Source organism: Candidimonas nitroreducens, from assembly GCF_002209565.1.
Taxonomy (GTDB): domain Bacteria; phylum Pseudomonadota; class Gammaproteobacteria; order Burkholderiales; family Burkholderiaceae_B; genus Candidimonas; species Candidimonas nitroreducens.
On sequence record NZ_NJIH01000008.1, the window covers coordinates 112,110 to 168,491 of the forward strand.

Sequence of the window (56,382 nt, forward strand, 5' to 3'; positions counted from 1 at the left end):
GTAGCGGCAGTCCAGTTCCAGCGCCAGCTCGTCGCAGCCCATGATTTCCAGGGTGACGATCTGGCCGCGCTCCAGTTCCGGCAGGCCGGCCACGCGCGTGACGAAGGGCGCGCAGGCCAGCCGCACCAGATCGTCGCGCAGCACCGCGGCCTGCACCCGGCGCAGGCCCTGCTGCTGCAGCCAGCGCAGGCACCAGTAGCGCTCCATGGCATTCTGGAATTCGTTCCAGGTCGCGTATTGCGAGTCGAAGGCGCCGATGATGGCCAGCAGGTCGGCGTCGCGCGGCTTGAACGGCGCCACCAGGCGCGCCGACACGCCGTGTTCGGCGGCGGCCAGGATCTGCCATTGGTTGACCAGGTCGACGTAGCGGCGCAGCGGCGAGGTGGACCAGGCATACTGCGGCACCCCTATGGCCTCATGCGGCAGCGCCTGGGTCGACATGCGCACGCGCCCGGCCTGCTGCGAACGGTAGATGCCGGGCACGCCATGTTGCGCCAGCAGTCCGCCCCACAGATTGTTGGCCAGTATCATGTACTCGGCCACCAGCCTGTCCAGCGGCGCGTTGCGCCGGCGCGGCACGAGCTGCACCGGCGTGTCGGGGTCGGTGGGCGGCCCGTCCAGGCGGAAGCTGTACTCGACGCGGTTGTTGTTCTCGGGCTTGCCGCGCACTGCGTCGCGGCGCGCCGACAGCGCCAGGGCCAGGCGCCACAAGGGGCGCAGCCATTGCGCATGCGGCAGCGCGGCGTCGGGGTCGTCCAGGGCCGCTTCGGTAATGGCACCGTCCAGTTCGTCGTGGCGCAGGTTCTGCGCCACCTGGATGCGCTCGATGCGGGTTTCGTGCTGCAGCACTTCGCCGTCGGACAGCCGCGCGGTAACGTACAGCGACAGGGCCGGCCGCGGGCTGCCGGCGTCCAGCGAATAGCGGGCGATCAGCGCGTCGGGCAGCATGGTGATTTTTTCACCGGGAAAATACACCGTGGACATGCGTTCGCGCGCAATATTGTCCAGCTCGCCGCCGCGCAGGATCGCCAGGCCGGGCGCGGCTATGTGTATGCCCACCTGCACCGTGTCGGCGTCGATCTGGCGCACCGACAGCGCGTCGTCGATTTCGCTGGTGCTGGAATCGTCGACGGAATAGGCCTCGACCTCGGCCAGGGGCAGTTCGTCGCCCGCCGCTGGAATTTCCACAGCGGGAAAGCCCGTGCCCTTGGGAAAGTTGCTGGCCAGGAAGCGCTGGCGGTGCAGCGCGAGCGCATGCGGCCACGCGCCCAGGCGCAGCAGCAGGCGTTCGGGCGTGCTGTGAGTCTGCTCGACGGCGGCGTCGAACGCCTTCCATTGCATGCTGTTCTTGTCGGGCCGCACCAGCAGCGACTGCGCCACCTCGGCGATCGCTTCGGGCAGCTTGCCTTGCACCATCTGCTGCGTCCATTCCTGCTGCTGTTCGGCCTGCTTGCGCTTTTTCTCGATGGCGGCCAGCGCCGCGGCCAGGATGTCCGGGGGCGCCGGCCGGTAGCGGCCCTTGCCGCGGCGATGGAAATAGGCCGGGGCGTCGTTCAGGGCGAAGATCACGGCGGCCTTCTCGACCGCATCGGGTGGCCTGCCATAGTAGTCTTGCGCAAATGTGGCGGCCTCGAATTCTTCCTGGGGCGCGCATTCCCACAAGAAGTCGACTTCCATCTTCGCCGCCTGTTCGCGCGCCTGCGCCAGCAGTTGCGCGGGCGCCGGCTGTTCGAACTGGAACAGCACCGTCGCCGCCTTGATCTTGCTGCGCTTGCCGGATTCGGATTCGACCTGCAGGCTGGACTCGCCCTGCGAGAAGATCTTCTCGGCCTTGAAATTTCCGCTTTCTTCGTAGAGTACGTACATAGTGTCTTGTGCAAGGCATGCCGCCAGGCATGCCGGGGTGTGTCGAGGGGGCTTAGGGCCTGTTCACACTAAAAGGAGCCCCCTTAGTGTGAACAGACCCTAGCGGCCCGGCGCGGGCCTATCCAGCGCAAAGTCCAGCACTTCGGGCAGCCATTGCCCGAAATCGGACAGGCCGTGGTCGCTGCCCTGTATCACGCGGCCCTTGCAGCCCGCATACCAGTCCGTCATTTCATGCCAGTCCAGCACTTCGTCGCCGGTGGCGGCCAGCAGAAAATAGCGCTGCGGCTGGGCCGGCCGGCCCACCGCCATGTCGGCCAGCTCGTCCACGTATTCGGGCAGGAAAGTGAACGGCTCGTCGGAGTGATACAGCGTGTGCGTGCCCACCTGGGTGGCCAGGTCGCGGGCAGCATACACCACCGGGTTGAGCAGCGCCGCGCGGCAACCCCATTGCTCGGCCAGGCAGCCGGCATAATAGCCGCCCAGCGAAGAGCCGATCAGCGTCAGGCCGGTGGCCGTATCCAGGCCGCGCTCGGCCTGCGCCCGGGCGACGATATGGCGCGCCAGGTCGAGCGCATGGCGGGGGCTGGGCGGCAGTTGCGGGCAGACCCATTGCTGCGCCAGGCCGCGCGCCTGCATGGCCTGCGCGAGCAGTTGCGCCTTGGCCGACGCGGGAGAAGATCTGAAGCCGTGCAGATAAAGAATCATGGGGCGCCTCGTGCCAGTATTCGTACGGATTTGTTATCGAAAAGAGAACAAGGCGCGAAGCCGGAGAGCAATACAAGCAGTACGGCAAGGCGAGGCAAGGCCATTATCTTTTCGATGGCGAATCCGTATCAGAGCCGATCCAGCAGCTTTTGGTGTATGCCGCCGAAGCCGCCGTTGCTCATGACCAGCACCGAGTCGCCGGGCCGGGCGGCGGCGCCGATCGCTGCGATCATTGTATCCAGATCGTCATAAGAAGAGGCGCGCGCGCCCAGGGGCGCCAGCACCTGGGCCGGATCCCAGCCCAGCGCATGCTTGCCCTGTTTCGCCCCGAAGCAGAACACCAGGTCGGCCTCGCGCAGCGCCTCGGGCAGGCGGGCGGCCATGGTGCCCAGCTTCATGGTGTTCGAGCGCGGCTCCAGCACCGCCAGGATGCGGGCGTCGCCGACCTTGCGGCGCAGCCCCGCCAGGGTGGTGGCGATGGCGGTGGGGTGGTGGGCGAAGTCGTCGAACACGGCGATGCCGCGCACCGTGCCGCGCAACTCCATACGGCGCTTCACCCCGCCGAAGCGCGACAGCGCCTGCAGCCCCTGTTGCGCGGACACGCCGGCGCATTCGGCGGCCGCCAGCGCGGCCAGCGCGTTCATGCGGTTGTGTTCCCCGGTCAGGCTCCATTGCACGCTGCCCACGGGTGCGCCGTCGCGCAGCACCTCGAAGTGTTCTTCGCGGCGCTGCGGCGCGGGCAGCTCGCGCGCCTGCCAGCGCCCCTGGCCGCCGAAACGCACCACCGGCGTCCAGCAGCCGCGCGCCAGTACCCTATCCAGCGCGGCCGAGTCGTCGGGGCGGATGATGCAGCCGCCGGCGGGCACGGTGCGCACCAGGTGGTGGAACTGGGTCTCGATGGACTGCAGGTCGGGAAAGATGTCGGCGTGGTCGTATTCCAGGTTGTTCAGCACCACGGTGCGGGCGCGGTAGTGGATGAATTTGGAGCGCTTGTCGAAGAAGGCGGTATCGTATTCGTCGGCTTCGATCACGAACAGCGGCTGTTGCGGCTGGTAGCGCGCCGAGACGCCCAGGTCGGCGGCGATGCCGCCGATCAGGAAGCCCGGGTTCAGGCCCGCGTACTCCAGTATCCAGGCCAGCATGGAGCTGGTGGTGGTCTTGCCGTGCGTGCCGGCCACCGCCAGCACATGGCGGCCTTGCAGCACGTGCTCGCCCAGCCATTGCGGGCCCGAGGTATAGGGCAGCCCCTGCTCCAGAATGGCTTCCATCAGCGGGTTGCCGCGCGTGACGACGTTGCCGACCACGAACAGGTCGGGTTTCAGGCCGATCTGTTCTGCGCCGAAGCCTTCGATGAGCTGTATGTCCTGTTCCTGCAACTGGGTGCTCATGGGGGGATAGACGCCGGCGTCGCAGCCGGTGACGGTATGGCCCGCGGCGCGCGCCACCAGCGCCAGCCCGCCCATGAACGTGCCGCAGATCCCCAGAATGTGTAGGTGCATGAATGTCCTCCAGGCGCGTATTGTAAGTGGGTAAACATATGGGGATGCGGGCGGCGCCGGAATCTCCGCCGGGAAAGCTGCGGCGGCACTCCGGCCGCGCCGCGCCGGTGTATGATGAAAAAATCATGAAATCCGTCTTCCAACCGAACTCCGGGCCCGGCGCCTCGCGGCGCGGCTTCCTGGGCCGTGGCGCCGCCCTGGCGCTGGCCGCGGCTCTGGCGCCGGTCGTGGCCCGTGCCGACGACTTCGGCCCGGCGCCGCTGTTGTCACAGAGCTTTCCCGATCCGCAAGGCGCGCAGGTGCCCCTGTCGCGCTGGGCCGGCCGGCCCGTGGTGGCCAACTTCTGGGCCACCTGGTGCCCGCCCTGCGTCAAAGAAATGCCTGAACTCGACGCCTTGCACAAGAAGTATCCCGCGGTGCAGTTCCTGGGGCTGGGCGTGGATACTGCGGCCAATATCCGCGCTTTTACGCATAAGGTGCACGTTTCTTACCCCTTGCTGGTTGCCGGGCACGACGGTATACAATTGATGCGCGACTTGGGCAACCAGGCGGGCGGCCTGCCATTTACCGTGGTGTTCGATGCCAAAGGGCGCCAGATCGACCGCGTGCTCGGGCAGATCAAGCCCGCGCAGCTGGAACGGGTCATACGGGGCCTGGCCGCGTAATAGCCGGCTGCCGCTCGCGGCAAGCGTTCAGGGTGAAGCGGCCCGGCTCGGCAGGCACCAAGACGGCCGTCTCGTAGATGCGTAGCGGCCGCGTGGCCGGATCCCACACCTCTCAATATCAATAGCGACTGCCCGCACCGATTGTGAATTATCTATATTTAATAGACAAATGGCGCTTTTTAGCGTAAAAAGCGAACTTTCGGACACGGATACATATTATGGCGCAGCATATCCTGGTTCTGCACGGACCGAACCTGAACCTGCTCGGCACGCGCGAGCCTCAGGTTTACGGCCGGCAGAGCCTCGATGACATCAATGCCGGCCTGCTGCGCGTGGCCGAACAGGCGCAGGCGCGCTGCAGCGTGTTCCAAAGCAACCACGAGGGCGCGTTGGTCGATCGTATCCAGACAGCCGCCGGCGAGGGCGTCGATTTCATCGTCATCAACGCGGCGGCCTATACGCATACCAGCGTGGCCTTGCGCGACGCCCTGGCGGCGGTGGCCATACCGTTCGTGGAGGTGCATCTTTCCAATGTGCACAGGCGTGAATCTTTTCGTCACCATTCTTATTTATCCGATACCGCGCAAGGGGTGATTGCGGGGCTCGGGCCATACGGGTACGAGGCGGCCTTGCGCTATGCCTTGGCTCATTAGGGCCTGTTTACACTAAAAGAACAGGCTCCTAGGCGGCGGTTTTTCATCAACATCATCAGTCCAGTGCCGCGGGCGCCGGACATCGTCACGGGACGTATTTATGGACCTCAGAAAACTGAAAACCCTGATCGACCTGGTCGCCGAATCGGGTATTGCCGAGCTCGAGATCACCGAGGGCGAAGGCAAGGTAAGAATCGTCAAATTCTCGCAGACGACCGCCCCTGTGCCGCTGCAGGCCGCTGCCGCCGCCGCGCCCGCGACGGCGCCCGAGGCTGCGGCGGCCCCCGCTGCGGTGGCGCCGCCCGCCGCGCCCGAGGGCCACGTGGTCAAATCGCCCATGGTGGGTACTTTCTATCGCTCGCCCAATCCGGGCTCTTCGGCCTTCGTCGAACTCGGCCAGGCCGTCAAAGAAGGCGAGCCGCTGTGCATCATCGAGGCCATGAAGCTGCTCAACGAGATCGAAGCCGACAAGTCCGGCGTCATCAAAGAGATCCTGGTCGAGAACGGCGAGCCCGTCGAATACGGCCAACCCCTGTTTGTCATCGGCTGAGTCCACCAATGTTTGGAAAAATCCTTATTGCCAATCGCGGCGAAATCGCCTTGCGCATACAGCGGGCCTGCCGCGAGATGGGCATCAAGACGGTGGTCGTGTATTCCGAGGTCGACCGCGAAGCCAAGTACGTGCGCCTGGCCGACGAATCGGTGTGCATCGGCCCCGCCGCGGCGCGCGACAGCTACCTGAACATGCCGCGCCTGATCTCGGCGGCCGAAGTCACCGACGCCGAGGCCATCCACCCCGGCTACGGCTTCCTGTCCGAGAATGCCGATTTTGCTGAGCGCGTCGAGAAAAGCGGCTTCGTCTTCATTGGCCCGACGCCGGCCTCGATCCGCGTCATGGGCGACAAGGTCAGCGCCAAGCAGGCCATGATCGAAGCGGGGGTGCCAGTGGTGCCCGGCTCGTCCGGCGCGCTGCCCGACGACCCTGAAGAAATCCTGCGCACCGGCCGCGAAGTCGGCTATCCGGTCATCATCAAGGCGGCCGGCGGCGGCGGCGGGCGCGGCATGCGGGTGGTCTACACCGAGGCGGCCCTGCTCAACGCGGTGACGCTGACGCGCTCCGAGGCGGGAGCGGCCTTCAACAACCCCGAAGTCTATATGGAGAAGTTCCTCGAGAACCCGCGCCATATAGAAATACAGGTGCTGGCCGATGGCGGGCGCAACGCGGTGTGGCTGGGCGAGCGCGACTGCTCGATGCAGCGGCGCCACCAGAAGGTCATCGAAGAAGCTCCGGCGCCCGGCATTGCGCGTCGCCTGATCGAACGCATCGGCGAACGCTGCACCGAGGCGTGCCGCAAGATCGGCTACCGCGGCGCCGGCACCTTCGAGTTCCTGTTTGAGGACGGCGAGTTCTATTTCATCGAGATGAACACCCGCATACAAGTGGAGCACACGGTCACCGAGATGATCACCGGCGTCGACCTGGTGCGCCAGCAGATACTGATCGCGGCCGGCGAAAAGTTCACCCTGCGCCAGCGCGACGTCCAGATACGCGGCCATGCGATCGAATGCCGCATCAATGCCGAAGACCCGTTCAAGTTCACGCCCAGCCCCGGGCGCATCACCAATTGGCATACGCCGGGCGGCCCAGGCGTGCGCATGGATTCCCACGTGTTCAGCGGCTATGTGGTGCCGCCCAATTACGATTCCATGATCGCCAAGCTGGTCACGCATGGCGATACGCGCGAGCAAGCGCTGGCGCGCATGGACATCGCGCTGTCGGAAATGGCGGTCGAGGGCATCCAGACCAACATCCCGCTGCACCGGGAACTGATGCAGGACGCGCGCTTCAGGGAAGGCGGCACCAGCATCCATTATCTCGAGCACAAACTGGCGCAGCGCCCCTGAGCGCGGCGCCCGGCCTGGGCGTGCCGCCAGGCAATCGATAGCGGCGCAGTGTTTCGGCGCCTGATTGCATATCGGCATGCACCCTGGCCACTGTTTTTCCGACGGAACTTTTATGCGTGAACTCGTCCTGAATTGTCTGCAGTCCGAGGCCGAGGCGCTGTCGGACGCCTTGCTGGAAGCGGGCGTGCTCTCGGTTTGCGTCGAGGACGCCGATACCGACACCGAGGCCGAACGCCCGCTGTTCGGCGAGCCCGGGCTGGAGCCCGAGGTGCAGGCCTGGCAGCGCAATCGCATCGTGGCGCTCTTGCCCGACGGCGCCGACCCCGCGCAGATCATGGCCCAGGCCGCCGCCGACTGCGGTGCGCGCATCGATGCGGCCTGGACGCTGCGCGAAGTGCCCGACGCCGACTGGGTACGCCTGACTCAATCGCAGTTCGGGCCCATACAGGTGGGCCAGCGTATCTGGATCGTACCCAGCTGGCACCGCGACGATCCGCGGATCCCCGCGCAAGCCCGACGCCCGGCCGAGAGCGGCGACAGCGGGGCGGTGCGCCTCGAACTCGACCCCGGGCTGGCATTCGGCACCGGCAGCCATCCCACCACGCACTTGTGCCTGGAATGGCTGGCCGAGCATGTGGCCGGCGGCGAGTCGCTGCTGGATTATGGCTGCGGCTCGGGCATTCTGGCGATAGCCGCGCGCATGCTCGGCACGGGCCGCACATGGGCAGTCGACATCGACGAACAGGCGGTGCAGGCGACCCGCGACAACGCGCGCAGCAACGGCGTCGAGCTGCAGGCCATGCTGCCTGATGAGCTGCCCGCCGGACAGTCGCGGCTGGTGGTCGCCAATATATTGTCCAGTCCGCTCAAGCTGCTGGCGCCCATGCTCGCCGGCCGCGTCGAGCCCGGCGGCGATCTGGTGCTTTCCGGGGTTCTGGAGCGCCAGGCCGAGGAAGTGGCGCAGGCTTACGCGCCGTGGCTTCGCATGACGGTCTGGCGCGCGCGCGACGGCTGGGTATGCCTGCACGGGCAGCGGCCCCGACTCTAGACGATAATTGTGCCCATGGAACTGAGTACGCAATGTCCCCGCTGCGGAACGGTGTTCCCGGCCACCCTCGAGCAGCTGCAGCTGCGCAAGGGCTATATCCGCTGCATTAACTGCGCCCATATCTTCGACGGCTACGAGTCCGTGGTGTCGGGTGATCCGGCTGCGGGTGCTGCGGCGCCCGCGCCCGCTTCGACAGTGGCCAGGCCGGCCGCGCCGCCGCGCGCGGAGCCGCCCGAACCCGCGACAGAGCCGGTACATTCATGGACGACCATGCGGCCCGCGGTACCGGCACCGGCACAGGCACCGTCCCCGACGCCGACAGCTCCGGCAGCCGCCGCAACTGCGTCCGCCGCTGCGCCGCAGCCCGGGCAGCCTATTCCCAGCGTGTTGCGCCAGCGCACGGGCTCGCGCGGCGATGGCGCTGCGTGGCGCAAGCCCGAGTCCGCTCCAGACCAGAGCTTCAGCCTGCATATTCCCGACGAAGACGATTTCGCCGAGGGCCCGCGCTTCACGCTGTCGTCGGCGCGCCTGCCGGCGCGCCAGCGCTCTGAACCCTCGTTGGACGGCGGCCCGGACGCAGGCGCCGCGGACACGGATGCCGGGCAACAGGACGGCGGCGCGCTGGACGGGCCCGCCGCCGCGCGCGCCGCGGTGTATGCCGAGCCCGGCCGCGCGCAGGAATCCCGTTCCACCATTTACGTGGAGCCGCGCCGCGGCGACGCGGACGAGCCGCTGCCCGAGTTCCTTGAAACCCGTGGCCGGCGCTGGCGCAGCGCGCTGCGGATGTTCTGGGGCGTGTTGACGCTGCTCGCGCTGGTCGTGCTGCTGGCCCAGTTCGTGTACGTTTATCGCGGCCAGATTGCCGACCATTCCCCCGAACTGCGGCCCATGCTGCAGCGGGCCTGCGTCGCCCTCAAGTGCGAAGTGCCGTATGCACGCCGCATTCTGCTTATTTCCATTACCAACTCGTCGCTGCGTTCCGTGCCCGCCGGCGGGACGTCTGCCGGCGGTAAAAGCGCGGCCGGCAACAACGACAGCAGCCGCATGCTGCTGCAGCTGACCTTGCGCAACGACGACGAGCGGGCGCAGGAATGGCCCACCTTGACCCTGGATCTGGTCGATTTTTCCGGGTCGGTGGTGTCCAAGAAGAACCTGGCTCCCGAAAATTATCTGCCTGCCGAGCTGCGCGGCGCGCCTTTCGCCCCGCACAGCGAAGTGGCGCTGGCCGTGCCCCTGACCGTCACGGGCTACCACGTCAACGGCTATCAGCTCGGCAAGTTCTTCCCCTGAGCTTTTTCCACCGATTTTCCCGAACTTCCAAAGGATGAGGATGTCTGAACAGGTACTGGTTTGCGGTTCGATCGCCTTCGACACTATTGCGGTGTTCGAGGGGCATTTCAAAGATCATATCTTGCCCGACAACATACAGTCTCTGAGCGTGTCTTTCCTGGTGCCTGCCATGCGCAAGGAGTATGGCGGCTGCGCCGGCAACATCGCCTACAACCTGAGCCTGCTGGGCGGCCATCCGGTGCCGGTCGGCAGCGTCGGCGCCGATGCCGCCGACTACCTGGCGCACATGCGTGAACTGGGCATAGACACCCGGCTGGTACGCGTCGTTCCCGATATGTACACGCCGCAGTGCTTCATCACCACCGACCTGGACAACAACCAGATCACCGCCTTTCACCCCGGCGCCATGGCGCGTTCGGCCGACAATGACCTGGGGCAGGCCGAGGCGGCCTGGGCCATCGTCGCGCCCGACGCCAAAGAGGGCATGTTCGCCCATGCACGCCGGCTCAAGGGCCGCGGCATTCCCTTCATCTTCGATCTGGGTCAGGCCATGCCGCTGTTTACCGGCGCGGACATCGAAGAGATGCTGGGCTTGGCCGATATTCTCGCCGTCAACGATTACGAGGCGAGTGTGGTCGAGCAGCGTACCGGCCGCGGCATGCGGGACATCGCGAGCGGCCTGCGCGCCGCAGTGGTGACGCGCGGGGCCGAAGGCGCCACTCTGTATGCGGACGGCGAGCAAGTGGATATCGCGCCGGTGCGGGCCGAGCGGGTGGTGGATCCCACCGGTTGCGGCGATGCCCACCGCGCCGGCCTGCTGTATGGCCTGACGCAGCAGTGGCAGCTGGCCGATGCCTGCCGCTTGGCGAACGTCATGGGGGCTTTTAAAATTGCCTCACAGGGGCCGCAGAACCATCGACCCAGCCGCGAAGAAATCGGCGCCGTACTGCGGCGCCACTATGGCCTGGATCTGTAAACACGGGTTTCGACATCTTGCCTTGTATGTCTTTGCCGCCCTCGCCCGCGATTCTGTATTGCGGCCGAACCGCCGCGTCACGCGGGCGGCTTGTCAGGAGTTTTCCATGAATCCGCTACATTCTTCGCGCAAGATGCGCACCCCCCGGCTGCTGGTACTGGGCGCGACGCTGGCCGCGGCCTCGCTGCTGGCCGGCTGCGCCAACGACTCGGCCTCCGGTTCCGTATACACCTACGACCAAGCACAGCGCGAACAGGTCGTACGCACCGGCACGGTGCAGTCCGTGCGGCAGGTGGTCATCGAACAGCGCGGCACTTCGGGCGTCGGCGCGGTTGCCGGCGGCGTGCTCGGCGGCGCGGTGGGCAGCACCATAGGGCGCGGCGGCGGCAATTTGCTGGCGACGGTGGGTGGCGCCATCGCCGGCGGCTTGCTCGGCAATGCCGTCGAGAATCAGGCCGGCCGCACTCCGGGGCTGGAGATCACGGTGCGCCTGGACAATGGCGAAACGCGCGTCATTGCGCAGGCGGCCGACACGCCTATCGCGGTGGGGCAGCGCGTGCGCCTGATCAGCGGCGGCGGCCCGACGCGCGTCGTGCCCATGTAATTTGCGGCGGCCGGGCGTCTGCCCGGCCGTTGCGACTTTGCCGTGCCTGTTTCCTTATGCGAGTTTGCGATTACAAAGAGAACAAGGCGCGAAGCCGCGAGCAGTACAAGTAGTACGGCAAGGCGAAGCAACGCTGTTATCTCGACGCGGTTGCCGCTTTGATCGCGAATTCGTGTTATTCCATTGCTAAATCGATCGTGAACGCGAAAGCGAAGCGCAGACAGTACACCTGGTACGGCCAGCGAAGCTGACAAAGTGCACGGTTGATTTAGAAATGGAATCAGACGCCGAATACGCTGAAGCTTAAATGCTGCAGCAGCATCATGCCCAGCTGTGCCAGCACCAGCAGCACCAGCGGCGAGAAATCCAGGCCGCCGGTATTGGGCAGGGCCCTGCGGATCGGATCCAGCAGCGGCGCGGTCAGCGTATGCAGCACCGGCATGACGGGCGCCAGCGGATTCACCCAGGAAAGAATCGCCTGTATCAGTGTCAGCCACAGCACCAGGTTCAAGGCCCATTTCAGCACGGTGAAGACGCTTGCCAGCAGCGCCGGCACGAGCGAGGCCGGAGGCGGCAGCGCGCCGGTCAGCAGCAGCCAGCTCAGCAGTAGAAACACAAGCGCCGTCAGCCAACTGGCCAGCAGGCTGGGCCAGTCTATGCGGCCGCTGGGCCGCACAACTTTGCGCAAGGGCTGCACCAGCCAGTCGGTGATGCGCAGCACAGCCTGCGAGTATGGGTTGAAGGGATGCAAGCGGATCGCGTACATCCAGGCGCGGACGATCAGCGCGATCCCGAACAGGGTGCACGCGATGTTGAGGATGAAATGTAGAGCGTCGCCGAACATAATGGGCTGGTCAGGGATATAGCGGTTGCCCATTGTCGCATGAAAAAACTGCCCGGCATGGCGGGCAGTTCAGTTGGCTGCGAGGCCTGCGCCCTTGCTGCTGGCACGGGCCTCGGAAGCTTCAGGCCGCGCAGCCGATACGTGCGCGGCGCGGCCTAGAGGCGGTCGATCAAGGACGACTGCCGGTGGGGAAGGGCCAAGCGGCAACCGGGTTGACGACCTTCTTGACGGCCGGCGCGGCGGTGGTCGCTTTAGTGGCCTTGGCGGCAGCCTTTACGCTGGGCTTTTTGGCTGCGGCTTTCTTGGCGGGAGCCTTCTTGGCCGCGGCTTTTTTAGCCGGCGCTTTTTTTGCGGGAGCCTTTTTGGCTGCGGCCTTCTTGGCCGGCGCCTTCTTCGCCGCTACTTTTTTTACGGCTTTCTTGGCTGCGGCTTTTTTTGCCGGGGCCTTTTTGGCTGCGGCTTTCTTGGCCGGCGCTTTCTTCGCTGCAACCTTCTTTACGGCTTTCTTGGCTGCGGCTTTTTTAGCGGGTGCCGCCTTCTTGGCCGCTACTTTCTTCACGGCTTTCTTGGCTGCGACCTTCTTGACTGCGACTTTCTTCACTGCCGCCTTCTTTGCTGCTACTTTCTTGACGGCTTTCTTTGCGGGTGCGGCTTTCTTTACAGCTTTCTTGGCTGCCGCTTTCTTGGCGGCCTTTTTGGCAGTTGCCATAGTGAAGCTCCTTGGGATCGAGTGATTTGGCACATTCACCCATTTGATATGGCCCCCACGAAAAGGGTGCGACCCATCTCAAATGGCGCAAGCGTACAAAGCACCCTGTGCTTCGTACGCCTAAAGTCTAACGTATGCGTCACTCAATACCAAGCTTTATTGACAAGAACGGAAAGAAGTGATTCCGAATCCGCGGCGTTTTCAGCGGCCTGAAAAATCATCGCGGCAATCACCACTTCATTCGGCAGCTTGCGAAATCGCTGCATCCCGCGCTTTTGCTTCTTCTTTGAACGATGCCGAGAATGACTGCGCGCGCGCGTCTCTATGCGCGTCGCCTGTTGTTTTTATCACACCATCAAAGACAGCGGATGACGGTTCGTCGTGTCGTTGCGCGGCGCGTCGTTGATGTTCATGTTCGTCCATGTCATGCCCCGCTGCATGCAAGGTGCGCCGCTTGCGCCGTTCGCGCGCTGGCGCCGGCAGTACAATCGAACGCTGCTTATTTCTACACAGCGCTGCGCGCGGCACGATGGATCACTCACACAAGCCAGTCAAACAGCTCCGCGTCTTCACTGTCATCGCCATGGCACTGCTGATGATGGCGATCGATTCGACCATCGTGGCCACGGCGCTGAGAGCCATCCAGCATGGGCTGCAAGCGTCCGTCAATCTGGCGGGCTGGACTATCACCGCTTATTCATTCGGCTTCGTGCTGATGCTGCCCATCAGCGGCAAACTGAGCGAGCGTTTCGGGCGCCGGCGGGTCTTCATCGGTTCGACCGTGGCCTTTACCATGGCCTCGCTGGGCTGCGGGCTGGCCGACAACATCTACCTGCTGATTGTCCTGAGGGTGCTGCAGGCTGCGGGCGGCGCGGGCTTCACGCCATCGGCAACCGGCATCATCGTCGATCATTTCGGCAGTTCGAGAGACCGCTACGTCAGCCTGTTCGGCAGCATCTTCCCGGTGGGTGCCATGATCGGCCCGATCTTCGGCGGCTTCTTCGTCACCTGGCTGTCCTGGCGCGACGTGTTCTACGTCAATGTGCCCATAGGCCTGCTGATCTTGTTTTTGGCGTGGCGCTACCTGCCGCATGACCGCCCGCGCGGCAACAAGCGGCGGCGGAAAATGGATCTGCCGGGCATCGTGCTGCTGGGCGGCGGCCTGCTCGCCGGCATGCTGTCGATCAGCGCTCTGGGCGAATTGCGATCCGGCGCCGGTTGGGCCTGGTCGATGGCGTTGTTGCTGCTGGCGTGTCTGGCTTTCCTGACGTTCTTTCGGCACATCCAGCGGGCACAGGCGCCGTTCATTGTTCCCCGCCTGATATATGGAGAAGGCTTCGGTGCCGTCAATCTCGTCAACATGATTTTTACCGGCTCGATCGTAGGCGCCATGGCCCTGGTGCCGCTGTACGCGGTCAATCGCTACGGCATCAGCGCGGTCGGTTCGGGGTCGCTGCTGACCGCCCAGGGTGCGGCCGCCATGATTTGCTCGCTGCTCGCGGTGATGCTGCTGCGTCGCAGCGGCTATCGCCTGCCGCTGTATGTAGGCAGCGTGCTGTCGGTGGCGGGCCTGTTGCTGCTCGCGCTGCCGCCGCAGTGGGGCATTTCGCCTTATGCGTGGCTGGCCTTCGCCGCCTTCCTGGTGGGGGCGGGCAACGGCAGCATCAACCCGGCCACGCGCAACGCCGGCCTGCAGCTCGCGCCCGAGTCGTCTGCCATGCTGGCCGCCTTGCGCACCCTGTCGCTGCAAATCGGCTCGATCGTCACGGTGTCGATCGTCACCGCGATTCTGGTCGGCAACGAGCACCAGGGCCTGGTTCAGGCCTGGGTCTATGCTTTCCTGGCGCTGCTGCGGATTGTGGCGCTGCCATTGATCCGCTCGGTGCCCGAGCAACGGGGCGCATGGTAGTGGCGGGGCCGGCGCGCCCCGGTGCCCGGCGGTTCGGGCGCCTGTACGTATCAAGAATTTTCCACTCTCGCAATACACATTTCACGGTGTACGGTTCCGACTCATGATCATCGACAGCGCTGGCCGTGCCGGCTTTCACCACGGCTTGCGGCAACCCGATCAGGTATTGACGATACGCTTGGGCTACTGCCCCGCCGCTGTCGATTGGGCGGCGTTCGACGCCTGGCTGTCCGAGAAGCTGGCCATGCCCGTGCAGGCCCACGCCGCGGGCACAGTCTTCGAGCACGAAGCGGCTCGGGTAATGTGGCGCATATTGCAGATTGCGGCGGGCTTGCAGCGCGCCGCACGCATTCCCGTGTTCGAACCGGGCCGGATCCTGTCCTGCCGCGCCGACGAGCGCGAGGCGGGGGTGTGGCTGTGCACGGTTGCGGTGCCGCGCATAGATTTTCTGGCGGCGCAGTCCACGCGCCTGGCCTACGACTGGGCCACTTCGCTGGTGCTCGAGCTGGCCATGGCCGCCGATCGGCCCGACCGGCCGGAAGGGCTGTACCGCCAGTTGGAAGAGCAGGTATTGCAGCCATTGCGGGCCAGCCTGCCGGCGGGAAAGTCCATCATTCATATGCTAGGCACCGCCCAGGAATGCGGCGTTCCCTGGCGCTATCTGGGCGACTGCGTTTTCCAGCTGGGCTGGGGCCGGCGCGCCTTGCGCATACGCAACAGCAAGGTGGAAACGGATTCCTTGCTGGGCGCCGAAGCCGCGCAGCACAAGTTCGTTGCCGCGCAATGGATGCGCCAGGCCGGGCTGCCGGTGCCCGACCACTATCTGGTCGTGGACGAGAACGGCGCGCTGCAGGCGGCGCAGAACCTGGGCGGGCTGATGGTAGTAAAGCCCGTCGACCGCGACCGGGGCGAGGGCGTGACGGTCGACGTCGATTCTCCCGAGGCGGCGCGCGAGGCCTTTCGCCTGGCGGCGGGGTTTTCCAAGCAAGTACTGGTCGAACGCGCCGTGGCCGGCGTTTGCCATCGCCTGCTGGTGGTGCGCGGACGGGTGCTGTACACCGTGAAGCGTATGCCTATTGCCGTCCAGGGCGACGGCCGCATGACCGTGGCCGAGTGCGTACAGGCCGCCAACGACAGGCAGAAAGCCATGCCGGTCTGGAACCGGCCTCCCGCCTACCCGCTGGACGATCCGGCCAGGGTCGCGCTGAGCCGTGCCGGCCTGACGCCGGACAGCGTGTTGGGCGCCGGCCTGTGGGCTCCGCTGCGGCGTATTGAATCGACCCAATGGGGCGGGCTCGACGTGGATTATTCAAAGACCTTGCACGCCGACAACGTGGCCATAGCGGTCAGGGCCGCGGCACTTTTCGGGCTGGGCATCGCCGGCGTCGATATTATTTCCACCGACATCACGCGTCCCTGGCACGAGAACGGCGCCGCCATCAACGAAGTCAACCTGGCGCCTCTGCTCGGCGCCAGTCAGAGTTCGCTGGGCACCCTGCACGAGCTGATGCAGCGCTTGATGGACGGCGACGGCCGCATCCCCGTCGGCGTGGTGGTGGGGGCGCAGGGCGCGGCGATCCGGGCGCGCGCCTTGCAGCGGCAGTGGGCGGCCCAGGGTCATGCCTGCTACGTTACCAGCCACGCGGAAACGCTGGGGCCCGGCGGCGTCCCGATGCCGCTGGCCATACAGGGCTTGTACGCGCGCTGCATTGCGCTGCTGGCCGACAAGGCGGTCGGCGCACTGATTCTGGTGGCGCAGACCGATGAGCTGCTTGGCACCGGTTTGCCCGTAGACCGGTTCAACCTGGCCGAACGGGTCGTGGGCGAGCTCGTGGCCACGAGCCATGGCGGCGCAACGCCTCGTGACAGCACCGACAGGCTGGCCGGTTTGCTGGGCTGCACGGCCTGAGCAGCCGGCGCGGCACCGTCTTCAGGCGCGGGCCTTGGCTGCGCGTGTCCTCGGCCACGCCGCGGCGCGCATCCCTGCCGCGCAGATCCGGCTAGACCTCTTGCGCACAAGAAGCTGCAGAGGCGGCATGAATACGCCTTCGGCATGAAAAAAAGATTACCCCAATAAATGTAAACGTTGTCCGGCTTGCCGGCGGCTCTTTATAAACCGGGGTTCCGACGGCGCCAAGGCACGGTATGCTTTGTAGGTCAATAAATGATGCTCCGTGCAAAACAGGAGATTCATTGGGGACGTTTTATGGATCATCCAGACCCCCTTGATATTGCAAAAGCCCAGCCTGAAACGCGCGACGCTTCGGCGTGGCGAAGCCGCCCTACGGCCAGCGCGAGCAGCCCTCGGGCCGAACGTCTGATTCATGCACTGCGGACGCCGGCATGCTGTTTCGGCCCGGACGGCGAGGTCGGCAGTATCAACGACGCGTGGCTGGCTTACGCGGGTGTTTCCATAGAAAGCCAGGGCCCGCTGCAATGGATAGAGCTGATCCACGCCGAGCACCGCTACGACGCGCTGTCCCGACTGCGGGCCGCCGGCGCCGATTCGGATCACGAAGTATTGGAGTGCCGGCTGGCGGATCATCGCGGCAATGGGCGATGGTTCCGCGTCGATCTGCATAGAGCCGGCGAGGGCTGGCTTTGCACATGCGCGGATATCCACGAGCTCAAGTCCCGAGAGCGTGAGCTGAAGAGCAGGGCATCGATGCAGGCCGACATGCTCAATGTCAGCCTCGACTGCATCAAATTGATTGCCCCGAACGGCAACCTGCTGCACATGAATCGCGCCGGCTGCCGTGCGCTGAGGGTCGATGAAAACTCGGAATTCGGCATGCCCTGGCTGCTGTTGCTGCCCGAAGATGTGCGGCGCGACGGAAGCGTGGCGCTCGAGTCGGCCAGAAAGGGCGTTTTCAGCCGGTTTTCGGGGCACAGCGTAATCCCCGGGCATGAGCCGCAGTATTGGGACAATATGCTGACCCCCATACTTGATGCGGAAGGGAAAGCTACGGCCATTCTGTGTGTTTCAAGAGAGGTCACGCGCGAGCGCATGGCTCTCGAAGCGCTGCGCCTGAATGAAGAGCGTCTGGCGATCGCGGCCCGGGTCGGCGGCCTGGGCGTGTGGGACTACGACATAGTCCACGACGCGCTGCAGTGCGACGAGAACTGGTATCGGATCATGGGGCGCGATCCGGGCGAGCCCATAGTCTCCATCGAACAGTATCGGCCGTTGATACACCCCGAGGATGTCGACAGGGCGACCGAGGTCGTGAAGACCGTGGAAGAGCTGATGTCTACGGGCCTGGATTATGGGATCGAATATCGTATCTTGCGGCCTGACGGTGAGATCCGCTGGATCCGGTCGGTGGCGTATCTGCAGCATGAAGACGGAGCCGCCAAGCGTGCTATCGGCTTTGTGCTCGACATTACGGATGCGCGGCGCAATGAAGCCAGCCTGCGGGACGAGAAGCGGCTGCTGGAAGACGAGCGGGCCTCGTTCCGGCGCCAGAGCCTGGAAGATGCGCTTACGGGCATACCCAACCGGAGATACCTGAATGAAGAGCTGGAGCGGATCTGCGGCGGCAGCGGGCGGGGCGCGATGAGGGTCTGCATAGTCTTGGTCGACGTCGACCACTTCAAGCTCTACAACGATATGTACGGGCATCACGAGGGCGACAGGGCGCTGCGCCTCGTCGCGTCCGCGCTGAAGAATTCCTGCCGCAGGTCGGACGTGGTCGCACGCTATGGCGGCGAAGAATTCATGATCATCGGCCGCCATATCACGAACCCGGTTCCGCTGCTGGACAGCATGGCATCCGCGGTTCGCCGACTCAAAATTCCCCACAACGGCTCGCCGGCGAAGCAGCTTTCGATAAGCTGCGGCTGCGTGGTGTTCGACGCCGAACAGAGCGGGCTGTCCGTTGCTGCGCTGATCGAGCAAAGCGATGGCGCGCTGTACGAGGCAAAGTCGCAAGGAAGGAATCGCTACATCATTCGCAAGCTCGGCGCTTGAGCCCGTGGGGCGGGGCGGCCCCGGAAGCTTGCCTGGCCCCGGCCGGTATCGCTGGCCGGCACGAGACTCGTCGGGCAACGCGGCGCCACGGTGCTTCGGATCGCAAGCACGCTTCTGTCACGAAATCGGTCAAAATAATAATATCCGTATGGTTTCGGCCGGACGATGCAATGCATGACCGGGCGCGTGCCTGCTGCGGGCATGGGGCGGCGGCAGCCGCGTCGCCTGCGGCCTTCGTGCCCGGGCTATGCCCCTGTCCCGATTCGTCTCGAGGCGGGGGATACGCCTTGCGCGGAACTTGCTTGAAACTTATTTCCCTGGGAGGGCAGAATCAGTGGCATTTATAGCAAATGCGGAAAGCATCGCACGCGAGGCGATGCGTCAGGTCAACCCGGCTCTGGCCGACAAATACGCCTTGCTTGTCAAGTTTCTTGCGGATCACCCAGATGCCGCGTCCGCCACGCGAAGCGCATCGGCGCCGCTGGGCACGGCGGAATATGTGCGCAGGCGGGCTGCGGCATTTGCGCAGTCCCGGGCTCCCAAGCCTCCCAAGCCGCCAAAGACTGTGCCGGACGAAATGGTGTCCGTGATACTCGTCGCCTCTTTCGGCATTGCGCAAGGCGATGTCGAGCGCGTCAAGCGTGAGCACCTGCTCTCGATGGGGGCGGAGAATCTGGTCGGAGAACTTCTGGAACGCTACCTCGCTTCGGTGATGGAACCGAGGGGGTGGGTCTGGTGCTCCGGCGCGATGGTGAAGGCCGTCGACTTCATCAAGGCCCCCGGCGCTCCCGGGGCCGACTGGCAGCTACTTCAAGTGAAGAACCGGGACAACTCGGAGAACTCGTCCTCGAGCGCGATCCGAATCGGCACGAGCATCAAGAAGTGGCACAGGACGTTCTCGAAGAAGCCTGGATCGAATTGGGCCGGGTTCCCCGACGCCGCGCTTCGTCGGGATCTGTCCGAAGACGGGTTCAAAGAGTTCGTGCGCGGCTATCTCGAAGATCTGCGCTAGTCGCGGCGGGTCGCCGCCCTCAAGCCGCCTCCATGTCTGCGGCGAACCCCAAAGATATCTGCCGCGTCTTCGCCTTGGCTGTTGCGGCCTGCCGCGCCTTCCTTTTCGATTTTCGTTTGCTCGTGCCCGGATCCGGGTCGAGCCCCATGACGGCCCTCGTTCTGGCCTCCCAGGAAATTTCGTCCGTTCCCTTGTAGCGGCTGAACGGGTATTCCGCCGGAGGCCTCTTGCCCTTGCCCGCGATGTGCGCGAGGATGGCTCTACCAACAGCCTCGCCGAGACCGACAGGCACGGCATTGCCGATCTGCTTGTATCTGTCGGCGATGGAGCCGCAGAAAACCCAATCGTCGGGAAATTGCTGGATGCGCGCGTATTCCTGAACCGACAGAGGCCGGTTCTCTTCGGGATGGCAGATATCCGTGGCGGGCATGGTCGGAGACGTGACCAGCGTACACGAGGGCTTGTTCCAATCGAGCCTGCGCAGGAAGCCGGTCTTGCCGCCCCCCGCGTCCAGAGAGCCTCCGAGCGCCGCGCGATGGAGCTTCTTGGGCAAGTGCTTCCAATATTGGCCGGGGCCCAGCAGCCGATAGAAGCGCAGGCGCGCCTCGGGAAATTCCTCGTGGTCGCCGGCTGCAGGATCGAGCCCCTCAAGCGCGTCGCGCAGCGTCCGCCATTTCGGCAGGTCGAAAGACTCGTTCTGCGAATGCGTTGGAACTAAGTGGGGCAGCTTCTGGCCGTCGCGAGAGCACAGCATGATGACGCGTTCGCGCGACTGCGGAACGCCGAAGTTCGCCGCGTTGTACAGGTTGAATGAGACCCCGTAGCCGCCCGCGCGAAGCAGCCCCAGAATATGCATGAGCGCGCCGCCCGGCCGTTCTTCGGGATCGGGCACCCAGTCGGGGCCGCGTTCGGCATGCGGCGTGTGAACCATTGGCGCGGAAAGCAGCCCGCGGACGTTCTCGATGACGGCGAAACGCGGCCGCATTTCGAGTATCAGATTCACGTAGCGCAGGATCGCGTTGCCGCGCTCGTCATGGAAGCCCCTGCGGGCCCCCGCGGTCGAGAAGGCTTGGCAAGGTGGCCCCCCGACCATGACGTCGATCTCGTCGTCGGGCCGCAGGCCGGCGTATTCCCGGATCTGCCGCGCATCGTACTTCCAGATGTCGCCTATCATTCCGATGTCGGGCCTATTGGCCGTTATCGTTCGACGGCACGTCTTGTCGATCTCGCATGCGAGCAGGAAGTGCATGCCCGCCTTCTCGAGGCCGAGATCGAGGCCCATCGCGCCGGAGAAAAATGAAAGCGCCTTGAGTTTCGGGATCTTGCCTGGGGCTCTGCGCCGGTCTTCCGGCGGATTGGCCGCGCCGTCGCGCAGGTAGATTTGAACGGCGGCTTCGGTCGTGAGCCATTGCTTGCCGGCTTGCCGGCCTTCCAGGGCTCCGCAGCGCAACAGGGCGCGCACGCGCTGCTCCGATACCCCGATTTTTTCAGCGGCTTCCTTGGTCGTCAGAACTTCGGGTATGTGGCCCATTTCGCTATCGAAACACAAACAATACCCGCGTAATTTAGCATGACGCCGATTCCGCCCGAGGCGCCCCCGAGGCGCGGGGTTCTTGGCGGCTGCGGGCCGCCCGTTCACGCCATTGCTGCGTGGCTGGTCACGATGCCCGCCTGCTGCTGCGCCGCGTGCGCGCCAGCGCGGGGTCTTTCCCGAAAAACTCCAGCACGCCGGCTGCCACCTGCTCTCTGTCGTTGTCCACGCAGATCATGTGATAGCTGTTGTTCACCAGCAGCAGCTGCGATCCGGGGATTTCGCGTGCCAGGAAATGCGCCGATTTCGGGCTGGTCAATTCGTCTTCCATTGCGTGGGCGATGAACGTCGGGCACGTGATACCGCCAAGCCCCCGCATGACGCGGGCGCGCAAACGGTCGACCTGGCGCACGCACGCCAGGGGCACCCAGGGGTAGTGGAAGTTGTCGCCGCGTGCGAACTTCGCCTTGACGATGCTGCGCACCAGATCGCTCTTGATGCCGAACGGGTCTTCTTCCTGCACCCGCATTCTTTCGGCAACTCCGGGCACCAGGTAGAGGGCGTGCCGCAGGCCCCGGTACCAAGGCGCGCTCCAGCCGTCCAGGAAAATGGGCGCCGCCAGGGTGACCAGCCGGCCCTGGGCATGGCCTTCGGTTTTGCACAGCTCCAGCGCCAGCAGCGCCCCCATGCACATGCCCAGCACGTGCAGGGTCTGGTATTGGGGCAGCAGTTCGCGGTAGCGCAGTGCCACCGCCTCCAGCCAGTCCTCCATGCGCACGCCGACCAAGTCTTGCGGCTGCGTGCCATGGCCGGGCAGCGTCAGACCGTGAGTCTCGATGCCCGCTGCGGCCAGCACCTTGTGCAGCAGCCCCAGGTCGAACTCGGTGCCACCCAGGCCGTGTATGAGCAAAGCCCCTGTTTCGGCCGCCATCAGTCCACCGAACCCGTGTCCCGGGCTTGCCAGGTGCCCGCCACAATGATGGCCTGTTCAGTTTCGTCCCGGGCGGCGGCGCCGCTGTCGAGAATCTTCAGCCAGCGTCCCTGCGCGTCCGCAAGACGGAACGACAATACATCGATGTTCTCGCTTCCCTGGCCCGAGCGCTCGGCCCAGCGAGCCCGCAGGGCGGACGCGTCGTCGGGGTGCGCGCGCGCGACCACATCCTCGAGCGTAGCCAGCCCCGCGACCTGAAGATCCTGGGCCAATGCCGCATCGCCGGCCCATTCGAACTTGCCCGAATTCACGTCGAACTGGTATATCAATTGCTGGCTGGCGGACAATGCCAGCTCCAGGCGCTCGTGCCAGTTGGCCACGGATTCGAGCCTTCTTTCCCGTTCGCCGCGCAGGGCGTTGGCCAACAGCACCAATAAGGCGGCAACCGCCAGATAGGCTTGGGCGTGCAGCAGGGAATCGCCCGCCGGTATGCCCGATGACCCGAACGGGCCGTCGCCCTGGGCGCTTTGGTACAGCGCCATGAGGGCCAGGGTGAACACCGCTATGCTGCCGCCGCGCGGGCCCCACACCAGCGCGGCCAGCACGGCGAAGACCAGCGGCAGATAAGTCAGCTGGAAGCTCAGCGCGGCCGAGAATTGCTGAGCGATGCGGCCGTCGAAGATCAGGAAGGTCGAAACCACGAGAGCGGCATAGGCCAGTCCGCCCACCCGCAGATCGCGCGCCGAAGGGCCGCCCGAGCGGCGCGCGCGGAAGTTCGCCCAACTGGTCAGCACGGGCGTCACGATCAAGGTGCCCGCCACATTGGCTGCGCCCCACACCATCAGTATGGGCCACGCCGGCAGGCTCTTCGAGTACATCAGCCAGCCTCCGCCCAGCGCGGCGCTCAGCGCCGCACCCGCCAAGGCGCCGGCGACCAGCGCACCTATGAAACCCAGCCCTTGCGTACGCGGCGACAGGGCCCGGATGACCCACGCCGCCAGAAGAAACGATAGCGGCCCCGATATGGACAGAACCAGGGCGGTGGCCACATGGTCGCCCCACAACAGGCCCAGCACTAATTGGGCAAGAAACAGCGCCCCGGCCAGCGCCGGCCAGTGGCGCCGCTCGGCCAGGATCAGAGCCGCCACGGCAATGCCCGCCGGCAGCCAGACGTAGGATGCCCGGCCGGCGGGGTCGTCGAGCAGCAGCGAGAAATAGCCGAAAACGAGATACAGCAGGGCCCAGAGCGCAATTGAGTACTTGGTCGGCATACGCATTCTTCATCCGAGAGTCCGGGCGTCTCGGCCGTGGCAGGAGCCCGTAAAAAACCGTAGCTTATAGGTCTTCGGCGCAGTGGGCCACCCCCGAGGAGGCGGCCCAGGCTGGCATTCGGGGCTCTTAATTGACAGCCTATACATGAAGTGGCGCTCGAAGTATTTAATAATCAGGCGGTTACGCCGTTGCCGTGATGATGGGCGGATAGCCTGGCAGCCAGCGCAATAGGCGGATTATGAGGGCCGGGCTACCCGCCTTGGCGGCGCGGGTGCCTGGCTGGTGGCCTGCATGGCTCCCGACTGCGTTAGATAAATTCTTTGATGCGGATGCAATTTCGTATAATATATAAATAGAAACAATTCTTATTTGCGTTATTAGAATCGGATGCTATAAAAATACGACTGGCCGATTCCTCACGCACATCGACATTGGGATAAATAAACATGCATGCGTACCCCCGCTTTGCGCATAGCCGCGGCGCGAAGCGTTGTTCTGTTCGCCCCAGCGCGCTTGTATTGGCCGTTCATGCCGCGTGCGCCTGCGCGGCGTTGCCGCTGGCGAGCGCCCAAGCGCAAACTGTATCGGCGGTGACCACCATGCCCGCCGTGACCGTGCGGGGCATGGCAGAGTCCGCGGCGCAAACGCCCTATGAGGGCGGGCAAGTCAACGAGGGCGGCGGCCTGGGCATATTGGGCGATTCCGATTTCATGGATACGCCGTTCAACCTGAACAGCTACACCTCGCAATTGATCGAGGACAAGCAGGCGCGCACCCTGGCCGATCTGGTGTCTGTCGATCCCTCGGTGCGCATGGGCAGCGGGCGCACCAACATCAACGAAGACTTCACCATACGCGGCTTGAGTTTCAGCAGCCAGGATGTCGCTTTCAACGGTCTGTACGGTGTGTTGCCTTACTACCGCGTCCCGATGGAAATCGCCCAAAGCGTGGAAATCCTGAAGGGCCCTTCGGCCGTGCTCAACGGCATGGCGCCGGGCGGCAATGTGGCGGGGGCCATCAACATCGTGCCCAAGCGCGCCACCGATGCGCCAATATCACGCGTGACCGCCAGCTATTGGTCGAATTCGCAATTCGGTACGCACGTCGATGTGGGGCGCCGTTTCGGTGAAGACGGCCAGTTCGGCATACGTATCAATGGGGCCTATCGCGATGGCGGCACGGCGATCGACGATCAAAAAGACCAAGAGGGGCTGTTGTCCGTCGCGCTGGATTACCGTGGCGAGCGCACGCGGGCATCGCTGGACGTCCTGCGCGTATCGCAGCGGATCGACAACGAGGTACGCCAGTTCCAGATCAGCCCCGTGCTGGACAGTCTGCCCAGCGCGCCGTCGGACACCAGCCTGAACTATCCCGGCTATGGCCGCGTCATCATGCACGACACGTCGGTCGTAGGGCGCATCGAGCACGACATCACCGACAACATCACGGTGCATGCGGCCCTGGGCAATCGCAGGCACAAAATGGATGCGGTTGCCGGCAACGCCACCTTGACGGGCATGAATGGCGACTATGTATCGACCCCGGCCTGGCAGATATTCAAGCCCGAGACCACCAGTTTTGAAACCGGCGTGACCGCGAAATTTGCGACCGGCGCCGTCGATCACAAAGTCGTTGCCAGCTTCTCGCGCATGACCAACGACGCCGACATCGGTTTTGTGTTTCCCTGGGGCTATGCGTCCATTCCCAACAACCTGTACACGCCGATTGCGCCGCCCAGCGACTATCACAATACAGACGGGATAGCGAACCCGGTGGGCAAATACACCGAGGCGACGCTGACCAGCTATGCGCTGGCCGACACGCTGTCTTTCATGCAAGACAGCGTGCAGTTGACCCTGGGTGCGCGCCATCAGTCGGTAAAGCAGCAGAACTACGTCTACTTTCCCACGCCCACCAATGCGCCGGACGGCCCTGGGTATAGTGAATCTGCCATTACGCCGGTAGTGGGCCTGGTGGTCAAGCCCATCAGGAATCTGTCGCTTTACGCCAATTACATCGAGGGCCTGTCCCAAGGCGCGTCGGCTGCACCGCCGACGGTGACCTCGGCGGCGTCGCTGCCGCCGATGAAAACCAAACAGTTCGAAGTCGGCGCCAAGTACGACTGGGGCAACCTTGCCACTACGGTCAGCCTCTACCAGATCAAGCGGCCCAGCGCCACGGTATTCAATAATTCGCTGACGCAAAACGGCATGCAGGTGAACCGCGGCCTGGAAATCAACGCTTTCGGCGAAGTGGCGAAAGACGTGCGCATACTGGGCGGCGTGGCTTTCATGCGCGGCAAGCTCGATGAAATGGCCGGCGGCGTCAACGAAGGCAATGACGCCGTGGGCGTGCCGCATATGCAGGCTTCGCTGGGCGCGGATTGGGACAATGTGTTCACCCCGGGCTTGGGCTTGAACGCGCGGGTGGTCTATACGGGCTCGCAATACGCCGATCAGGGCAATAAGTACAAGCTGCCCTCGGTCACTACTTTCGATGTCGGCGCGCGCTACAAGACCAAGGTGGCCGGCAAAGACCTGACGCTGCGCCTGAATGTCGAGAACCTGTTCGACAAGTCTTATTGGGCGACTTCGAGCTCGGCCAGCAACGTGTCCGACGGCTATCTGTACCTTGGTTCGGGCCGCATCGTAATGTTGTCGGCAACGGTGGATTTCTAAGACCATGCATCTGCGTACCTGGATATTCATCCACAAGTGGACTAGCCTGGTCAGCACGATCTTCTTGCTGGTGCTGTGCCTGACCGGGCTGCCGCTGGTCTTCCACGAAGAGATCGAGCAGCTTTCGGGCGTGGTCGAGGCGCCGTCCATGCCGGCGGGCACACCCAATGCCAGCCTAGACAAGATCGTCCAAAGCGCATTGGCGGCGCAGCCCAAGAAAGTGGTGCGCTACATGTTCTGGGACGAGGAAGAACACCCGCACATCACCATGGTTTCCATGGCCAGCAAGGTTGACGCGCCGCCGGACGAGTTCTGGACGGTGGCCATCGATTCGCGTACTGCGCAAGTGCTGGATCAGCCCAATGACCAGGGTTTCATGGCGGTCATGCTCCAGCTGCACAAAGACCTGTACGCCGGCTTGCCCGGGCAGCTGTTTCTGGGCCTTATGGGCCTGCTGCTGGTAATTGCTATCATTTCCGGCGTGGTGGTTTACAAGCCTTTCATGCGCAAGCAGGATTTCGGCACGATACGCAGGCAGAAGGGGCGCGGCATCAAATGGCTGGATCTGCATAATTTGCTGGGTATCGTCACGGTCGTGTGGCTGACGGTCGTGGGCGCAACAGGCATTATCAATACGCTGGATCCGATAGTGCTGGCTGTTTGGCAGGGCGACCAATTGGCCGACATGGTCAAGCCCTATAAAAACGCACCGCCCATGAAAGACAATGGCTCGGTGCAGGCCGCGTTCGTCACGGCGACAAAAACCGCCCCCGACATGACCGTGCGCCTGATCGCCTTTCCGGGCACGGCGTTTGCCGACCCGCATCACTATACGGCCTTCATGAAAGGCAGTACCCCGCTGACGGCCCGCTTGCTGCGCCCGGTACTGGTGGATGCGCAAACCGGCGCATTGACCGACACGCGGGAAATGCCCTGGTACGTGAAGTCGCTGTTCGTATCGCAACCGCTGCATTTCGGCGACTATGGCGGCCTGCCGCTGAAAATAGTCTGGGCGCTGCTCGACATTCTCGCCATCATCGTCCTGGGCAGTGGCGTATACCTGTGGGCCAAGAAATACATGCGCCACCGCGAAGCCCAAGGCATCCTGGCCGAGGCCGAGACTGAAGAAGCGCAAAGGGCAGTAGCGGCCGGGGAAAGAACGGAGGTGCAGACGCAATGAAAGTCTGGTTCTGGCCGCTTGTGGTTGGCCTGCTGAGCGCCATCGGATTGCTGTCCGGCCTTCTATACGACGGCCTTGGTGATGCGGTTTCTTGGCTGGCGCTGCTGGTTCCCGTGGCGCTGTCCGTATGGCATGGCTGGCTGCGTAAAAATGCTGCGGACGATCGCCGAGCTTGAGGCGCAGGCAGGCGCAAAGCCCGCGGCCATCGACCTGAAGGTCATCGATCATCTGGACGGGCATGCGTGCCGCTGGTTGCGTGCATCGCCTTTGGCGTTTGCCGCGTTCAGCGATGCGCAGCGCATCGACGTGACCATTGCCGGCGCCGGGCCCGGTTTTGCAACTGCGTTGGATGAAAAACAGCTTCTATTGCCGCGCGCCGTGCTAGACGAGCCCGAGCAGGCGAGACAAGGGCGGGGCGTAGGCCTGTTGTTCCTTGTTCCTGGCATAGGCGAAACCCTGCGCATAAATGGCAGCGTGGCGAATGTGGACGGCGAGACCCTGGTCGTCGCCGTGCAGGAATGCTATTTGCATTGCGCCAAGGCTTTGCTGCGCTCCGATTTCTGGCAGCCCGCGCAGCCGGCAATAAATGGCGTCGGCGATTTTCTGCGATCGAGCCGTTTCATGGCTTTGGCCACTGCCGATACCGCGCTGAATACCGACCTCAGTCCCAAGGGCGACCCGGCCGGCCTGCTGGCCCAGCCTTGCGAGGGCGGCATTCGTTTTGCGGATCGCCCGGGAAATCGCCGCACGGACAGCCTGCGCAATATGCTGCAGAGGCCCCACGCGTCGGCATTGTTGATTGTGCCCGGGCACACCCAGGTTGCCCACGTGCAAGGCATGGTCAGCATCAGCGCCGACCCGCGGCTAAGGCAGCCTTTCACTGTACGCGACAAGACCCCCAAACTCGTGACCAGTATTGCTTCGCCATCCATTGCTCTGCGCCCGAGCAGTGCCTTGGCGCGCGCTAAGCCTTGGACGGCGGTCGCGCCTCCTGCGGATATCGACCCGGCAGCCATCTTCGCCGCGCACGTAAAGCTGCACAAGGCGCGCGGGCTGGGCGCTATGGTCGCCAGGGGGTTGGTCTCCATTCCCAGCCTGATGCGTAAAAGCCTGGACGTCGACTACAAACGGAATTTGTATTGACGAGCCACGCCGCCGTGCTGCGCCGTCGAGCCCGTTTGCCTCACCAAGGCGTTGCTGGTTTGAATATCTGGAATACTTAAGGGGCTTTCGTCGAGGAAAGCCATCCACTGTCTTCTTCCCGATCGAACATCAGCCGTGCGGCCTCTCTGGCGGCGTGCACGTGATCCCGGGCTGCCGCCTTCGCACCCGCCTCGTCCTGTTTCTCGACGGCTACATACACCGCAGTCATCTCGCTCAGGCTTTGATGCACGCGCCCCGGTAATTCCATGCTTTTGCCGCGCAGCCAAGTAATGCGGGCATCCAGCCCGTGGATAAGGTCTCCCATGATGCGCTGGCGGCTGGCTTCGATCAGGGCGTTGTAAAAGGTTGTGGTTGCGCTGATCTCGAATGACTGATCGCCGGCCGTGACCGCTCGGCCAAAGTCTGCCAGGGCAACGTCCATGGTTCGCAATTCGTCTGCAGTGCGGTGGCGGGCTGCCAGGGCGGCGACTTCGCCTTCGAGGAGTGCCCGGGTTTCGTATATCTGCTGCGCTTCTTCCCAATCCATTGTTGCTACCGAGGGCCCTCGGTTGGGCGTGACGATGACCAGACGTTCGGCGGCGAGAATACCGATAGCTTCCCGAAATGAATTGCGGCTGACGCCCATGCGCTCGCACAACACGGATTCGACGAGACGCTCTCCGGGAGAGAAATAGCCTGTCGTGATCGCATGGCGCAGCTTGCGCAGCGTTTCGTGTTGTACAGACCGAGGGGAGATTCGGAGATCCATAAGCTTGTTTGTGAGAAGCCGCGGCAAAAAGACAGGCAGCCGCGAGAAACGAAGCGCATTACCTAGGCAGAAGCTGCGGAAGGGGCGGCGGTAAAGCGTAAAGCTGGAGCCGCCATTATACGGGTAAACGTTAATATCGTTCAATTGTTCAACAATCCTACAATGAATGTGCGACTAACAATGCAATTACCAAGTTGGAGCTTGCGAGGCTGTACATGCATATTGAGATCAAGAAGTGGTTTGTCCAGGTGGAGTCCAGCCCCGCCACAGAGAATGACGGTGGTGCGGATCTACACAAGGTGGCAATTGCCGCCATCGTAAAAAATCCGTTCGGCTGTGGGGCCCAGCAGGATCTCTCCGCAGGAATTCGGGCCAGCGCTGACGTAGGGGCAGAGATGGCCGAACGCCTCGCCCGGTATATGGATCCCGCCTCTGTGCAGAGCTATGGCAAGGCCGGCCTGGTGGGAGTCGCCGGCGAGCAGGAGCATGCCAATGCGCTGCTCACGACTACCTTTGCGACCCCCTTGCGTGACGCGTTGCATGGTGCGCTGGCGTGGATCCCTTCGGTTACCAAGGTGGGCGGCCCCGCCTGCAGTATTGACGTGCCGCTGGCGCATAAAAATGCTCTGTATGTGCGTTCTCATTACGACGCAATGACGGTTAACTTGGCCGATGCCCCTCGTCCCGACGAGATCGTTTTGATCTTTGCCGTAGCCAACAGGGGCCGTATCTCGGCTCGCGTCGGAGGCTTGCGGGCAGAGGACGTGGTGGGCGCGGACGGCCTGCATTAGAAAGCCGCAACCGCCACATGCTTCATTGGTTTTTCCGGGCACCAGCGGATGCCTCTTCCGAAAGCTAATCCTACAGGAATAGATGTCATGGCAAATCTTCTGAAGGCTATATCTTCATTGTCTCTATCAGTTGTGTTTTGCGGGGCGGCGCTTGCGGCGGATTACCCTACGCACCCGGTCACAATCGTAGTAAGCACGTCGCCGGGGGGCGGTGCGGATACAACGATGCGGCTGCTGGCCCCCAGGCTTGCTCAACACCTGGGGCAGAGCGTCATCGTCGAGAACAAACCCGGGGCTTCGGGCATGATTGCCGGTGGCTACGTGGCCAGGTCGGCGCCCGACGGCTACACCTTGCTCATGGATATCACGACATTCGCCGTCAATCCGGCCCTGCACAAGAAAATGCAATATCGGCCGTTGAAAGACCTGACGCCAATTACAGAGATCGTGCGCTCGGCCAACGTGCTGGTGGTGAATCCAAAAGTGCCCGTCAAGACCCTCGGTGAATTCATCAAATACGCCAAGCAGCAGGATGGCCGCCTGTCTTATGCGTCTTCCGGTATCGGGTCGTCGCAACACCTGGCGATGGAAATGTTCAAGCACGAAGTGCACATTCAGTTGACTCACGTTCCCTACAAAGGGGGTGGCCCCGCCATGTCCGACCTTCTTGCCGGCCATGTTCAATCCTACTTCGCATTCATTCCCACGGCGGCCGACCATATCAAGCAAGGGCGCCTGCGTCCCCTGGCCACCACCGGGGAACAGAGATCCGCATTGCTGCCCGACGTTCCGACAATCGCCGAGTCGGGTTTCCCGGGCTTCCAAAGTTATGATTGGAACGGTCTCTTTGCACCCGCCGGTACGCCTCCTGCCGTCGTCGAACGGATAAGTCACGCGGTGAAAGCCGTGCTGGAAGAACCACAGATTCAAGCCCGATTGAAAGACCTTGGGCTGGAGCTGGTAGGCAGCACTCCAGCCGATTTCCGAAGCTTCTTGGTGGAACAGATCAAGCAGTCGAAGGATACGGTGAAGAAGTCGAACATCACGCTTGAATGAGTATTGTCTTTCTCCTGCTTGCCCGATGGAATGTCCTCCCATGAACCATATTCCCGCTGATGATACGTCGGAGTTCCGCAATGAATCCGATTACAACCTGAAGCGCCGCCACCCCGAGCGCACCGCCCTCTATGACGAGTATGCGCAGCGCAGCGAAACCATGCGCAACAACATTGCATGGTCGAGCTTCGCCTATGACACGCCCGACCGTTGTGTGCTCGACTGGTTCCCTGCGGAGCACTCCGTCGGGGCACCGCTGATGATATTCGTCCATGGCGGTTATTGGCGGGGGGGCGACAAACGCGTATTCAGCTTTCTGGCGGAAGGGTTCAGGGCTGAAGGGGTGTCAATGGCAATGGTGGGTTATGAACTTGCTCCATCGGTGTCCATTGAAACGATAGGCATCCAGGTACGACGTGCAATTCGCCATGTGATGCAGAAACAGCGAGAGCTTGGGTTTGATTCCAGCCGAGTTACTCTGTCGGGGCATTCTGCCGGGGCGCACCTGGTGGCGATGGCCAGCGCCTACCCGGATGAACTCGGCGTCGACGGCTCGGCCTTGAGGGTGGTCGGCATGAGTGGCGTTTATGACCTGACCCCCGTCCTGGAATCCAGCCTGCGGCAAGAGATCGGGCTGACTCCCGCAGAAGCCGCGTCGCAAAGCCTTCCCAACGGCCGGCTAATGAAGGCGAGTGAATATTTGCTGCTCGTCGGCGAACGGGAAACGCCCGCGTTCATAGATCAGAGCCGGACGTTTCATCGCGCTTTGGTAGAGCGCGGCGTGCCGAGCGAATTGCAGATCGTGCCCGGGTGCATGCATTTTGATATCTTCAAACCACTGGCTGACCGAAACGACCCGGTTCATCGGCGCGTGCTGGAGACTGTCACTCGACGTTGAAACCAAAGAGGCGGTTCAGTGGATGCAAACCGGCTTGGCGGTTCTGGGGGCGGGCCGGAAGCCGGGAGCCAGTAGGGCGCGTTCTACGACGCGTGCCAGAAAAAAGGTATAGCTAAGGAGGCGAAGCTCGAGTCCCGCTGTCTCAAGCTGGAGAAATCAGGGCGTCAAAACCCCAACGCGATGGCGATGCCGGCGGCCAGTACGCCCATGGCCAAAACCCCCGCGACCAGCACGGCCAGGTCGGCCCGCCGAAACGAGCGGGCCACCATGGCCAGGGACGGCAGGCTGACCGGCGGAAGCGTCATGAGCAATGCCGCGGCCGGGCCGGCGGCCACGCCCAGCGACAGCATGGCCTGGACGATGGGCACCTCGCCGGCGGTAGGGATGACGAACAGTGTGCCCGCTACGGCGGCGCCAAGAATCCACAAGACGCTGTTGTCGACGCTGACGCCGATCATGGGAAACAACCAGGCGCGCGCAGCGCCGAGCACCAGCACGAGGATCAGGTATTCAGGCAACAAGCGCAGCGTCATGCCGGCGAAAGCACGAGCCCAGCGCCGCAGGATGGACGCGGGATCCATGCCTGGCCTGGCGCCTTGTGACTGTTCGCCGGGTTCGGCTGGCACATCCACGGTTGTGTGGTTCCCCTGGTTCATGCGGTTAAGCACCCAGCCCAGGCCGATCACCATCACCAGCCCTAGCGCCAGGCGCAGCCCTACCCATTTCCATCCGAGTACGAAGCCCATGAACACCAGGGTGGCCGGGTTGAGCATGGTGTTGCCCAGCCAGTAGGCCGCCGTGCTGCCGGGGGCTGCCTGGCATTTGCGCAATCCATTTATCACCGGAGCGGAACAGCACGTGCACATCATGCTGGGGATGGATAGCAGGCTGCCTGTCATGACACTGCCCATACCCAGGCCACCCAGCCAGCGCTTGATCCAGTGCCCAGGCAGCAAGGCCTGCAGCGCGGAACCCAGAAGCAGACCGAGCAGCAGGGCTTTCCATATTGCCAGGCCATAGGTCACCGCATAATCGAGCGCCGCCTGCAGGGAAGGGGCGGGCACGGTGCCGTTGGCGCCGGTCAGAATCGAAGAGCCGATGGAGTGGGTATCGGCGGCCACGAAGGCGCGGCTGTAATACGGCGACCACTTCACATAGAACAGGCCGGCCAGCGCAATGAGTATGAAAATGGCGATTCCCCAGGTGGGATGCGAGGAACGGCGAGAAGATGGATGGTGATTCACTATGGTGTTCGGTTTGTATGCTTGGGATAAGGCAGCATTTGCTGTTACCCGCAGTTTATTTCAGATTGTCCGGGGGAATGATATGCCAGGACATCCGGGCATGGGCACAAGTTGAGCTTCTGACGCAGTAATCTATCGCCCTCGATTTCCTCTAAGATGCTGCCTGGCGAGTTTGCCGCTGGCAGACCGCAACACCGGACTCATCATGAAAAAAACCGATCTCGAAAAGCAGAAAGCCCTGAAACTCATGGGCAAGCTCAACGCTGCCGTGCCGCCGGGCCGCTATGCCGGCGCCGCTCCCGCTGTGGATCGCCGCGAACAGCGCCGCCTGGATCAAGCTGCCGGCCTGGTCTCCTTCCCCGTCAAACTGCGCCAGCCATTGATTTCGGCCCTGAACGACAGGGCGCAGGCAGACGGCATCAGCGTCAACGAGCTGGTGAACGCGCTGCTGGCCGAGGCGCTGAAGGCCTAGCCCATGAATATATGGGTCGATGCCGATGCCTGTCCCGCCGTCATCAAGGACATTCTGTATCGGGCAGCGCAGCGATCGCAGCGGCCGCTCACTCTGGTGGCCAATCAGATGCTGCGCACGCCGCCATCTCCTTTGATCCGCGCCGTCCAGGTGCCGCGAGGATTCGATGTGGCGGACGACTATATCGTCGAGCACACAGTCGCCGGCGATCTGGTCATCACCGCAGACATTCCTCTTGCGAGCGAGGTTCTGCGCAAAGGGGCGCTGGCGCTCAGCCCGCGCGGCGAGCGCTACACCGCCGACAGCATAAGCGAGCGCCTGTCGGTGCGAGACATGATGGAAGAATTGCGCAGCGCCGGCGTCGACACCGGTGGGCCGCCGGCTTTCAGCCAAGCGGACAGGCGCGCATTTGCCAACGCCTTGGATCAGCTGTTGCAGAAGGCGCTACGTAAAGACAACGCCGGTCGCGTTTGATTTCGGCGTGCTGCCCGGCTCAGTTTGCCTGGTGATTCAACAACCAGTGGCGCGTGAGCCGGCACGGCGCACACCGTCAGACCGTGATCAGCCTCTGCTCCCCGGGTTTCATTACCGAGACCTGCAGCGAGGGTGCCACGTGCGAGGCGGCCTGGCGGTATTGCTCACCCGCCTCGACACCGAGCACCAGCCCGTTGTGCGCATAATGCACAGGGATAGCGTGGGAAACCCCAACCCAGGCACTGGCCTGCGCCGCGTCTGGCGGCCCCATCGTGAAAGGCCCGCCGCCCACACACACAACGCCCAGGTCAGGCTTATAGCGTTCACCGATCAAGCGCATGTCGCCGAAAAGGTCGGTGTCTCCGCTCAGGTACACACGGACACCACCGATGTCGAGTATGAAGCCGGCCGCCGGATAGCAGCACAGGTTGGAGTGCAGTGCGGGGATCAGGTGCGCCACCATCTCGCCATGCCGCGACACCCCCCCGAAGTTCATCCCCGCTCCGCCGTTCACCACGATTTTCGAGGGCTCCAGGCCCGCCTTGCGAAACTTCGGCACCAGGCCTAGGTCGGAGCGCATCATGTCGCTCTGCCCGGTAGTCTTGACCGGCAGCCCGGCGTCGCTCAGCGCCTTGAGCATCTCGAAGTAATCGCCCATGTGGTCGCCATGGTCGTGAGTAAGCAGCACAAAGACCGCATCGGGCTTCTTGCTTGCGACATAGGTGGCGAATCCTTTGGCGCTGGCGTATTCCGGCGGCTTTTTCACGCCGAAACGTTCCCAGCCTGCGTTGTTCCAGATCCACGCGTCGCCATACGCAATCTGCTTATAGTCAGGCGTGGCGATTTCCGTGACGCCACCGCCCAGCCAGCGCACCAGCAGCTTGCCACCAGTGCGCGCGCGGGCCGCCGTCATCCTGTGGTCATCTTTCTGCGCCGCAGAGGCGGTGCTTGCGAGCGCGATCGCTCCACCCAAGGAGAAGCCTCCGCGAACGAAATCCCTACGTCGGCGGCCGCCGTCATCCAATTCCTGTTCCTTCGGTGTGGTCTGCGAATCCATGTCGTCTCCTTGGACTAGTGGCCGGACATTTTGCACGATCTGCGCCCCCGCAGGATCCGGCCGAGGCCTCCCGCGCAGCTTGATCGTCACCGAAGTTGCTCGGGGAGCAACACCCCGATGGCGCGAATTACTATAGCGCCGGAGGGCCTCGATTGGAAGAAAAATGCGTAATCAATAAAAAGCCGCCAGAAATCCTTCTGGCGGCTTTAATTGCAGCAGCGCTTTTGAATGAGAGTTACTTTCAAGGCCACCTGTTGATGAGTGCAGAGTCGCTTAATAGGGGGGCCAGTGGACGGCCGTCTTTCTCTTTCCGATATGGGCTGCAGCCTGCACCGGGCCATACAGGTTCGTCAATACCGATACCGCGGTCACTCGCACAACTGGATGAGCCGTGCCCGCCAAATATCCAATGTCTTGATTCGCATATGCGATAGCCATGGCTGCGGCTACTTGCCGACTGACCTTCACTGGAAGCCATTCCAAAGTGTCGATTTTGCGAGCTGGGACACGCTTTTCGTCGCCATCGATCTCTGTGCTCGGGTTGCCTTTACCGATATTCCTTACCGATATGGGACAATGCTACCTTTCAGTTTATTCATCAACTTAACAGGGCTCGCCAATACCAGTGCGTCCTGAACTCAATGACAAAGTGAAGCCATGGCAAACATCGCATCCTTACTCAAGACGGAAATCACTCGTATCGCGCGCAAGGAAGTCCGTGCAGAACTTGAAAGCCTGAAAAAGGCCAACTCACACCATCGAGCCCTCATCGCCGAATTGCGACGTGAGATTGCTGCGCTTCAAAAGCAGCTACGACAGGTAGGCCGTGAACGCATTGCTGTTGTCAATGAAACGAAAGCATTGAATCGAAAGTATCGGTTCAGTGCGACACGTCTGGCGGCACATAGAGCAAAGTTTGGCCTGTCCGCCGCAGATTATGGGAAACTGGCTGGGGTAAGCGGTAACACGATCTATCTATGGGAGCGTGGAAAAAGCCGGCCCAAACCCGAGCAGGTGCAACAGCTTGGCATGCTCAAGAGCCTGAGTCGCAAAGCCGCTCTGGCACAGCTTGAAAAGATCAATGCGTAACCACTGCTTTACGCCAAGTGCCATTGCTCGCCTTGCTCACTGGCTGTGGTGAGGCAGCTTTGGTTCTCGACTGGTAATTAATGTTCGAGCACAAGAATAATGCCAATTGGTCTTTTGTGCCGTATCAAATCTTTCAAAGGTAAAGCCGGGCGGCGCATTGGGCGGATGGGTGGAGTTGATGAAGACCTTTTTGCGGGCGCTGAGCTTCTTGGTGATCTCGAAAAACAATGGCTGATAGTCCTTTCCGCCCAAAAAGACAATATCCTCATCGTCATCGGGTAGCATGCAAAAATCCGCATACTGATCCGTTTTAAGCCTGCGCGCATGCGGTTTCACATTCTTGGCGCTGCTAAACGTTATGTCATAGTCGGGGATAAGGAAGTCTGCTGGAACCAATCAGAGGTGGAGCCGGGAATTCGGACAGTCGGATAAGTGGCGCGCTCCGGGCCTGAGCCGTCGATAATGCCGGTAAAGGAACCCAAGAAATGACCAAGAGAACAAGACGGACGCACTCAGCGGCGTTCAAGGCGAAGGTGGCCTTGGCCGCGGTCAAGGGGGATCGGACACTGGCCGAATTGGCGCAGCAGTTCGATGTGCACCCGAACCAGATCACGGAGTGGAAACGGCAGTTGCAGGAGCGTGCGACCGATGTGTTTGGTTCGGCAGGCACGGCCGCGAGCGAGCCGCCGGTGGACTTGAAGGTGCTGCACGCGAAGATCGGCCAGTTGACGCTGGAGAATGATTTTTTAGAGGGCGCGCTCACCAAGGCGGGATGGCTGAGCGCAAAGCGATGATAGACCGTACGCATACCTTGCCGGTGTCGCGTCAGGCCCAACGACTGGGGATGGCCCGATCGAGTGTGTCTTACCGGGCACAGCCCGTAAGCGACACGGATTTGCGGCTGATGCGCTGCATCGACGAGTGGCATCTGGAGTTCCCGTTTGCCGGGGCGCGGATGCTGACTCGCTTGCCGCGCCGGGATGGTCACGAGGTGGGCCGCTGGCATGTGGGCACGCTGATGAGGCGCGTGGGCGTGAAGGCCTTGTATTGCAAGCCGAATACGAGCCGGCGCAACACCCAGCACAAGGTCTGGCCGTATCTGTTGCGTGGCATGAGAATCGAGCGGGCCAACCAGGTGTGGGCATTGGACACGACCTATATCCCGATGGCGCGCGGCTTTGTGTATCTGACGGCGGTCGTGGACTGGGCCAGTCGCAAGATCCTGGCTCAGCGAGTGGCGATCACGCTGGAGGCCCTGCAGGCGGTCGAGGCGCTTGAGGAAGCGTTTGCCCGATATGGGCAACCGGACATCGTTAACACCGATCAAGGCAGTCAATTCACCGCCACGGCCTTCACCGAGGCGGTGCTCGACCGCGGTATCCGGCTGTCCATGGATGGTAAGGGGAGTTGGCGCGACAACGTGTTTGTTGAGCGCGTCTGGCGCAGCATCAAGTACGAAGAGGTTTATTTGAAAGCCTACGAGTCGGTCAGCCAGGCCCGCCAGCCCATCGGCGCGTACATTGAGCTCTATAACCAGAGACGGCCCCATTCGAGTCTGGCGGATCAGACTCCAGATGAGGCATACTTCGCGACGCTGCCTGCGATCAAATCGGCAGCATAGTAGCCTGGGGCGTTCCACTTATAAATATCAGAGCCCTGTCCGAACAAGCGGCGCCACCTCTGCCGTTGACGCGAGCGAGAAGCGTCAAGTAGCACTGCTATCTGTACGTAGCGAGTTTCACCGTCGTTTGAAGATTAGTCGTGGTTGCGATGGGCCAAAAACGAAAGGCGTTGAATTAGGGCTTCAACTGGGTTCGCACCAGCTCCGCAAAATAGCGTGCTCCGATTGATAGAATCTCGTCATTAAAATCGTATTGGCCATTGTGCAGAGGTACGCCGCCGGGAGTGCCGGAGGCACCGTTACCGATAAATGCGAAGGCACCCGGCACGACTCGCAAGAACGCGCCGAAGTCCTCGGAGATCATCATGGGAGCAACGTTTCCGTCCACGTTGCTGGGGCCAACCACTCGTTGAGCAGCCTGGATGGCCACCAGCGTGCACTCGGGCCAATTCACCGTTGGGACGAATTCGTGGGTGTACTCCACTTCGCAAGTTGCACCATGTGCCGAGGCAATGCCTGTGCACAGTTCCCGTATACGCCGCTCCAGCAGAGCCTGCACCTCGGGCGAGTAGCTGCGCGTATCGCCTTTGATTTCTACATGGGTAGGGATGGAGTTACGTATGCCATCTGAATGGATCTCCGTGCAGGAAACAACTGCAGAATCCGAAGGGTCAACCGAACGGCCAATGATCGTCTGCAGCGCCAGAATAATCTCAGCAGCGATCACCAACGGGTCGACCGCCATCTGTGGGCGCGCTGCGTGGCCGCCACGCCCATGAATGCGGATGACAAAATTATCTTCGCTGGCCATGATGCCACCGGCTCGGGTGGCGATGTGGCCCACGGGCATCCCCGGGATATTATGCACGCCATAAATCTCATCAACCGGAAAATGTTCGAACAATCCATCGCGGATCATGGCGTTGGCACCGCAGCCATGTTCCTCGGCAGGTTGGAAGATGAGACGCACGGTGCCATTAAAGTCTCGGCTACGTGAAAGTAGCAGAGCCGCGCCAAGCACCATCGCCATGTGGCCATCGTGTCCGCAGCCATGCATGCAACCAGATTTTCGGGAGACGTGCGGGCGATTTGTGGCGGTCTCAGTCATCGCCAGTGCATCCATATCAGCCCGCACACCGATAACACCTGTCCCCTCCCCAACGGTGAGGCTCGCAACCAGACCTGTTCCGCCTATGCCGCAGTGCACATCAAATCCAAGCCCTTTCACTACTTTTGCTACGAAGGCAGCGGTATGTACTTCCTGGAAGCCTACTTCAGGGTGCTGGTGCAGGGCGTGTCGCCAGCCGAGCATTTCCTGCTCCAATGCCTCATCTTTCACCATGCTGATCTCCATTCATAGCGGTATCCAGCAGTTCAGCGCGATACGAGATATGATGATAAACCACTAGTCCGTCATTCTCTGAGATTCTGCAAGTTCTTTGAATTTAAGAAAGCTGTCCTTCAAACGATCAGTGAATTCTGCAGCAGAGTATGAAGTGGGTTCCATACCCGCATTATTGATTTGTTTCTTGATATCAGGCTCTTGCAAGGCCTGAGTTATTTCCTTATTCAGTTTTTCTACCATCTGGTCAGGCAATCCTGCTGGCCCTATCAGCCCGATCCATGTAGACATGTCATAGCCGGATAGACCGGACTCGTCTAATGTAGGCACATTGGGGAGTAAGGGCGAACGCTTTATAGACGTTACAGCTAATGGTTTGATCTTATGAGTCTGCACATATTGCATCAGGGGGCCCGTTCCAAGGAATCCCAGCGGAACTTGGTTGGATAGAAGATCGGTGATCGCGGCTCCTCCCCCTCTATAGGGCACATGAACGAGCGTTAGCCCAGTCATAGCATTAAATTTCTCTCCTGCAAAGTGTTGGCTATTTCCCACGCCCGAGGTCGCATAAGAATATTTTTCTGGATCATTTCGAGCGAGGGAAATTAATTCAGAGACCGAATTTGCTTTCACGCTAGGATTGGCGGCTAACAGAAAGGGGCCGGTAGCAAGCATTGCAATCGGGGTGAAATCTTTGATCGGATCGTATCTCGTCTTGCGAATGGCAGGGGACGCGGTAATGCTATCTGTTGTGACCATTAAGTTATATCCGTCTGGTGTACTATTCACCAGTTCTGATGCGGCAATGTCCCCATTTGCGCCTGATTTATTCTCTACAACAAAAGCTACTCCTAATTTTTTGGATAGACTGGCAGCTAAAACCCGCGCCACTATGTCTGTAGATCCGCCTGGTGCATATCCTACGATTAACGTTACTGATCTTGTTGGCCATTCTGCAGAATGTGCTGGTAGGCCCATAAAGGCACTAATAATTGCAGAGATAAATAGCTTTTTCACGATGTCTCTCCTTCCTGTTAAATCAGGCAATCTCATATTCAGAATATATATTGGTAGATTTTTTGGCCGATGAGCTGAGATGATGTAAAGTTTTTTGTATGGCTAGTCAACTTGCCCTGGTGGAATATTTGGATGCTTTTGAAACGAAGCTTGCATGGCCTCAATCATTTTCCTTATCGGGCCAAGCACCCACATATTATGTATCGATACATTCACTTGCTCTTTGGGGTCACGCTTTAGATTGAACAGATAAGGAGACTCTAGCTTGCCTCTCATGTCATTTACTTCTGGTTGCCAAAACATATGGTATTTCCAGTCTCGCCACTTGACTGCGTACATCTCATTTTTTAGGAAGAAGCAAAATCCTTCTCGGCTAGATTTATCAGCGCCTTTAAAAAATTCGGTTTGATTGACACCATCTATCGGACGGTCTGTAGGAACGGAGGCGCCTGCAATGCCAGCCAGAGTAGTAAATAAGTCGGTAACATGGACAATTTCATTACTGACCCGGCCGGCATCTATCTTGTCGGGCCATCGGATTATAAATGGAACGCGTAGGCTGCCTTCCATCGCCGTGTGGTAAGTGCCGCTCCATGGTCCAGCCGTGCCCCTCCATGGTTCGCGAAACTCAGGCCCATTATCACTACAAAAAATCAAGATAGTGTCATTTGCAATTCCTAGCTCGTCTACGCAATCAATAATCTGTCCTACACGGTAGTCCATCTCCATCATGCTGTCACCAAAATCACCTGCGGCGCTTCTCCCAGAAAAATTTTTATGCGGTAGCGTCGGGAAATGCAAATGAATCATAGGCAAGTAAAGAAAAAAAGGCTGGCCCGCACGAGAATTTCGGATTAGAAACTCGATCGACTTTCCAACGATTTCCTCGTCGATCAGACGTCGGGCTTCCGAGTCGTATGCCTTAACATTTACAGAAGGTTGTCCTGCTATACCTTCCATCAGATAAGGAGTGTCTACAACATCAGGGTCAAAGCCTCTCGTCGTAGTAAACTCACTCTCATCAGTAGTTCGTGGCACGCCGTACCACTCGTCAAATCCTCTGTCGGAAGGAAATCGTCCAGGAATGTCACCTAAATGCCATTTCCCAAAAAGTGCTGTGGCATAGCCTTCAGAAGATAGTAGCTGTGGTAATGTTATTTCCCAGCGAGTTAGGCCATGAGGGAATCCGGCCGGAACAGATTGAAGACAGCCTGTACGAATGGGATGTCTTCCCGACATTAGGGCTGACCTCGTCGGTATACAGTCACTCTCAACATTGTAGTTAAGCAAACGTAGGCCTTGTTTGGCTAAGCCATCAATTCTTGGTGTTGGTGCGCCGAGTAACGAACCGCCGCCATAACAGCCAAGTTCCCCCCAACCCAAATTGTCGGCCATTATAAAGATGATATTCGGCTTATTCATGAGTGAGCTGAGCTCATATAATAGAATGGAAAAAATTATAATTCTATTATTTCGCCAAATACATTCCAAACAGGAACTGTTTAATAACTAAATGTTATGTATCTTCATCCGCGAGACCTTGAATACTTTCTAGTCATAGTTAGCCATGGCCGGCTATCTTCTGCCGCAGCAGAACTTGGCGTCACACAACCAGCACTCTCTAAAGTAATCAATCGCCTTGAAATGGAAACTGGGTTACTCTTGTTTGAAAGGGGAATTCATGGTGTTAGGTTGACAGGTGTGGGGCAAGAGTTCAAGCAGTCTGTACTCGATCTTCAGACCCAGCATCATTATAGTGTTTCACTTATCAACGAATTAAAAGCAAAACAGGCCGGGATTCTCCGAGTTGGGACAACCAGTGTTTCGCGTGAAGCTTTGGTTGTAAAGACATTAAGTATTTTGATGGCTCGGCGGCCTGCCATGAGGGTGAGGCTAGTTAGTGGCCAATCGGATTGGTTATGCTCAGAAATCGAAGAAGGGCGGTTGGATTTAGCCGTCGTACCGAGTTATCCTGGTTTGCCATTTAATTGTGAACAACAAATTCTTGGTAAAGACCAAATGCTGCCGGTTGTTCGCCAGTTTCACCCTTTAGCTAGAAACTCATCTTTAAAGATTCAAGACTTGGAAAAAATGCCATGGGCTTTAGGGGCACCAAATACTGCAGCTCGAAGAACTATTATTTCCATTTATAAGGCGCATGGGATGAGTGGCCCTCCCGTAAGCCTTGAGATGACTTACGTCACAGAATCCCTGTTAAGTCTAATTGCCTCTACGGACGTGATTGGTTTGATCCCTCAAAACTTATTTCGACGGCCCGTGGCAGATATGCTGTATGTCTTGCCTGTGAAGGAACTGCATATTGATCGGTTGACTGTGCTGCTTAGCCGAAACGGCGCTCAATGGACTCCGCTAATGGAGTCTTTTCAGCAGCTATTAAAGATTGGCTCAACAACGTAAATCCAATCGAGCCGTTTTATTTTTGTGCTGCATCTCATAGAATCGAAGAATGCGCAATTAAAAGGCCGCCAGAATTACCTGACGGCCTTGAGAAAGCTACGATCTATAAGTGAGGATTTCTCTCAAAGTAACCTGTTGGTGTATACAGAATCACTTAGTGCTGCGTCTGACACCTACTGACGGACACAGCAACAGGTGGTTTTGAGTATGCTGTGTTTTCAATAGCTTAGCAAGCTACTACAGCATCAGGTGACTCACAAAATCACAGCAACAGGTGGTTCTGCCCACCTCCTAAACACAGCAACAGGTGGCTTTACCCTTTCCCTGTTGGTAGAGTCACCTGTTGCTGTGTTTGCAACATCATCCGGTGATTCTGGGTGGTTTGAATTGGCAGGAACGACGGGCTGGATGGAAAAGGTGTTTGTCGGTTATTCGGTTTTTGAGGGCTTCCCATCGGGCATATCATCTAGCGGTTTTCACCCATCTATCGGGCGTATCCATTTGCAGCGCGACTGAGATGAGCTTGGCAAATTATTCCTAAATAGGTATATTTAGACGGATGAGAGAATTACTCTGGATCTCGTCTGCCAAGAAAGACCTAAAAGCCATGCCGGACGAAGTGCAGCACACCTTTGGCTATGCGCTGCACTTGGCCCAGGCTGGGAAGAAGCACCGGCAGGCGAAGTCTATGCAGGGGTTCGGCTCGGCGGGGGTTCTTGAAATCGTCGAGGATGCGCAAGGCGGCACGTACCGAGCCGTCTATGCGCTCAAGATCGGCGATGCAATCTATGTCCTGCATTGCTTTCAGAAGAAGTCCACGCACGGAATCTCAACCCCGAAGCCGGATATGGACTTGATCCGGGATAGGATGAAGGCAGCGCAAGAGCACGCGCAAGGCCACGGAGCAAAGAAATGATCAAGATTGAAAAAAGCAGCGGCAACGTCTATGCCGACCTGGGCATGCCAGACGCCGAGGCGATGCACCGCAAAGCACTGCTTGCCGCGAAGATTGATGAAACCATCAAGGCCAGGAAGTGGAGCCAGCAGCGCGCGGCCGAGGTGCTGGGCATCACCCAGCCCAAGCTGTCCATGATGTTGCGCGGGCAGTTCCATGGCATCAGCGAAACCAAGATGCTGGACTGCCTGGCCCGCTTGGGCTGGGACGTGACTATCGTTATTGGCCCCGTCCGGCGCAGGACCACGGTCGGCCATGTGGAAGTGGAATTTGCCTAGCGGTGGAGCAAGGTCGCTTCGCAGAGCCGGTCTCCTGATCGGATTCCTCATCCGCTTGCTTCCTGGCTCCGGTTCTGGGGCCAAAATCCCCTTCAATGTGCATTTAAAGGCCGCCAGTATTTTTTGGCGGCCTGGAAACAACAGCGATTCACAAATGAGAACCACTCTCCAAGTCACCTGTTGCTGTGAACAGAGTCACTTGATGCTGTGTCTCACAACACCTACTCCCAGCTAAGCGCTCCCCCCGTTTGATACTCAATCACTCGGGTCTCGAAGAAGTTCCGTTCTTTCTTTAGATCGATCATCTCGGCCATCCACGGGAACGGATTTTCCTCCTGCGCAAACAGCGGCTCGAGACCAATTTGCTGGCATCTGCGGTTGGCGATGAAGCGCAGGTAGGACTTGAACATCGAGGCGTTCAGGCCCAGTACGCCGCGCGGCATGGTGTCTTCGGCGTAGGCGTATTCCAGGTCTACGGCCTTACGGAACAGTTCGCGGATTTCTTCGCGGAATTCGCTCGTCCACAGGTGCGGGTTCTCGAGCTTGATCGTGTTGATCAGGTCGATGCCGAAATTGCAGTGCATGGACTCGTCGCGCAGTATGTACATGTACTGCTCGGCGGCGCCGGTCATCTTGTTCTGCCGGCCCAGCGCCAGGATCTGCGTGAAGCCGACATAGAAGAACAGGCCTTCCATCAGGCACGCGAAAACGATCAGGGACTTCAGCAGTTTTTGGTCGGCTTCGGGGGTGCCGGTCTTGAAGTCGGGGTCGGCGATGGCGTTGATGAAGGGGATGAGGAATTCGTCTTTGGCGCGTATCGAGGGGATCTCGTTATAGGCGTTGAAGATTTCGGATTCGTCCAGATCCAGGCTTTCGACGATGTACTGGTAGGCGTGGGTGTGGATGGCCTCTTCGAAGGCCTGGCGCAGCAGGAACTGGCGGCATTCGGGCGCGGTGATGTGGCGGTAGGTGCCCAGCACGATGTTGTTGGCCGCCAGCGAGTCGGCCGTTACGAAGAAGCCCAGGTTGCGCTTGACGATGCGGCGTTCGTCTTCGGTCAGCCCGGTGGGGTTCTTCCACAAGGAGATGTCGCGCGACATGTTGATTTCTTGCGGCATCCAGTGGTTGGCGCAGCCGGCCAGGTATTTTTCCCAGGCCCACTTGTACTTGAACGGCACGAGCTGGTTGACGTCGGTGCTGCCGTTGATGATGCGCTTGTCGGCCGCGCGCACGCGGCTGGCGGGCTTGGCGGGGGCCGCCGCGGCAGCGGCGCCCGGCTTGGCGATGGCATTGTCGGTGCCGGCGACGGCGGGTCTGACGGGCGCGGCCGCCGGGGCTGCCGCAGGCGCCTGTGCGGGCGCCGCGGCCGGGGTTGTTACGTCTTCTTCCCAATTCAACATGATGTGTTTCCTGTACTGTTGGAGCCCTGCTCAATGCAGGGCGCCGGTCTGAATCATTGGCAGGCTTCGCATTCTTCGAAGCCTTCGTCGCCCGGGCGCAAGGTGCACACCGTGCCGACGATCTCGGCCTCGGGCAGCGCGGCAGCCTGGGCCGCTGCGGCGGCGGACTGGCCGGAACCCGACGACACGGCGTTCAGCTCGCCGCCGCGGCCGGTGGATTTTTCGGCGTTGGTGGCGCTGTTGGAACGCAGGTAGTAGGTGGTCTTCAGGCCGCGCACCCAGGCGAGCTTGTAGGTTTCGTCGAGCTTCTTGCCGGACACGCCGGTCATGAAGATGTTCAGCGATTGCGACTGGTCGATCCATTTCTGGCGGCGCGCGCCGCATTCGATGACCCAGCGCGGGTGGATCTCGAAGGCGGTGGCATAGAGCTCGCGCAGGTCGTCGGGCACGCGGTCGATGCGCGCCAGGCTGCCGTCGAAGTACTTCAGGTCGGCGACCATGACTTCGTCCCACAGGTTGCGCTCTTTCAGGTCGCGCACCAGATAGTCGTTGACCACCGTGAATTCGCCCGACAGGTTCGACTTGACGTACAAGTTGCGGTAGTTGGGTTCGATGCACGGCGAGACGCCGATGATGTTGGCGATGGTGGCTGTGGGCGCGATGGCGATGCAGTTGGAGTTGCGCATGCCGTGCTGGTGGATGTGGCTGCGCAGGCTGTCCCAGTCGAGCGTGCTGCTGTCGTCGATTTCGACGTGGCCGCCGCGTTCTTCACGCAGCAGGGCCAGGGTGTCTTGCGGCAGGATGCCGCGATCCCACAGCGAGCCCTTGAAGCTGGAGTACGAGCCGCGCTCGGCCGCCAGCTTGCTGGAGGCCCAGTAGGCGTAGTAGCACACGGCTTCGCTGGAGCGGTCGGAGAATTCCACCGCGGCGTCGGAAGCGAAGGGCACGCGCATTTTGTGCAGGCAGTCCTGGAAGCCCATGATGCCCAGGCCGACGGGGCGGTGGCGGGCGTTGGAATTGCGCGCCTTGGGTACGGCGTAATAGTTGATGTCGATGACGTTGTCCAGCATGCGCATGGCGATGTCGATGGTGCGCTGGAGCTTGTCGTGGTCGAGCTCGTAGCCGCCGGCGTCGTTCTGGCGCAGGTGGGCCGTCAGGTTGACCGAACCCAGGTTGCAGACCGCGATTTCGGTGTCGCTGGTGTTGAGCGTGATTTCCGTGCACAGGTTCGAGCCGTGCACCACGCCCACGTGCTGCTGCGGCGAGCGGATGTTGCAAGGGTCTTTGAAGGTGAGCCAGGGGTGGCCGGTTTCGAACAGCATCGACAGCATCTTGCGCCACAGCGAGACGGCGGGAACTTTCTTGTACAGCTTCAGTTCGCCGCGCGCGATCTTGTCTTCATAGCCGAGGTAGGCTTGTTCGAAGGCGCGGCCGTACTTGTCGTGCAGGTCGGGGGCGTCGGACGGCGACAGCAGCGTCCATTCGCCATTTTCCATGACCCGCTTCATGAACAGGTCGGGGATCCAGTTGGCGGTGTTCATGTCGTGCGTGCGGCGCCGCTCGTCGCCGGTGTTCTTGCGCAGCTCGAGGAATTCTTCGATGTCGAGGTGCCAGGTTTCCAGGTAGGCGCAGACGGCGCCCTTGCGCTTGCCGCCCTGGTTGACTGCGACGGCCGTGTCGTTGACCACTTTCAGGAAGGGCACGACGCCCTGGCTTTCGCCGTTGGTGCCCTTGATGTGGCTGCGTAGCGCCCGCACCGGCGTCCAGTCGTTGCCCAGGCCGCCGGCGTATTTGGCCAGCAGGGCGTTTTCCTTGATGGCGTCGTAGATGCCTTCCAGGTCGTCGGAGACCGTGGTCAGGTAGCACGACGACAGCTGCGAGTGCACGGTGCCGGAATTGAACAGCGTCGGCGTCGAGCTCATGAAGTCGAAGGACGACAGGATTTCGTAGAACTCGATGGCGCGCGCTTCGCGGTCGATTTCGTTGAGCGCCAGGCCCATGGCCACGCGCATGAAGAACACCTGGGGAAGTTCGATGCGGCGCCCGTGCACGTGCAGGAAGTAGCGGTCGTACAGGGTTTGCAGGCCCAGGTAGTTGAACTGGTGGTCGCGCTCGGCCTTCAGGGCCTGGCTCAGGCGCGGCAGGTCGTATTGGCGCAGCTTGGGGTCGAGCAGTTCGTTCTCGATGCCGATCTTGATGAAGCGCGGGAAGTATTCGGCGTAGCGCGTGGCCATGTCGGACTGCGAGACTTCTTCGCCCAGCACTTCTTTGCGGATGGTGTGCAGCAGCAGGCCGGCCGTGACCTGGCTGTAGGCGGGTTCTTTCTCGACCAGGGCGCGGGCCGACAGGATGGCCGACTTGAAGACTTCGTCGACGGGAATGCCGTCGTACAGGTTCTTGACCGTTTCTTTGAGGATGGCGTCGGTGTCGACTAGGTGCGACAGATTGCTGCCGGCCTCGTCGATGATGTTGCGCAGATGGGCCAGATCCAGCGGCCGGGTGGTGCCGTTGTCGGTGACGTTCAGCGTGCTTTGCTGCGCCGGGGCCTGGGCCTGGCCGCTGCGGGCGCGTTCTTGCGAGCGCTTTTCACGGTACAGCACGTAGGCGCGGGCCACGTCGTGCTCGCCGGAGCGCATCAGGGCCAGCTCGACCTGATCCTGGATTTCTTCTATGTGGAAGGTGCCGCCGCTGGGACGGTTGCGCACCAGCGCGCCGACCGCCTGGGCGGTGAGCTTTTCGACCAGTTCGCGAACCCGCGCCGAAGCGGCGCCCTGGCCACCGTTGACCGCCAGAAAGGCCTTGGTCATGGCTATGGCGATTTTGCCGGGTTCGAACCCCACCACGGCGCCGTTGCGCCGGATGATGTGGAAGTTGTGCCATTGCCCCACGTTGGCGGTGCCCTGGTCGGCCGGGGCGGGTACGGGGGAAGGCGCAGCTTCGGGCCGTGATTCGGCAATTTGAGTGGTCTGCATGGATGCTCCTGAGATGATGCAGCAGCCCGCCGCGCAGGGCGGGCCCAGAAGGGGTTCTTGGTGTGGGCGGCGGATGAAAAAGACCGCTATCCGGTACTTCAGAAAGTGGATTAAGTCTTACGATGAAACCACTATATATAGTGGTGTTTTGATCTTCTAACACTAATTGTAGTGGCGTCCGCGCGCGTAGGCAAGCGCAAAAAACACTTGATTTTTACCGATTTCGGGAGACGGAAACCCCGGGTGCGCAGGCCTTGCCGCGCCAAGGCCCGTACTGTCTGGCTTGCACCGTTTCCGGCGCGGATCCGGATGCGTGCGCGTGGCTGATGCAAAAATTTGTTAACGCTGGTTTCAGAGCCTGCCGGCCCGGGGCGCGTCCGCCCTGTGTCGCCATAGGGGTCTGGCCGCGGCGCTGGTTCCGGCCGGAGCCAGCGCCTTTCTTCTAATTATTGATCGCCTGGGCTATGGGCTATTGACTGCCCCGGCAGATGGCCCCGGCTATTCGGCTATTGAGTGCACGGTCGGGCCGCCCCGGCGGGCGGCCCTGCAGGTTGGCCCCGCGGATGGCTCTACGCCTTATTGCGCAGGGATCTGGGCGGTCTTGACCCAGCCCTTCCAGCGCTGCACGTCCGCCTTCACGAAGGCCTGGAAGGGCGCCACGTCCATGCTTTCGGGCTGCAGCCCCAGCTTGGCGTATTTCTCGCGGGTGGCGGGGTCGGCGATGGCCTGCTTCATGTATTGGTTCATCTTCGCCACGATGTCCGCGGGTGTGCCCTTGGGCGCCGACAGCCCCAGCCATCCTTCGACGACGAAGCCCGGATAGGCACTGTTGGTGGTGGCCACGCCCGGCCAGGCCGGGTTGGGCTTGGCGCCGGTGACGGCAATGGGCTTGAGGTTGCCGCCCTGGATCTGCCCCATGGCGGTCAGGTAGTCGACAAAGGCGAACTGGATCAGGCCGCCGCGCAGGTCGGTGAGTATTTGCGTGATGTTCTTGTAGGCGGCGCCTTCGATGCGGATGTGGGCATAGTGCTTGAGCAGTTCCGGCGGCACGCGCGAGGACGAGCTGTAGTAGCCGAAGAAAACCTTGCCCGGCTTGCTGCGGGCTGTGTCGACCAGCTGCGCCAGCGTGCCGATGGGGTTGGAGGGCGCGACCACGGCGACGGTGCCGAACTTGCCCAGCATGCCCACGTCGACGAAGTCCTGCGCGGCGTTGTAGGGCAGTTTCTTGTACAGGAACTGGTTGGCCGACTGGGTCGAGTTGGTCGACAGCAGGAAGGTATAGCCGTCGGCCGCCGCCTGCTTGACCGCGGTGGTGCCGATGATGCCGCCGGCCCCGGGTTTGTCCTCGACCACCACATTGGCGCCGTATTTCGCGGTCAGGAAGTGCGCCAGCGTGCGGGCCGACAGGTCGGCGGCGCCGCCCGGCGCCGAAGGCACGACGATGGTGATGGCCTTGGACGGCCAAGTGGCTGCGGCGGATCCGGCCGCGGGCAGGCACAGGCCTGCGGCGGCCAGTACGGCGGCGGCATGGCGGGCGAGGAATGTGATTTGCATGTCTACTCCTTGGGGCGCGGGATGAGTCCGCGTATTGGTCTATGAATACAGATTGGTCGGGCGTATGAAACTTGCTGCGGGAAGTCAGTATGGGCGCTCGGCCGCCAGTACCAGCTTGCGATACCACTCGAGTATTTCTGCGGCGCTTGCGGCCCAGTTGTCCGAGTACATCATGCAGTGCGGCTGGCCTTGCAGCACGGCGTGCTGCAGGCCGAGGAAGCCCGCGAGGGCGCGATCCTGGCCTGTGGGATGCCGGTCGGAGGTGTCCAGCTGCGCTTCGAGGCAGACGCCGGGGCAGCGCCATGCCGCGGGATCCACGGGCACCCGCAACAGGTAGCGGTCGTTCAGGATCGCCGGGCTTTCGGGCGTGAGCCGCTCGGCGATGGGCGTGACGTCGCGCTCGTCTTGCACGGCCAGGAATCGCTCGCGGATCTCTGCCGCTTGCGGTGGCGCCTTCAGGCGGCTTTCCGGCACCGCCGGCAGCGCGTGGGCGCCAGGCAGGTTGCCCGGCGGCGAAGGCGCCAGAAGAATCACGGCGTGCGCGGCGCCGCGGCTGGCGGCCAGCATGACCGGCAGGGCGCCCATGCTGTGTCCTACCAGCACCACGGGGCGGGCGAGCGCGCGGCAGGCCTGCTGCAGGTGCTGGCCCAAGGTTGCGATGTCCAGGCCCGGCGTGGTGTTTCCTTGCGCCAGGCTGCCGTGTCCCGGCAGATCTATGGCGAAACAAGAGACGCCGCGGCGGGCGTAGAAGTCCAGGTAATTGCTGTAGCACCAGGCGCCGTGGTAGGCGCCGGCCACGAACAGCAGCGCCGGCGCCGGGGCCGCGGCGTCGTGCCCGACAAACAGGCGGCAGCCCGCCGCGTCCCTGTGCGGCAGCCGGTCGATGAGGCTGAAGTCGTAGCGCGGCTGCAACGGCTGGCGGCTGGACGAACGGGGCCGGGGCGGGGTGGCGGTGCAAACATTCATGTCTGGCATCTTAGGGCCCAGTTCTAAATAAGAAAAATCAATTTAATATATTTATAGATAAGTTTTCCAAATCATAAGGGGCGGCGTGACATTCTCCATCAATCAATACCGCTATTTCATCTGGGTCGCCGAAAGCGGCAGTTTCCGCGCCGCCGCCGTGCGCGCCTGCCGTTCCCAGCCCGCGGTGTCGCTGGCCATCAAGGACATGGAAGAGCGCCTCGGCCAGCCCTTGTTCGAACGCGGCACGCCGGTGGTGCCGACCCCGTTCGGACAGTCGTGCCTGGAAGTGGCGCGGCGCCTGGTCGAGCACGCCGATTCCGTGGCCACTACGCTGGCCAGCCTGGCACGCAGCAAGGGGGGCTTTCTGGGCATCGCCAGTGTGTCGACCTTTGCCACGCACTGGATGCCGCAACTGGTGCAGATGTATCGGCAGAGCTATCCCGAAATCATGCTCAACGTCTACGACGACAATTCCGAAGGCGTGGAGCGCATGATCCTGCGCGGCCAGGTGGAGCTGGGCGTGTGCAGCGTGGTCAGCAATGACCCGCGCCTGCACTTCACGCCGCTGTTCGAGGACGAGTTCGGCCTGGTGTGCCATCGCAGCCACCCGCTGGCGCACCGGCCGTGGCTCAGCTGGCACGAAATCGCGGATCTGCCGCACATAGGCACCGTGGCGCATCGCCAGCTGGAGTCGCACAAGGCCGCGGCGTTCCTGCTGGATCGGCCCTTTTATGTGTCGCACATGATGTCCTTGCTGGCGATGCTTTCGCGCAATATGGGTGTGACGGTGCTGGCCCGGCTCGGCGTGCCGCCGGATCGCGACGACCTGGCTTTCGTGCCGCTGCGGCGCCCCAGCATACGGCGCTGCCTGGGTGTCATGAAGGCGGCCGATTCGTCGCTGTCGCCGGCCGCGCGGCTCATGGAAGAGCTGTTGCTGAAGGAAGTGCTGGCGCCTGGGCCGCAGCCCTGAAGGGGCATGGCGCGCATCGCGCCAGCTGGCTGTCCCGCGGCCTGCAAGCCTTGCGCGAGAGCCCGATGCCACCTGCCGCCGAAGCGGCTGCTGCCGCCCGCTGTTGTGCCTGTTACCAGTGCAGGTAGAACATAGCCTTGGCGAGGAACACGATGCCCACCATGTGCAGGAACACGCTGTAGTGGATGCGCCGGAAGTGCCGCGAGCGCAGCCGGCCCTTGGCGCCCAGCGTGACGGCGGTGATGAAGTGGCCCAGCACGCTCAGGGCCAGGACGATCTTTATCGTCAGCAGGGTGCCGAAGCTGCTGGCAAAGGGATGTGCCAGTACGTCGCGGTGCTGCCATGCCATGGCCACGCCGGCGCCGTACAGCACCAGCAGCACGAAGGGCATGAAACGCCGGGCACGCCGGCCTATGGCCGTTTCCACCTGCTTCATGGCCTCGGCGGGCACATGCTTGCGTATGCCTTCGAGCATCAGCACTTCGAAGAACACCGTGCCTACGAAGATGAATGCGGCAAACAGGTGCAGGGTGACCAGTATGGAATAACTCATGCTGCGCTCGTATGCATTTTGCTTACGTCCTTTTCTATTTCTCCGGTGCCGGCCCCGCGACCAGCGACCTGCGATCCGGCCCATCTTGGCACCCGCCGCTGCCCTTGTCATTGATGCAGATCAAGCGGCCGCCGCAACCCGCCGCGCCTGGCAGGCCCGGGCTTCTGCTACGATACCCGATACCCGCCGTGCTTGTTTCCGGAGTCCCCTGGCGATGATTTCCGCAAGTAAAACCCGTATTGCCGTCCTGTGCGCCAGCGCATCGCTGGCATTGCTGGCGGGCTGTGCCACGCGGCATGCCGTGCAGCCGGCGCCGGCCAAAAAGGCCGAAACCGTCCAATGCCGCGCCGCGCCGCAAGGCGACGCGCTGGTCGGCAACTGGCTGAGCGTGGGCCGCCAGAAAGGCATCACCGGCCAGCTGCGCACCTTGATCGAGCTGCGGCCGGACGGCACCATGGCTTATGCCGAGCAGCTGCTGCGCGGCAAGCGCCCGCCGCAGGGCTTGGAAGAATCCGGCTGCTGGCATCGCGAAGGGCAGACCCTGGTGCTGCGCACCACGAAATCCAATGGCTCGGCCGTGGATCTGCACGATCCCATTTACGTCAATCGCTATGCCATCGTGTCGCAGTCCGGCAAGGCTCTTGCACTGCGCGGCCGCGACGGCGAACTCAAGTCGCGGCGCATGCCGCCCGGCTACCGGCTGCCATATTGAATCGAGGCGGTGATGTCGACGGCATCGATATAGATGGTGCGGCGGCTGCGGGTTGCGGATGCGCGCATGCGGACACTCATACTCATACGCGGGCGCGCGCATGCAGGCGTGCGCATGTGGCCGAATCCCCGCGGGCCGGCCTCGAATTCCATACTTTTTGCCGTGCCTGCCCGGAGCCATTCCCCGCGCCTTTCCTGTCTATCGCCTTAATGAGAATCATTTGCCTTAATGTTCGCGCTGTGACATCATAAGCGCCTTGCGCGCTCTATGCATTTGATTCACTGCGGGATTATATCTACGGCATGCTCGTTCCGTTTCTTATTATGCTTCGCGAAGGCATCGAAGCAGCCTTGATCGTGGGCATCGTGGCCGGCTATCTGAAGCAGACCGGACGCGGCCAGTGGCTTGGTGTCGTTTGGCTCGGCATATTGCTGGCGGCCGGGCTGTCGCTGTTCGTCGGAGCCGCGCTGCAGTTCGCCAGCGCCGAATTCCCTCAGAAGCTGCAAGAGCTGTTCGAAGCCCTGGTCGGCTTTGTCGCCGTGTGCGTGCTGACTTCCATGGTGTTCTGGATGCGCAAGGCGGCCCGTTCGATCGCCTCCGAATTGCGAGCCTCGGTGGATGCCGCCCTGGCCCAGCCGGGGCACAAGGCCTATGGCCTGATCGCCATGATCTTTTTCGCGGTTGCCCGCGAGGGGCTGGAGTCGGTGTTCTTTCTGCTGGCCACGTTCCAGCAAAGCGAAGGCCTGGCCGCACCGCTCGGGGCGCTGCTTGGGCTGGTCTGCGCGGTAATCATCGGCTACGGCATCTATGTCGGCGGCGTGCGGCTGAATTTGCGGCGCTTTTTCCGCTGGACCGGCGTGTTCATTCTGGTCGTGGCGGCGGGTATTCTGGCCAGCTCGATCCGTGCGCTGCATGAGGCTGGCCTCTGGAATCACTTCCAGAGCGTGGTGGTCGACCTGAGTGGCATCCTGCCCGTGGGCAGTGCCGTCGGCACGCTCTTTTCGGGCATATTCGGCTACCAGGACACGCCTACCGTCAGCGAAGTGTGCGCCTACGGCGTATTCCTCGTCGTTACCTTGTATCTGTTCTTGCGTCCGGCACGGGTTCCCGCCGTGGCGGCGGAGTATTCGCGGTCATGAATCACCCCCCCAATCCGGCCGCTGCGGCCCCTTCGAGACGCGGCCTGCGCCTGGCGCTGCTGTTTTCCGTGCTGTTCGTGCTGGCCGGCTTCGTGCTGTTCTATGTGGCGACGCGCTATGCCCAGCGCAACCACGCCAATGAAGACCAAGTGGTGTCCGTAGAGGTCGGCGCGCGCGCCTGCACTCCCGAGAACTTGACGGTGCCTGCCGGCAAGACGGTGTTTCGCATCAAGAACACCTCGGATCGGGCGGTGGAATGGGAGATCCTCGACGGCGTGATGGTGGTCGAAGAGCGCGAGAACATCGTGCCCGGCTTCACCCAGACGCTGACGGCCAATCTGGCCCCCGGCGACTACGCCATCACCTGCGGCCTGCTCAGCAATCCCCGCGGGCGCCTGCACGTGACGCCGACCGAAGCTTCGGAGGCGAGCCGCAAGGCCGCACCCTCGCTGACCGATTTCATCGGCCCGCTGTCGGAATACCGTGTCTATGTGGGCACGCAGTCGGCCGCGCTGGCGCAAGCCGCCCGCAAGCTGGCCGCCGCCATCGACGCAGGCGATCCGGCCCAGGCGCGCGCCGCCTACCTGGCCGCGCACCAGGTCTATGCCCGCATCGGCCCGGTGGCTGGTCTGTTCGCCGATCTCGATCATCGCCTGGACGCCAGCGCCATTTATTTCGACAAGCGCGAGGCCGATCCCGCCTTCAGCGGATTCCGCCGCATCGAATACGGCCTGTACGCGCAAGGCCAGCTGCAGCCCCTGGTGCCGGTGGCGCAGGCGCTGGCGGCCGACGTGGACACTTTGTCCGGACGTATCGACGCGCTCTCGCTGCAGCCGGCGCAATTGGCCACGCTGGCAGCGCGGCGGCTCGAGCAGGTGGCCTCGGCGCTGGACGCCAAGCCGGAACCCTACGCCCAGGACGAAGTAGCGCTGGCCGCCGCGACCCTGGACGGTGCGCACGAGATCTATCGGCTGCTCCAGCCCTTGCTGAAGAACCAGGCCGCGCTCGAGAAGTCGGTCTCGGATGGTTTCGCGGGCGCGGCCGGTACCCTGGCTCCTTTGCATGATGCCGCCGGATACGCCAGCGACACGCGCGTCGACCCCGCCGTGCGCGCCACGCTGGCCAAACAGCTGCACGCGCTGTCGGCCGATCTCAAACGCATCAACCCGGCTCTCGGACTCTGATCCGCACGGGCTGGCACCCATGAGCCGCCAAGCGGCCCGGCCGGCGTGGCCCGGGCCGGCCGCTGCGGCGCTCGGGCGTGCCGCGGCCCTTATGGCCTTATGGTTTGGAACCATGAATTCTGGAGAAATCCATGACACGACATACTGCTGATACTGATACTCAAGAAACGCTCGGCTCGCCCAAACGCCGCCGCCTGCTGGCCGGTGCGGGGGCGTTGGGCGGGGCGCTGGCCGCCGACCTGGCGCGTGCGGCGCCGGCTTCTATGGCGGCGCAGCCGGCCCCCAAGAATGCCGGCGAGGGTGCCATGGTCACCGATGCGCCCACCACGGGCGCCAGCCTGCAGGATCGGCACCCCTTCTATGGCGTGCGCCAGCAGGGGATCACCACGCCGCGGCCGGCCTCCGGCATGGTGGCGTCCTTCGACGTGCTGGCCAGCGACCGCGCCGGGCTCGAGCGCCTGTTCCGTACGCTGACCGAGCGCATTGCCTTCCTGACGCAGGGCGGGCCGGTGCCGCGCATCGACCCGAATTATCCGCCGCCCGACTCGGGCATTCTGGGGCCGGTGATTACGCCGGACGCGCTGACCGTCACAGTGTCGGTGGGCGAGTCGCTGTTCGACGAACGCTTCGGCCTTGCCGCCCACAGGCCGCGCCACCTGGCGCGCATGACCAGCTTCCCCAACGATGCGCTGATCGAGCGCATGTGCCACGGCGACCTGGTGCTGCAGTTCTGTGCGCATACGCCAGATACGAACATCCACGCCTTGCGCGATATCGTTAAGAACACGCCTGACCTGCTGATGCTGCGCTGGAAGCAGGAAGGCACGGTGCCGACGGTGCGCGCCGTGGCCGGCCAGCGTCCCGGCAGCGCGCGCAACCTGCTGGGCTTTCACGACGGCACGGCCAATCCTGATTCGCGCGACGCCGGGCTGATGGATCGTATGGTCTGGGTCGGGCCGGAAGACGGCGAGCCCGCCTGGGCCACGCACGGCAGCTACCAGGCCGTGCGCATCATCCGCATGTTCGTCGAGCGCTGGGATCGCACGCCGCTGCAGGAGCAG

54 protein-coding genes (2 of these 54 running past the window's edge) are annotated in these 56,382 nt (G+C 62.1%); 32 read left to right on the top strand and 22 right to left on the bottom strand.

Annotation, left to right across the window (positions count from 1 at the left end; genetic code table 11):
* The 3 genes from CEY11_RS14540 to mpl form a co-directional block, all read right to left on the bottom strand.
* Window positions 1-1,866, bottom strand: the 5' portion of a protein-coding gene (locus CEY11_RS14540) for a ribonuclease catalytic domain-containing protein (protein ID WP_088604125.1). Its footprint begins 27 nt before the window's first position; only the first 1,866 of its 1,893 coding nucleotides appear in the window; the start codon lies at window positions 1,864-1,866; its stop codon lies off the left edge, out of view.
* Window positions 1,867-1,965: 99 nt separating this feature from the next.
* A complete protein-coding gene (locus tag CEY11_RS14545; RefSeq protein ID WP_088604126.1) occupies window positions 1,966-2,571 on the bottom strand; it encodes a YqiA/YcfP family alpha/beta fold hydrolase in 606 nt (201 codons plus the stop codon).
* Between the two features lie 128 nt (window positions 2,572-2,699).
* Window positions 2,700-4,070: a UDP-N-acetylmuramate:L-alanyl-gamma-D-glutamyl-meso-diaminopimelate ligase gene (gene mpl / locus CEY11_RS14550; protein WP_088604127.1), complete on the bottom strand. Its 1,371-nt coding sequence runs from the start codon at window positions 4,068-4,070 to the stop codon at window positions 2,700-2,702.
* A 125-nt stretch (window positions 4,071-4,195) separates the two neighbouring features.
* Here mpl and CEY11_RS14555 point away from each other — a divergent pair, with 125 nt between their 5' ends.
* The 8 genes from CEY11_RS14555 (at window position 4,196) to CEY11_RS14590 (ending at window position 11,211) form a co-directional block, all read left to right on the top strand.
* Window positions 4,196-4,735 carry a TlpA family protein disulfide reductase gene (locus tag CEY11_RS14555; protein WP_088604356.1) on the top strand — a complete coding sequence of 180 codons (540 nt, stop codon included), beginning with the start codon at window positions 4,196-4,198 and terminating at the stop codon, window positions 4,733-4,735.
* Between the two features lie 218 nt (window positions 4,736-4,953).
* Complete coding sequence (gene aroQ / locus CEY11_RS14560; RefSeq protein WP_088604128.1) at window positions 4,954-5,388, top strand: type II 3-dehydroquinate dehydratase; 435 nt, start codon at window positions 4,954-4,956, stop codon at window positions 5,386-5,388.
* Window positions 5,389-5,488: 100 nt separating this feature from the next.
* Window positions 5,489-5,938, top strand: coding sequence for an acetyl-CoA carboxylase biotin carboxyl carrier protein (accB, locus tag CEY11_RS14565; RefSeq protein ID WP_088604129.1), 450 nt, complete (start codon window positions 5,489-5,491; stop codon window positions 5,936-5,938).
* 8 nt (window positions 5,939-5,946) lie between these two features.
* Entirely contained in the window at window positions 5,947-7,293 is a 1,347-nt protein-coding gene (gene accC, locus CEY11_RS14570) for an acetyl-CoA carboxylase biotin carboxylase subunit (protein WP_088604130.1), read from the top strand.
* A 112-nt stretch (window positions 7,294-7,405) separates the two neighbouring features.
* Window positions 7,406-8,341 (top strand): 50S ribosomal protein L11 methyltransferase, encoded by a 936-nt coding sequence (prmA, locus tag CEY11_RS14575; protein WP_088604131.1) that lies wholly within the window; start codon window positions 7,406-7,408, stop codon window positions 8,339-8,341.
* Window positions 8,342-8,356: 15 nt separating this feature from the next.
* A complete protein-coding gene (locus CEY11_RS25960; protein WP_088604132.1) occupies window positions 8,357-9,631 on the top strand; it encodes a zinc-ribbon and DUF3426 domain-containing protein in 1,275 nt (424 codons plus the stop codon).
* 40 nt (window positions 9,632-9,671) lie between these two features.
* A complete protein-coding gene (locus CEY11_RS14585; protein ID WP_088604133.1) occupies window positions 9,672-10,607 on the top strand; it encodes a carbohydrate kinase family protein in 936 nt (311 codons plus the stop codon).
* Window positions 10,608-10,713: 106 nt separating this feature from the next.
* On the top strand, window positions 10,714-11,211 hold the full coding sequence (locus CEY11_RS14590; RefSeq protein WP_088604134.1) for an outer membrane lipoprotein: 498 nt from the start codon (window positions 10,714-10,716) through the stop codon (window positions 11,209-11,211).
* A gap of 280 nt (window positions 11,212-11,491) precedes the next feature.
* Here CEY11_RS14590 and CEY11_RS14595 read toward each other — a convergent pair whose 3' ends face one another.
* The 3 genes from CEY11_RS14595 to CEY11_RS25155 form a co-directional block, all read right to left on the bottom strand.
* Window positions 11,492-12,055 carry a YggT family protein gene (locus CEY11_RS14595; RefSeq protein WP_088604357.1) on the bottom strand — a complete coding sequence of 188 codons (564 nt, stop codon included), beginning with the start codon at window positions 12,053-12,055 and terminating at the stop codon, window positions 11,492-11,494.
* Between the two features lie 169 nt (window positions 12,056-12,224).
* Entirely contained in the window at window positions 12,225-12,764 is a 540-nt protein-coding gene (locus CEY11_RS14600) for a histone H1-like DNA-binding protein (RefSeq protein ID WP_088604135.1), read from the bottom strand.
* 237 nt (window positions 12,765-13,001) lie between these two features.
* Window positions 13,002-13,187, bottom strand: coding sequence for a hypothetical protein (locus CEY11_RS25155; RefSeq protein WP_143322847.1), 186 nt, complete (start codon window positions 13,185-13,187; stop codon window positions 13,002-13,004).
* Between the two features lie 106 nt (window positions 13,188-13,293).
* On the opposite strand from CEY11_RS25155, the gene CEY11_RS14605 reads away from it, so the two are divergent.
* From CEY11_RS14605 to CEY11_RS14620, 4 genes are all read left to right on the top strand, one after another.
* Entirely contained in the window at window positions 13,294-14,673 is a 1,380-nt protein-coding gene (locus tag CEY11_RS14605) for an MFS transporter (protein WP_158215324.1), read from the top strand.
* Window positions 14,674-14,776: 103 nt separating this feature from the next.
* Window positions 14,777-16,582 (top strand): hypothetical protein, encoded by a 1,806-nt coding sequence (locus CEY11_RS14610; protein ID WP_088604137.1) that lies wholly within the window; start codon window positions 14,777-14,779, stop codon window positions 16,580-16,582.
* Between the two features lie 297 nt (window positions 16,583-16,879).
* A complete protein-coding gene (locus CEY11_RS14615) occupies window positions 16,880-18,643 on the top strand; it encodes a sensor domain-containing diguanylate cyclase (RefSeq protein ID WP_158215325.1) in 1,764 nt (587 codons plus the stop codon).
* A 247-nt stretch (window positions 18,644-18,890) separates the two neighbouring features.
* The gene (locus CEY11_RS14620) at window positions 18,891-19,655 is read left to right on the top strand and encodes a SinI family restriction endonuclease (protein WP_088604139.1); all 765 of its coding nucleotides are present in this window, start codon (window positions 18,891-18,893) and stop codon (window positions 19,653-19,655) included.
* Between the two features lie 19 nt (window positions 19,656-19,674).
* Here the strand turns inward: CEY11_RS14620 and CEY11_RS14625 are convergent, their stop codons facing one another.
* The 3 genes from CEY11_RS14625 to CEY11_RS14635 form a co-directional block, all read right to left on the bottom strand.
* Window positions 19,675-21,186 (bottom strand): DNA cytosine methyltransferase, encoded by a 1,512-nt coding sequence (locus CEY11_RS14625; protein ID WP_088604358.1) that lies wholly within the window; start codon window positions 21,184-21,186, stop codon window positions 19,675-19,677.
* 127 nt (window positions 21,187-21,313) lie between these two features.
* Window positions 21,314-22,117, bottom strand: coding sequence for an alpha/beta hydrolase (locus tag CEY11_RS14630; protein ID WP_198958904.1), 804 nt, complete (start codon window positions 22,115-22,117; stop codon window positions 21,314-21,316).
* Window positions 22,117-23,394, bottom strand: coding sequence for an MASE1 domain-containing protein (locus CEY11_RS14635; RefSeq protein ID WP_088604141.1), 1,278 nt, complete (start codon window positions 23,392-23,394; stop codon window positions 22,117-22,119). The genes CEY11_RS14630 and CEY11_RS14635 overlap by 1 nt, the downstream gene beginning before the upstream one ends.
* A gap of 594 nt (window positions 23,395-23,988) precedes the next feature.
* On the opposite strand from CEY11_RS14635, the gene CEY11_RS14640 reads away from it, so the two are divergent.
* From CEY11_RS14640 to CEY11_RS14655, 4 genes are read left to right on the top strand one after another with little or no spacing between them, the layout of a single operon-like run.
* Window positions 23,989-26,067, top strand: coding sequence for a TonB-dependent receptor (locus CEY11_RS14640; protein WP_158215326.1), 2,079 nt, complete (start codon window positions 23,989-23,991; stop codon window positions 26,065-26,067).
* Window positions 26,060-27,247 carry a PepSY-associated TM helix domain-containing protein gene (locus CEY11_RS14645; RefSeq protein ID WP_408608137.1) on the top strand — a complete coding sequence of 396 codons (1,188 nt, stop codon included), beginning with the start codon at window positions 26,060-26,062 and terminating at the stop codon, window positions 27,245-27,247. The genes CEY11_RS14640 and CEY11_RS14645 overlap by 8 nt, the downstream gene beginning before the upstream one ends.
* A complete protein-coding gene (locus CEY11_RS14650; protein WP_088604144.1) occupies window positions 27,244-27,423 on the top strand; it encodes a hypothetical protein in 180 nt (59 codons plus the stop codon). Before CEY11_RS14645 ends, CEY11_RS14650 begins: the two co-directional genes overlap by 4 nt.
* Window positions 27,398-28,390, top strand: a complete 993-nt coding sequence (locus CEY11_RS14655) for a pyridoxamine 5'-phosphate oxidase family protein (protein ID WP_233154894.1) — start codon at window positions 27,398-27,400, stop codon at window positions 28,388-28,390. Before CEY11_RS14650 ends, CEY11_RS14655 begins: the two co-directional genes overlap by 26 nt.
* 76 nt (window positions 28,391-28,466) lie before the next feature.
* On the opposite strand, the gene CEY11_RS14660 is transcribed toward CEY11_RS14655, so the two are convergent.
* Complete coding sequence (locus CEY11_RS14660; protein ID WP_143322850.1) at window positions 28,467-29,303, bottom strand: GntR family transcriptional regulator; 837 nt, start codon at window positions 29,301-29,303, stop codon at window positions 28,467-28,469.
* A 71-nt stretch (window positions 29,304-29,374) separates the two neighbouring features.
* Between CEY11_RS14660 and CEY11_RS14665 the strand changes: the two genes are divergently transcribed.
* The 3 genes from CEY11_RS14665 to CEY11_RS14675 all read left to right on the top strand — a co-directional run bounded on the left by CEY11_RS14665 (window position 29,375) and on the right by CEY11_RS14675 (window position 31,904).
* Window positions 29,375-29,950 carry an amino acid synthesis family protein gene (locus tag CEY11_RS14665; protein ID WP_088604359.1) on the top strand — a complete coding sequence of 192 codons (576 nt, stop codon included), beginning with the start codon at window positions 29,375-29,377 and terminating at the stop codon, window positions 29,948-29,950.
* Between the two features lie 225 nt (window positions 29,951-30,175).
* Window positions 30,176-31,006: a tripartite tricarboxylate transporter substrate binding protein gene (locus CEY11_RS14670; protein ID WP_158215327.1), complete on the top strand. Its 831-nt coding sequence runs from the start codon at window positions 30,176-30,178 to the stop codon at window positions 31,004-31,006.
* Window positions 31,007-31,046: 40 nt separating this feature from the next.
* Window positions 31,047-31,904: an alpha/beta hydrolase gene (locus CEY11_RS14675; protein ID WP_158215328.1), complete on the top strand. Its 858-nt coding sequence runs from the start codon at window positions 31,047-31,049 to the stop codon at window positions 31,902-31,904.
* 164 nt (window positions 31,905-32,068) lie between these two features.
* Here the strand turns inward: CEY11_RS14675 and CEY11_RS14680 are convergent, their stop codons facing one another.
* Entirely contained in the window at window positions 32,069-33,148 is a 1,080-nt protein-coding gene (locus tag CEY11_RS14680; protein ID WP_088604149.1) for a permease, read from the bottom strand.
* 205 nt (window positions 33,149-33,353) lie between these two features.
* On the opposite strand from CEY11_RS14680, the gene CEY11_RS14685 reads away from it, so the two are divergent.
* A complete protein-coding gene (locus tag CEY11_RS14685) occupies window positions 33,354-33,620 on the top strand; it encodes a hypothetical protein (RefSeq protein ID WP_088604360.1) in 267 nt (88 codons plus the stop codon).
* A 3-nt stretch (window positions 33,621-33,623) separates the two neighbouring features.
* Window positions 33,624-34,094 (top strand): YaiI/YqxD family protein, encoded by a 471-nt coding sequence (locus CEY11_RS14690; protein WP_088604150.1) that lies wholly within the window; start codon window positions 33,624-33,626, stop codon window positions 34,092-34,094.
* A gap of 76 nt (window positions 34,095-34,170) precedes the next feature.
* Here CEY11_RS14690 and CEY11_RS14695 read toward each other — a convergent pair whose 3' ends face one another.
* On the bottom strand, window positions 34,171-35,151 hold the full coding sequence (locus tag CEY11_RS14695; RefSeq protein WP_088604151.1) for an MBL fold metallo-hydrolase: 981 nt from the start codon (window positions 35,149-35,151) through the stop codon (window positions 34,171-34,173).
* Window positions 35,152-35,808: 657 nt separating this feature from the next.
* Between CEY11_RS14695 and CEY11_RS14700 the strand changes: the two genes are divergently transcribed.
* On the top strand, window positions 35,809-36,240 hold the full coding sequence (locus tag CEY11_RS14700) for a helix-turn-helix domain-containing protein (protein ID WP_088604152.1): 432 nt from the start codon (window positions 35,809-35,811) through the stop codon (window positions 36,238-36,240).
* A 36-nt stretch (window positions 36,241-36,276) separates the two neighbouring features.
* On the opposite strand, the gene CEY11_RS25160 is transcribed toward CEY11_RS14700, so the two are convergent.
* On the bottom strand, window positions 36,277-36,525 hold the full coding sequence (locus CEY11_RS25160; RefSeq protein WP_143322853.1) for a hypothetical protein: 249 nt from the start codon (window positions 36,523-36,525) through the stop codon (window positions 36,277-36,279).
* Window positions 36,526-36,725: 200 nt separating this feature from the next.
* Here CEY11_RS25160 and CEY11_RS14705 point away from each other — a divergent pair.
* Window positions 36,726-37,861 (top strand): IS3 family transposase gene (locus tag CEY11_RS14705; RefSeq protein WP_408608131.1). Its coding sequence is split into 2 segments (ribosomal slippage): window positions 36,726-36,990 and window positions 36,990-37,861, totalling 1,137 coding nucleotides; the frame shifts between segments, so codons are not numbered across the junction.
* A 175-nt stretch (window positions 37,862-38,036) separates the two neighbouring features.
* Here CEY11_RS14705 and CEY11_RS14710 read toward each other — a convergent pair.
* The 3 genes from CEY11_RS14710 to CEY11_RS14720 all read right to left on the bottom strand — a co-directional run bounded on the left by CEY11_RS14710 (window position 38,037) and on the right by CEY11_RS14720 (window position 41,642).
* A complete protein-coding gene (locus tag CEY11_RS14710; protein ID WP_233154895.1) occupies window positions 38,037-39,215 on the bottom strand; it encodes a M20 aminoacylase family protein in 1,179 nt (392 codons plus the stop codon).
* A 51-nt stretch (window positions 39,216-39,266) separates the two neighbouring features.
* Window positions 39,267-40,220, bottom strand: a complete 954-nt coding sequence (locus CEY11_RS14715) for a Bug family tripartite tricarboxylate transporter substrate binding protein (RefSeq protein WP_158215329.1) — start codon at window positions 40,218-40,220, stop codon at window positions 39,267-39,269.
* A gap of 102 nt (window positions 40,221-40,322) precedes the next feature.
* Window positions 40,323-41,642: an arylsulfatase gene (locus CEY11_RS14720; protein ID WP_088604155.1), complete on the bottom strand. Its 1,320-nt coding sequence runs from the start codon at window positions 41,640-41,642 to the stop codon at window positions 40,323-40,325.
* Between the two features lie 96 nt (window positions 41,643-41,738).
* Here CEY11_RS14720 and CEY11_RS14725 point away from each other — a divergent pair, with 96 nt between their 5' ends.
* The 4 genes from CEY11_RS14725 (at window position 41,739) to CEY11_RS14735 (ending at window position 43,871) form a co-directional block, all read left to right on the top strand.
* A complete protein-coding gene (locus CEY11_RS14725; RefSeq protein ID WP_088604156.1) occupies window positions 41,739-42,638 on the top strand; it encodes a LysR family transcriptional regulator in 900 nt (299 codons plus the stop codon).
* Window positions 42,639-42,887: 249 nt separating this feature from the next.
* Window positions 42,888-43,154 carry a hypothetical protein gene (locus CEY11_RS25165; protein WP_143322855.1) on the top strand — a complete coding sequence of 89 codons (267 nt, stop codon included), beginning with the start codon at window positions 42,888-42,890 and terminating at the stop codon, window positions 43,152-43,154.
* 43 nt (window positions 43,155-43,197) lie between these two features.
* Window positions 43,198-43,554, top strand: coding sequence for a type II toxin-antitoxin system RelE/ParE family toxin (locus tag CEY11_RS14730; protein ID WP_088604157.1), 357 nt, complete (start codon window positions 43,198-43,200; stop codon window positions 43,552-43,554).
* On the top strand, window positions 43,551-43,871 hold the full coding sequence (locus CEY11_RS14735) for a helix-turn-helix domain-containing protein (RefSeq protein WP_088604158.1): 321 nt from the start codon (window positions 43,551-43,553) through the stop codon (window positions 43,869-43,871). The genes CEY11_RS14730 and CEY11_RS14735 overlap by 4 nt, the downstream gene beginning before the upstream one ends.
* A gap of 221 nt (window positions 43,872-44,092) precedes the next feature.
* Here CEY11_RS14735 and CEY11_RS14740 read toward each other — a convergent pair whose 3' ends face one another.
* The 4 genes from CEY11_RS14740 to CEY11_RS14755 form a co-directional block, all read right to left on the bottom strand.
* Window positions 44,093-45,271 (bottom strand): ribonucleotide-diphosphate reductase subunit beta, encoded by a 1,179-nt coding sequence (locus CEY11_RS14740; RefSeq protein WP_088604159.1) that lies wholly within the window; start codon window positions 45,269-45,271, stop codon window positions 44,093-44,095.
* Window positions 45,272-45,324: 53 nt separating this feature from the next.
* On the bottom strand, window positions 45,325-48,243 hold the full coding sequence (locus CEY11_RS14745; RefSeq protein WP_088604160.1) for a ribonucleoside-diphosphate reductase subunit alpha: 2,919 nt from the start codon (window positions 48,241-48,243) through the stop codon (window positions 45,325-45,327).
* 576 nt (window positions 48,244-48,819) lie between these two features.
* Window positions 48,820-49,797 (bottom strand): Bug family tripartite tricarboxylate transporter substrate binding protein, encoded by a 978-nt coding sequence (locus CEY11_RS14750; RefSeq protein WP_088604161.1) that lies wholly within the window; start codon window positions 49,795-49,797, stop codon window positions 48,820-48,822.
* Window positions 49,798-49,881: 84 nt separating this feature from the next.
* Window positions 49,882-50,763 carry an alpha/beta hydrolase gene (locus CEY11_RS14755; protein ID WP_088604362.1) on the bottom strand — a complete coding sequence of 294 codons (882 nt, stop codon included), beginning with the start codon at window positions 50,761-50,763 and terminating at the stop codon, window positions 49,882-49,884.
* A gap of 85 nt (window positions 50,764-50,848) precedes the next feature.
* Here CEY11_RS14755 and CEY11_RS14760 point away from each other — a divergent pair, with 85 nt between their 5' ends.
* Complete coding sequence (locus CEY11_RS14760; protein ID WP_233154896.1) at window positions 50,849-51,733, top strand: LysR family transcriptional regulator; 885 nt, start codon at window positions 50,849-50,851, stop codon at window positions 51,731-51,733.
* A gap of 112 nt (window positions 51,734-51,845) precedes the next feature.
* Here the strand turns inward: CEY11_RS14760 and CEY11_RS14765 are convergent, their stop codons facing one another.
* On the bottom strand, window positions 51,846-52,286 hold the full coding sequence (locus tag CEY11_RS14765) for a CopD family copper resistance protein (protein WP_088604163.1): 441 nt from the start codon (window positions 52,284-52,286) through the stop codon (window positions 51,846-51,848).
* A 214-nt stretch (window positions 52,287-52,500) separates the two neighbouring features.
* Between CEY11_RS14765 and CEY11_RS14770 the strand changes: the two genes are divergently transcribed.
* Window positions 52,501-52,998, top strand: a complete 498-nt coding sequence (locus tag CEY11_RS14770) for a hypothetical protein (RefSeq protein ID WP_088604164.1) — start codon at window positions 52,501-52,503, stop codon at window positions 52,996-52,998.
* Here CEY11_RS14770 and CEY11_RS25400 read toward each other — a convergent pair.
* Window positions 52,980-53,150: a hypothetical protein gene (locus CEY11_RS25400; protein WP_158215330.1), complete on the bottom strand. Its 171-nt coding sequence runs from the start codon at window positions 53,148-53,150 to the stop codon at window positions 52,980-52,982. The genes CEY11_RS14770 and CEY11_RS25400 overlap by 19 nt on opposite strands.
* 150 nt (window positions 53,151-53,300) lie before the next feature.
* On the opposite strand from CEY11_RS25400, the gene efeU reads away from it, so the two are divergent.
* The 3 genes from efeU to efeB all read left to right on the top strand — a co-directional run.
* Entirely contained in the window at window positions 53,301-54,137 is an 837-nt protein-coding gene (gene efeU, locus CEY11_RS14775) for an iron uptake transporter permease EfeU (protein ID WP_088604165.1), read from the top strand.
* A complete protein-coding gene (gene efeO, locus CEY11_RS14780) occupies window positions 54,134-55,321 on the top strand; it encodes an iron uptake system protein EfeO (RefSeq protein WP_088604166.1) in 1,188 nt (395 codons plus the stop codon). Before efeU ends, efeO begins: the two co-directional genes overlap by 4 nt.
* Window positions 55,322-55,452: 131 nt before the next feature.
* Window positions 55,453-56,382: the 5' portion of an iron uptake transporter deferrochelatase/peroxidase subunit gene (efeB, locus tag CEY11_RS14785; protein ID WP_088604167.1), read on the top strand. It continues 402 nt past the right edge of the window; the window shows 930 of its 1,332 coding nt (coding positions 1-930); it begins with the start codon at window positions 55,453-55,455; the stop codon falls past the right edge of the window.

Coding starts and splice junctions, on each gene's coding strand:
- CEY11_RS14545 (WP_088604126.1), bottom strand. CDS start 2,571: ATGATTCTTTATCTGCACGGCTTCAGATCTTCTCCCGCGTCGGCCAAG.
- mpl (WP_088604127.1), bottom strand. CDS start 4,070: ATGCACCTACACATTCTGGGGATCTGCGGCACGTTCATGGGCGGGCTG.
- CEY11_RS14555 (WP_088604356.1), top strand. CDS start 4,196: ATGAAATCCGTCTTCCAACCGAACTCCGGGCCCGGCGCCTCGCGGCGC.
- aroQ (WP_088604128.1), top strand. CDS start 4,954: ATGGCGCAGCATATCCTGGTTCTGCACGGACCGAACCTGAACCTGCTC.
- accB (WP_088604129.1), top strand. CDS start 5,489: ATGGACCTCAGAAAACTGAAAACCCTGATCGACCTGGTCGCCGAATCG.
- accC (WP_088604130.1), top strand. CDS start 5,947: ATGTTTGGAAAAATCCTTATTGCCAATCGCGGCGAAATCGCCTTGCGC.
- prmA (WP_088604131.1), top strand. CDS start 7,406: ATGCGTGAACTCGTCCTGAATTGTCTGCAGTCCGAGGCCGAGGCGCTG.
- CEY11_RS25960 (WP_088604132.1), top strand. CDS start 8,357: ATGGAACTGAGTACGCAATGTCCCCGCTGCGGAACGGTGTTCCCGGCC.
- CEY11_RS14585 (WP_088604133.1), top strand. CDS start 9,672: ATGTCTGAACAGGTACTGGTTTGCGGTTCGATCGCCTTCGACACTATT.
- CEY11_RS14590 (WP_088604134.1), top strand. CDS start 10,714: ATGAATCCGCTACATTCTTCGCGCAAGATGCGCACCCCCCGGCTGCTG.
- CEY11_RS14595 (WP_088604357.1), bottom strand. CDS start 12,055: ATGTTCGGCGACGCTCTACATTTCATCCTCAACATCGCGTGCACCCTG.
- CEY11_RS14600 (WP_088604135.1), bottom strand. CDS start 12,764: ATGGCAACTGCCAAAAAGGCCGCCAAGAAAGCGGCAGCCAAGAAAGCT.
- CEY11_RS25155 (WP_143322847.1), bottom strand. CDS start 13,187: ATGGACGAACATGAACATCAACGACGCGCCGCGCAACGACACGACGAA.
- CEY11_RS14605 (WP_158215324.1), top strand. CDS start 13,294: ATGGATCACTCACACAAGCCAGTCAAACAGCTCCGCGTCTTCACTGTC.
- CEY11_RS14610 (WP_088604137.1), top strand. CDS start 14,777: ATGATCATCGACAGCGCTGGCCGTGCCGGCTTTCACCACGGCTTGCGG.
- CEY11_RS14615 (WP_158215325.1), top strand. CDS start 16,880: ATGGATCATCCAGACCCCCTTGATATTGCAAAAGCCCAGCCTGAAACG.
- CEY11_RS14620 (WP_088604139.1), top strand. CDS start 18,891: ATGCCCCTGTCCCGATTCGTCTCGAGGCGGGGGATACGCCTTGCGCGG.
- CEY11_RS14625 (WP_088604358.1), bottom strand. CDS start 21,186: ATGGGCCACATACCCGAAGTTCTGACGACCAAGGAAGCCGCTGAAAAA.
- CEY11_RS14630 (WP_198958904.1), bottom strand. CDS start 22,117: ATGGCGGCCGAAACAGGGGCTTTGCTCATACACGGCCTGGGTGGCACC.
- CEY11_RS14635 (WP_088604141.1), bottom strand. CDS start 23,394: ATGCGTATGCCGACCAAGTACTCAATTGCGCTCTGGGCCCTGCTGTAT.
- CEY11_RS14640 (WP_158215326.1), top strand. CDS start 23,989: ATGCCCGCCGTGACCGTGCGGGGCATGGCAGAGTCCGCGGCGCAAACG.
- CEY11_RS14650 (WP_088604144.1), top strand. CDS start 27,244: ATGAAAGTCTGGTTCTGGCCGCTTGTGGTTGGCCTGCTGAGCGCCATC.
- CEY11_RS14655 (WP_233154894.1), top strand. CDS start 27,398: ATGCTGCGGACGATCGCCGAGCTTGAGGCGCAGGCAGGCGCAAAGCCC.
- CEY11_RS14665 (WP_088604359.1), top strand. CDS start 29,375: ATGCATATTGAGATCAAGAAGTGGTTTGTCCAGGTGGAGTCCAGCCCC.
- CEY11_RS14670 (WP_158215327.1), top strand. CDS start 30,176: ATGCGGCTGCTGGCCCCCAGGCTTGCTCAACACCTGGGGCAGAGCGTC.
- CEY11_RS14675 (WP_158215328.1), top strand. CDS start 31,047: ATGAACCATATTCCCGCTGATGATACGTCGGAGTTCCGCAATGAATCC.
- CEY11_RS14685 (WP_088604360.1), top strand. CDS start 33,354: ATGAAAAAAACCGATCTCGAAAAGCAGAAAGCCCTGAAACTCATGGGC.
- CEY11_RS14690 (WP_088604150.1), top strand. CDS start 33,624: ATGAATATATGGGTCGATGCCGATGCCTGTCCCGCCGTCATCAAGGAC.
- CEY11_RS14695 (WP_088604151.1), bottom strand. CDS start 35,151: ATGGATTCGCAGACCACACCGAAGGAACAGGAATTGGATGACGGCGGC.
- CEY11_RS14700 (WP_088604152.1), top strand. CDS start 35,809: ATGGCAAACATCGCATCCTTACTCAAGACGGAAATCACTCGTATCGCG.
- CEY11_RS25160 (WP_143322853.1), bottom strand. CDS start 36,525: ATGCTACCCGATGACGATGAGGATATTGTCTTTTTGGGCGGAAAGGAC.
- CEY11_RS14710 (WP_233154895.1), bottom strand. CDS start 39,215: ATGGAGATCAGCATGGTGAAAGATGAGGCATTGGAGCAGGAAATGCTC.
- CEY11_RS14720 (WP_088604155.1), bottom strand. CDS start 41,642: ATGAATAAGCCGAATATCATCTTTATAATGGCCGACAATTTGGGTTGG.
- CEY11_RS14725 (WP_088604156.1), top strand. CDS start 41,739: ATGTATCTTCATCCGCGAGACCTTGAATACTTTCTAGTCATAGTTAGC.
- CEY11_RS14730 (WP_088604157.1), top strand. CDS start 43,198: ATGAGAGAATTACTCTGGATCTCGTCTGCCAAGAAAGACCTAAAAGCC.
- CEY11_RS14735 (WP_088604158.1), top strand. CDS start 43,551: ATGATCAAGATTGAAAAAAGCAGCGGCAACGTCTATGCCGACCTGGGC.
- CEY11_RS14740 (WP_088604159.1), bottom strand. CDS start 45,271: ATGTTGAATTGGGAAGAAGACGTAACAACCCCGGCCGCGGCGCCCGCA.
- CEY11_RS14745 (WP_088604160.1), bottom strand. CDS start 48,243: ATGCAGACCACTCAAATTGCCGAATCACGGCCCGAAGCTGCGCCTTCC.
- CEY11_RS14750 (WP_088604161.1), bottom strand. CDS start 49,797: ATGCAAATCACATTCCTCGCCCGCCATGCCGCCGCCGTACTGGCCGCC.
- CEY11_RS14755 (WP_088604362.1), bottom strand. CDS start 50,763: ATGAATGTTTGCACCGCCACCCCGCCCCGGCCCCGTTCGTCCAGCCGC.
- CEY11_RS14765 (WP_088604163.1), bottom strand. CDS start 52,286: ATGAGTTATTCCATACTGGTCACCCTGCACCTGTTTGCCGCATTCATC.
- CEY11_RS14770 (WP_088604164.1), top strand. CDS start 52,501: ATGATTTCCGCAAGTAAAACCCGTATTGCCGTCCTGTGCGCCAGCGCA.
- CEY11_RS25400 (WP_158215330.1), bottom strand. CDS start 53,150: ATGGAATTCGAGGCCGGCCCGCGGGGATTCGGCCACATGCGCACGCCT.
- efeU (WP_088604165.1), top strand. CDS start 53,301: ATGCTCGTTCCGTTTCTTATTATGCTTCGCGAAGGCATCGAAGCAGCC.
- efeO (WP_088604166.1), top strand. CDS start 54,134: ATGAATCACCCCCCCAATCCGGCCGCTGCGGCCCCTTCGAGACGCGGC.